The 57,276-nt window shown below is 59.7% G+C and carries 46 protein-coding genes and 3 tRNA genes (2 of these 49 only partly in view); 37 read left to right on the top strand and 12 right to left on the bottom strand.

From position 1 onward, the window contains the following. The 5 genes from folC to ACIGEK_RS13915 form a co-directional block, all read left to right on the top strand. On the top strand, nt 1–1,286 hold the 3' portion of the coding sequence (gene folC, locus ACIGEK_RS13935) for a bifunctional tetrahydrofolate synthase/dihydrofolate synthase (RefSeq protein ID WP_397493870.1). It extends 22 nt beyond the left edge of the window; 1,286 of the gene's 1,308 nt are visible here — the last part of the coding sequence; its start codon lies beyond the left edge, outside the window; its stop codon occupies nt 1,284–1,286. Next, the gene (locus tag ACIGEK_RS13930) at nt 1,270–1,878 is read left to right on the top strand and encodes an SPOR domain-containing protein (RefSeq protein ID WP_397493869.1); all 609 of its coding nucleotides are present in this window, start codon (nt 1,270–1,272) and stop codon (nt 1,876–1,878) included. The genes folC and ACIGEK_RS13930 overlap by 17 nt, the downstream gene beginning before the upstream one ends. Nucleotides 1,879–2,026: 148 nt before the next feature. Beyond that, a complete protein-coding gene (locus tag ACIGEK_RS13925) occupies nt 2,027–2,581 on the top strand; it encodes a CvpA family protein (protein WP_397493868.1) in 555 nt (184 codons plus the stop codon). Between the two features lie 44 nt (nt 2,582–2,625). After that, the gene (purF, locus tag ACIGEK_RS13920; RefSeq protein ID WP_397493867.1) at nt 2,626–4,134 is read left to right on the top strand and encodes an amidophosphoribosyltransferase; all 1,509 of its coding nucleotides are present in this window, start codon (nt 2,626–2,628) and stop codon (nt 4,132–4,134) included. 45 nt (nt 4,135–4,179) lie between these two features. Next, the gene (locus tag ACIGEK_RS13915) at nt 4,180–5,391 is read left to right on the top strand and encodes an O-succinylhomoserine sulfhydrylase (protein ID WP_397493866.1); all 1,212 of its coding nucleotides are present in this window, start codon (nt 4,180–4,182) and stop codon (nt 5,389–5,391) included. Nucleotides 5,392–5,467: 76 nt separating this feature from the next. Here ACIGEK_RS13915 and gspD read toward each other — a convergent pair whose 3' ends face one another. Both gspD and ACIGEK_RS13905 read right to left on the bottom strand, forming a co-directional pair. Next, complete coding sequence (gene gspD, locus ACIGEK_RS13910; RefSeq protein WP_397493865.1) at nt 5,468–7,423, bottom strand: type II secretion system secretin GspD; 1,956 nt, start codon at nt 7,421–7,423, stop codon at nt 5,468–5,470. A 4-nt stretch (nt 7,424–7,427) separates the two neighbouring features. Further along, nucleotides 7,428–7,997 carry a type II secretion system protein N gene (locus tag ACIGEK_RS13905; protein ID WP_397493864.1) on the bottom strand — a complete coding sequence of 190 codons (570 nt, stop codon included), beginning with the start codon at nt 7,995–7,997 and terminating at the stop codon, nt 7,428–7,430. A gap of 324 nt (nt 7,998–8,321) precedes the next feature. Between ACIGEK_RS13905 and gspE the strand changes: the two genes are divergently transcribed. The 12 genes from gspE to ACIGEK_RS13845 all read left to right on the top strand — a co-directional run bounded on the left by gspE (nt 8,322) and on the right by ACIGEK_RS13845 (nt 16,179). Beyond that, on the top strand, nt 8,322–9,809 hold the full coding sequence (gspE, locus tag ACIGEK_RS13900; protein WP_397493863.1) for a type II secretion system ATPase GspE: 1,488 nt from the start codon (nt 8,322–8,324) through the stop codon (nt 9,807–9,809). Further along, a complete protein-coding gene (gene xcpS / locus ACIGEK_RS13895) occupies nt 9,809–11,026 on the top strand; it encodes a GspF family T2SS innner membrane protein variant XcpS (protein ID WP_397493862.1) in 1,218 nt (405 codons plus the stop codon). Before gspE ends, xcpS begins: the two co-directional genes overlap by 1 nt. Before the next feature lie 3 nt (nt 11,027–11,029). Then, on the top strand, nt 11,030–11,455 hold the full coding sequence (gene gspG, locus ACIGEK_RS13890; RefSeq protein ID WP_397493861.1) for a type II secretion system major pseudopilin GspG: 426 nt from the start codon (nt 11,030–11,032) through the stop codon (nt 11,453–11,455). Between the two features lie 5 nt (nt 11,456–11,460). Next, a complete protein-coding gene (gene gspH, locus ACIGEK_RS13885; RefSeq protein WP_397493860.1) occupies nt 11,461–12,003 on the top strand; it encodes a type II secretion system minor pseudopilin GspH in 543 nt (180 codons plus the stop codon). Further along, entirely contained in the window at nt 12,000–12,389 is a 390-nt protein-coding gene (gene gspI / locus ACIGEK_RS13880) for a type II secretion system minor pseudopilin GspI (RefSeq protein WP_397493858.1), read from the top strand. The genes gspH and gspI overlap by 4 nt, the downstream gene beginning before the upstream one ends. Next, a complete protein-coding gene (gene gspJ / locus ACIGEK_RS13875; RefSeq protein ID WP_397493857.1) occupies nt 12,386–13,081 on the top strand; it encodes a type II secretion system minor pseudopilin GspJ in 696 nt (231 codons plus the stop codon). The genes gspI and gspJ overlap by 4 nt, the downstream gene beginning before the upstream one ends. Continuing rightward, a complete protein-coding gene (gene gspK, locus ACIGEK_RS13870; protein ID WP_397493856.1) occupies nt 13,078–14,043 on the top strand; it encodes a type II secretion system minor pseudopilin GspK in 966 nt (321 codons plus the stop codon). Before gspJ ends, gspK begins: the two co-directional genes overlap by 4 nt. Next, the gene (gene gspL / locus ACIGEK_RS13865) at nt 14,040–15,176 is read left to right on the top strand and encodes a type II secretion system protein GspL (protein ID WP_397493855.1); all 1,137 of its coding nucleotides are present in this window, start codon (nt 14,040–14,042) and stop codon (nt 15,174–15,176) included. The genes gspK and gspL overlap by 4 nt, the downstream gene beginning before the upstream one ends. 2 nt (nt 15,177–15,178) lie before the next feature. Continuing rightward, nucleotides 15,179–15,694: a type II secretion system protein M gene (locus ACIGEK_RS13860; protein ID WP_397493854.1), complete on the top strand. Its 516-nt coding sequence runs from the start codon at nt 15,179–15,181 to the stop codon at nt 15,692–15,694. Between the two features lie 125 nt (nt 15,695–15,819). Further along, nucleotides 15,820–15,895: transfer RNA gene (locus ACIGEK_RS13855), tRNA-Val, on the top strand. 32 nt (nt 15,896–15,927) lie between these two features. Next, nucleotides 15,928–16,004: transfer RNA gene (locus ACIGEK_RS13850), tRNA-Asp, on the top strand. Nucleotides 16,005–16,102: 98 nt separating this feature from the next. Continuing rightward, nucleotides 16,103–16,179: transfer RNA gene (locus tag ACIGEK_RS13845), tRNA-Asp, on the top strand. Nucleotides 16,180–16,540: 361 nt separating this feature from the next. Here ACIGEK_RS13845 and ACIGEK_RS13840 read toward each other — a convergent pair. Beyond that, a complete protein-coding gene (locus ACIGEK_RS13840; protein WP_397493853.1) occupies nt 16,541–17,581 on the bottom strand; it encodes an AraC family transcriptional regulator in 1,041 nt (346 codons plus the stop codon). Between the two features lie 230 nt (nt 17,582–17,811). On the opposite strand from ACIGEK_RS13840, the gene ACIGEK_RS13835 reads away from it, so the two are divergent. The 5 genes from ACIGEK_RS13835 to ACIGEK_RS13815 all read left to right on the top strand — a co-directional run bounded on the left by ACIGEK_RS13835 (nt 17,812) and on the right by ACIGEK_RS13815 (nt 24,075). Beyond that, on the top strand, nt 17,812–19,845 hold the full coding sequence (locus ACIGEK_RS13835; RefSeq protein WP_397493852.1) for an FAD-dependent oxidoreductase: 2,034 nt from the start codon (nt 17,812–17,814) through the stop codon (nt 19,843–19,845). Between the two features lie 126 nt (nt 19,846–19,971). Further along, nucleotides 19,972–20,340, top strand: a complete 369-nt coding sequence (locus ACIGEK_RS13830; RefSeq protein ID WP_397494021.1) for a nuclear transport factor 2 family protein — start codon at nt 19,972–19,974, stop codon at nt 20,338–20,340. Between the two features lie 263 nt (nt 20,341–20,603). Then, complete coding sequence (locus tag ACIGEK_RS13825) at nt 20,604–21,974, top strand: chromosome partitioning protein ParA (protein ID WP_397493850.1); 1,371 nt, start codon at nt 20,604–20,606, stop codon at nt 21,972–21,974. Nucleotides 21,975–22,015: 41 nt separating this feature from the next. Beyond that, the gene (locus ACIGEK_RS13820; protein WP_397493849.1) at nt 22,016–22,924 is read left to right on the top strand and encodes a 1-aminocyclopropane-1-carboxylate deaminase/D-cysteine desulfhydrase; all 909 of its coding nucleotides are present in this window, start codon (nt 22,016–22,018) and stop codon (nt 22,922–22,924) included. Nucleotides 22,925–22,965: 41 nt separating this feature from the next. After that, the gene (locus ACIGEK_RS13815; RefSeq protein ID WP_397493848.1) at nt 22,966–24,075 is read left to right on the top strand and encodes a cyclic nucleotide-binding domain-containing protein; all 1,110 of its coding nucleotides are present in this window, start codon (nt 22,966–22,968) and stop codon (nt 24,073–24,075) included. Nucleotide 24,076: 1 nt separating this feature from the next. On the opposite strand, the gene ACIGEK_RS13810 is transcribed toward ACIGEK_RS13815, so the two are convergent. After that, on the bottom strand, nt 24,077–25,024 hold the full coding sequence (locus ACIGEK_RS13810; RefSeq protein ID WP_397493847.1) for a DUF1853 family protein: 948 nt from the start codon (nt 25,022–25,024) through the stop codon (nt 24,077–24,079). A 184-nt stretch (nt 25,025–25,208) separates the two neighbouring features. Between ACIGEK_RS13810 and ACIGEK_RS13805 the strand changes: the two genes are divergently transcribed. From ACIGEK_RS13805 to ACIGEK_RS13760, 10 genes are all read left to right on the top strand, one after another. Continuing rightward, nucleotides 25,209–26,096, top strand: coding sequence for an NAD(+) kinase (locus ACIGEK_RS13805; protein ID WP_397493846.1), 888 nt, complete (start codon nt 25,209–25,211; stop codon nt 26,094–26,096). After that, nucleotides 26,096–27,070 carry a metallophosphoesterase gene (locus ACIGEK_RS13800; RefSeq protein ID WP_397493845.1) on the top strand — a complete coding sequence of 325 codons (975 nt, stop codon included), beginning with the start codon at nt 26,096–26,098 and terminating at the stop codon, nt 27,068–27,070. The genes ACIGEK_RS13805 and ACIGEK_RS13800 overlap by 1 nt, the downstream gene beginning before the upstream one ends. Then, entirely contained in the window at nt 27,067–27,936 is an 870-nt protein-coding gene (locus tag ACIGEK_RS13795) for a rhomboid family intramembrane serine protease (RefSeq protein ID WP_397493844.1), read from the top strand. The genes ACIGEK_RS13800 and ACIGEK_RS13795 overlap by 4 nt, the downstream gene beginning before the upstream one ends. A gap of 45 nt (nt 27,937–27,981) precedes the next feature. After that, on the top strand, nt 27,982–28,245 hold the full coding sequence (locus ACIGEK_RS13790) for a YeaC family protein (protein WP_397493843.1): 264 nt from the start codon (nt 27,982–27,984) through the stop codon (nt 28,243–28,245). Further along, nucleotides 28,245–29,081, top strand: a complete 837-nt coding sequence (locus ACIGEK_RS13785) for a DUF2797 domain-containing protein (RefSeq protein WP_397493842.1) — start codon at nt 28,245–28,247, stop codon at nt 29,079–29,081. Before ACIGEK_RS13790 ends, ACIGEK_RS13785 begins: the two co-directional genes overlap by 1 nt. A 54-nt stretch (nt 29,082–29,135) precedes the next feature. Beyond that, nucleotides 29,136–31,814, top strand: a complete 2,679-nt coding sequence (gene pepN, locus ACIGEK_RS13780) for an aminopeptidase N (RefSeq protein ID WP_397493841.1) — start codon at nt 29,136–29,138, stop codon at nt 31,812–31,814. A gap of 637 nt (nt 31,815–32,451) precedes the next feature. Beyond that, complete coding sequence (locus tag ACIGEK_RS13775; RefSeq protein WP_397493840.1) at nt 32,452–34,407, top strand: DUF1302 domain-containing protein; 1,956 nt, start codon at nt 32,452–32,454, stop codon at nt 34,405–34,407. A 66-nt stretch (nt 34,408–34,473) separates the two neighbouring features. Continuing rightward, the gene (locus ACIGEK_RS13770; protein ID WP_397493839.1) at nt 34,474–35,844 is read left to right on the top strand and encodes a DUF1329 domain-containing protein; all 1,371 of its coding nucleotides are present in this window, start codon (nt 34,474–34,476) and stop codon (nt 35,842–35,844) included. Nucleotides 35,845–36,039: 195 nt separating this feature from the next. Next, complete coding sequence (locus ACIGEK_RS13765) at nt 36,040–37,128, top strand: WD40/YVTN/BNR-like repeat-containing protein (protein ID WP_397493838.1); 1,089 nt, start codon at nt 36,040–36,042, stop codon at nt 37,126–37,128. A gap of 15 nt (nt 37,129–37,143) precedes the next feature. Further along, nucleotides 37,144–39,498 carry an RND family transporter gene (locus ACIGEK_RS13760; protein WP_397493837.1) on the top strand — a complete coding sequence of 785 codons (2,355 nt, stop codon included), beginning with the start codon at nt 37,144–37,146 and terminating at the stop codon, nt 39,496–39,498. Nucleotides 39,499–39,826: 328 nt separating this feature from the next. Here the strand turns inward: ACIGEK_RS13760 and ACIGEK_RS13755 are convergent, their stop codons facing one another. From ACIGEK_RS13755 to ACIGEK_RS13730, 6 genes are read right to left on the bottom strand one after another with little or no spacing between them, the layout of a single operon-like run. Next, on the bottom strand, nt 39,827–41,467 hold the full coding sequence (locus ACIGEK_RS13755) for a BatD family protein (RefSeq protein WP_397493836.1): 1,641 nt from the start codon (nt 41,465–41,467) through the stop codon (nt 39,827–39,829). Then, complete coding sequence (locus ACIGEK_RS13750; protein ID WP_397493835.1) at nt 41,464–43,224, bottom strand: VWA domain-containing protein; 1,761 nt, start codon at nt 43,222–43,224, stop codon at nt 41,464–41,466. Before ACIGEK_RS13750 ends, ACIGEK_RS13755 begins: the two co-directional genes overlap by 4 nt. Next, nucleotides 43,221–44,252: a vWA domain-containing protein gene (locus ACIGEK_RS13745; RefSeq protein ID WP_397493834.1), complete on the bottom strand. Its 1,032-nt coding sequence runs from the start codon at nt 44,250–44,252 to the stop codon at nt 43,221–43,223. Before ACIGEK_RS13745 ends, ACIGEK_RS13750 begins: the two co-directional genes overlap by 4 nt. Further along, nucleotides 44,245–44,739 carry a DUF4381 domain-containing protein gene (locus tag ACIGEK_RS13740; RefSeq protein WP_397493833.1) on the bottom strand — a complete coding sequence of 165 codons (495 nt, stop codon included), beginning with the start codon at nt 44,737–44,739 and terminating at the stop codon, nt 44,245–44,247. Before ACIGEK_RS13740 ends, ACIGEK_RS13745 begins: the two co-directional genes overlap by 8 nt. After that, entirely contained in the window at nt 44,736–45,677 is a 942-nt protein-coding gene (locus ACIGEK_RS13735) for a DUF58 domain-containing protein (RefSeq protein WP_397493832.1), read from the bottom strand. The genes ACIGEK_RS13740 and ACIGEK_RS13735 overlap by 4 nt, the downstream gene beginning before the upstream one ends. Before the next feature lie 5 nt (nt 45,678–45,682). Next, nucleotides 45,683–46,642: a MoxR family ATPase gene (locus ACIGEK_RS13730; protein WP_136662503.1), complete on the bottom strand. Its 960-nt coding sequence runs from the start codon at nt 46,640–46,642 to the stop codon at nt 45,683–45,685. A 185-nt stretch (nt 46,643–46,827) separates the two neighbouring features. Between ACIGEK_RS13730 and ACIGEK_RS13725 the strand changes: the two genes are divergently transcribed. Beyond that, nucleotides 46,828–51,669 carry an NAD-glutamate dehydrogenase gene (locus ACIGEK_RS13725; RefSeq protein WP_397493831.1) on the top strand — a complete coding sequence of 1,614 codons (4,842 nt, stop codon included), beginning with the start codon at nt 46,828–46,830 and terminating at the stop codon, nt 51,667–51,669. Nucleotides 51,670–51,772: 103 nt separating this feature from the next. Here ACIGEK_RS13725 and rnt read toward each other — a convergent pair whose 3' ends face one another. Both rnt and pyrC read right to left on the bottom strand, forming a co-directional pair. Continuing rightward, nucleotides 51,773–52,447, bottom strand: coding sequence for a ribonuclease T (gene rnt, locus ACIGEK_RS13720; protein ID WP_397493830.1), 675 nt, complete (start codon nt 52,445–52,447; stop codon nt 51,773–51,775). After that, a complete protein-coding gene (gene pyrC, locus ACIGEK_RS13715) occupies nt 52,444–53,490 on the bottom strand; it encodes a dihydroorotase (RefSeq protein WP_397493829.1) in 1,047 nt (348 codons plus the stop codon). The genes rnt and pyrC overlap by 4 nt, the downstream gene beginning before the upstream one ends. Before the next feature lie 203 nt (nt 53,491–53,693). Here pyrC and ACIGEK_RS13710 point away from each other — a divergent pair, with 203 nt between their 5' ends. The 4 genes from ACIGEK_RS13710 to ACIGEK_RS13695 all read left to right on the top strand — a co-directional run. Beyond that, the gene (locus tag ACIGEK_RS13710; protein WP_397493828.1) at nt 53,694–54,605 is read left to right on the top strand and encodes an OmpA family protein; all 912 of its coding nucleotides are present in this window, start codon (nt 53,694–53,696) and stop codon (nt 54,603–54,605) included. A 131-nt stretch (nt 54,606–54,736) separates the two neighbouring features. Beyond that, nucleotides 54,737–55,954, top strand: coding sequence for an argininosuccinate synthase (locus ACIGEK_RS13705; protein ID WP_304868870.1), 1,218 nt, complete (start codon nt 54,737–54,739; stop codon nt 55,952–55,954). Between the two features lie 94 nt (nt 55,955–56,048). Next, nucleotides 56,049–56,441, top strand: a complete 393-nt coding sequence (gene gloA, locus ACIGEK_RS13700) for a lactoylglutathione lyase (protein ID WP_397493827.1) — start codon at nt 56,049–56,051, stop codon at nt 56,439–56,441. Between the two features lie 124 nt (nt 56,442–56,565). After that, on the top strand, nt 56,566–57,276 hold the 5' portion of the coding sequence (locus ACIGEK_RS13695) for a GGDEF domain-containing protein (protein ID WP_397493826.1). The gene runs 306 nt beyond the window's last position; only the first 711 of its 1,017 coding nucleotides appear in the window; its start codon is at nt 56,566–56,568; the stop codon falls past the right edge of the window.

The raw sequence follows: 57,276 nt of genomic DNA, 5'->3' as shown, positions 1-57,276 counted from the left end.
ATTGGCTGAGCTATCTGGAGCAACTGCATCCCAGTGCCATTGATATGGGGCTGGAGCGTTCTCGGATAGTGCTGCAGCGCCTTGGCCTGGCCAAGCTGGCGCCGCGGGTGATTACCGTCACCGGAACCAATGGCAAGGGTTCGACCTGTGCATTTATTGCCGCGCTGTTGCAAGGGCAGGGGCTCAAGGTCGGTGTTTACAGCTCACCGCACCTGTTGCGCTACAACGAACGGGTGCAAATCGCGGGCGTTGAAGCCACTGACGCCATGCTCTGCGAAGCCTTCGCCGTGGTCGAAGCTGCGCGCGGTGAAACCTCGCTGACCTATTTCGAGATGGGCACCCTGGCCGCGTTCTGGCTGTTTCAGCAGGCCGGTCTGGATGCTCTGGTGCTGGAAGTTGGTCTCGGCGGTCGGCTGGATGCGGTGAATCTGCTGGATGCCGACATCGCCCTGGTCACCAGTATTGGCATCGATCACGCCGACTGGTTGGGTGATACCCGTGAGTCGGTTGCCTTTGAAAAGGCTGGCATCTTCCGCGCCGGCCAGCCTGCTCTGTGTGGCGATCTAGAACCGCCGCAGCCTTTGCTGGACCAGGTGGCCCTGCTCGACGCGCCGTTCTTTTTGCGTGGCCGTGACTATGACCTGAGTATCACTGCACAGGACTGGTCCTGGTACGGCCTTAACCATCAAGGCGAAGTGCTGAGCTTGACGCACTTACCGCTGCTCGATTTGCCCATGGAAAACGCTGCTCTGGCTCTGCAGGCTTATGCAGTGATGCAATTACCTTGGCAGCCTGAGCTGATCAGCCAGGCATTACAGCAGACGCGAGTGGCCGGGCGGCTGGATCGCAGAATACTTAATTGGCAGGGTAAGTCACTCACGCTGCTGCTCGATGTTGGGCATAATCCCCATGCTGCCGAGTACCTCGCTCAGCGCTTGGCTAGTCGGGCGTTGTCAGGTAAGCGGCTGGCCGTATTCGGTTTGCTGGCTGACAAGGATCTGCCCGGTGTGGTGGCGCCTTTGTTAAATGAAGTGGACAGCTGGGCGGTGGCGGCTTTGCCGACCAGTCGTACGCGTGCAGCCACTGAGTTGCAGGCGCATCTGCAAAATAGCGGGGCACAGGTGGCCGCTTATGCCAATGTGCAGGCAGCACTTGAAGCTCAGTGTGAGCAGGCTTCGGATGGGGATGAGGTGCTGCTGTTTGGATCTTTCTACTGCGTGGCCGAGGCCCTGGATTGGCTGGCCCGCCAAGCCAATGGGGGCGTGCAGGATGGCTTTGCTGGATAAGGGATTGAAGCAGCGCATGGTCGGTGCGCTGGTATTGCTGGCGCTAGCAGTGATTTTTCTGCCGATGCTGCTGTCGCGTGAAGATGAGTCGCAGCGGGTTCAGGTTGATGCACCGGCAATGCCGGTGGCGCCCGAGGCCCCTGAGGTCGAATTGCAACCGGTGGCCGTGCCTGAGCCGCAGTTATTACCTGATGAGCCGATTGGCGCCGACGCTGAGCAAAGTCTGGAGTCGAGTGAGCCGGTTGTGAGTGAGCCGCCGACCGCGCCAATTACTCCAGCGACACCAGCGGCTACGCCTGAGCCTGTTTTAAAGTCGCCTCAGCCAGCACCCAGTAAGCTGGACGCCAATAGTCTGCCAATCAGTTGGTCGGTGCAGTTGGCCAGTCTGTCCAGTACTGATGGCGCGCAGAAGCTGCAGAAAACCCTGCGCAGTCAGGGCTACAACGCCTATATCCGAAGCTTCGATGGCATGAATCGGGTGTTTGTCGGGCCGTTGATTGAGCGTGCAGAGGCCGATCGTCTGCGCGATCAGCTCAATCGTCAGCATAAGCTCAATGGTTTTGTGGTGCGTTTTCAGCCCGAAGCGAGCTGATCAGGCGGCTTGGCGTGCTCCGCCAAGCTGAGCTGCCTGGCCTCCCATTAGGCTGGTTGGGCATTTCAGCGGTTGGCGAATCCTTTGCTTACGCCCCGCACAGGTGCTCTGCTAAAATGCAGCGCCTTTCTCGTCGGTAACCTGCATCGTGGCATTCACCTGGGTCGATTGGGCGATTATCGCCGTTGTCGCCGTTTCAAGTCTGATCAGTCTGAGCCGAGGCTTCGTCAAGGAAGCCCTGTCGCTGCTTACCTGGATCATTGCTGGCGTGGTTGCCTGGATGTTTGGCGGCGCACTGTCGCAGCACCTGGTGGGTTTTATCGATACGCCCTCGGCGCGCGTGATTGCAGGTTGCGCGATTCTATTTGTGGTCACCTTGTTGGTTGGTGCCTTGGTCAATTACCTGATTGGGGAGTTGATCCGGGTAACCGGGCTGTCGGGGACAGATCGTTTTCTCGGCATGGTTTTCGGCGCGGCGCGCGGAGGCCTGCTGGTCGTAGTGCTGGTCGGTCTGATCAGCTTGGCTCCGGTGCAACAAGACAGCTGGTGGCAGGAGTCAGCTCTGCTGCCGCATTTTCTGATGGTTGCTGACTGGTCGAAAAACCTGATTCTCGGTTTGTCCAGTGAGTGGCTTGCCAGCGGCGTTTCCGCGCCGGTGGAATTACCGTTCAAAGAGGCACTGCTGCAGCCTAAACTGCCGTAGTGCGTTGCGAATCATCGTGTTTCATTGAGTAGGGGTTGCGTCACATGTGCGGCATTGTCGGTATCGTCGGTAAATCGAACGTCAATCAGGCGCTGTATGACGGGCTTACCGTCCTCCAGCACCGCGGCCAGGATGCTGCCGGTATTGTCACCAGCCATGATGGCCGCCTGTTCCTGCGCAAGGACAACGGCCTGGTGCGTGATGTGTTCCAACAGCGTCACATGCAGCGCCTGGTTGGCCACATGGGCATCGGCCACGTGCGCTACCCGACTGCGGGCAGCTCCAGCTCCGCTGAAGCGCAGCCGTTCTACGTCAACTCGCCGTACGGCATCACCCTGGCGCACAACGGCAACTTGACCAACGTCGAGCAGCTGGCCAAGGAGATCTACGAGTCTGACCTGCGCCACGTCAACACCAACTCCGATTCGGAAGTGCTGCTCAACGTGTTTGCCCACGAATTGGCGCAGCGCGGCAAATTGCAGCCGACCGAAGAAGATGTATTCGCTGCAGTGACTGACGTGCATGAGCGCTGCGTGGGTGGTTACGCGGTTGTGGCGATGATCACCGGTTACGGCATTGTCGGCTTCCGCGATCCCAATGGTATCCGTCCGATCGTCTTCGGTCAGCGTCATACCGACGAGGGCGTGGAATACATGATTGCCTCGGAAAGTGTCTCCCTCGACGTGCTCGGTTTCACCCTGATCCGCGATCTCGCGCCGGGCGAAGCGGTGTACATCACTGAAGATGGCAAGCTGTATACCCGTCAGTGCGCGAGCAACCCGAAATATGCACCGTGCATCTTCGAACACGTCTATCTGGCGCGTCCGGACTCGATCATGGATGGCATCTCGGTCTATAAGGCGCGCCTGCGCATGGGCGAGAAGCTGGCCGACAAGATCCTCCGTGAACGCCCAGTGCATGACATTGATGTGGTCATCCCTATTCCTGATACCAGCCGTACCGCTGCGCTGGAGCTGGCCAATCACCTGGGTGTTAAGTTCCGCGAAGGCTTCGTCAAGAACCGCTATATCGGCCGTACCTTCATCATGCCGGGCCAGGCTGCACGGAAGAAATCCGTACGGCAGAAGCTCAACGCCATCGAGCTTGAATTCCGCGGCAAGAACGTGATGCTGGTGGACGATTCCATCGTGCGCGGCACCACCTGCAAGCAGATCATTCAGATGGCTCGCGAGGCGGGGGCCAAGAACGTGTATTTCTGTTCGGCAGCCCCAGCCGTGCGCTACCCGAATGTGTACGGTATTGACATGCCTAGCGCCCATGAGCTGATCGCTCACGGCCGCACCACCGAGGAAGTCTGCGAGCTGATTGGTGCCGACTGGTTGGTCTACCAGGATCTGCCGGATCTAATCGAGGCGGTCAGTGGTAGCAAGAAGATCAAGATCGATAACTTCGACTGCGCGGTGTTCGATGGCAAATACGTCACCGGCGATGTCGACGAGGCTTACCTGAATAAGATCGAGCAGGCGCGAAATGACCTCTCGAAGGTCAAGTCCCAGGCTGTCAGCGCGATTATCGACCTGTACAACAACTAGGTTGCAGTCCGGCCCGTTACGGCGGGCTGGTTGAGGGAATTGGTAATGACGATTGAATGGCAAGCCGGGCGTCTGGACAGCGATCTTGACGGCGTCGGCTTCGATACCCTGGCGGTGCGCGCCGGTCAGCACCGCTCGCCGGAAGGTGAGCACAGCGAGGCGATCTACCCGACCTCAAGCTATGTGTTCCGTACCGCGGCCGATGCTGCCGCGCGTTTTGCCGGCGAAGTGCCGGGCAACGTCTACTCGCGCTACACCAATCCGACCGTACGCGCCTTTGAGGAGCGTATTGCCGCTCTGGAAGGCGCCGAGCAGGCGGTGGCAACCTCATCCGGTATGTCGGCGATTCTGGCCATTGTCATGAGCCTGTGCAGCGCCGGCGATCATGTGCTGGTGTCGCGCAGCGTATTCGGTTCGACCATCAGCTTGTTTGAGAAGTACCTCAAGCGCTTTGGTGTGCAGGTCGACTATGTACCGCTGGCCGATCTGGATGCCTGGTCGGCGGCGTTTAAGCCCAATACCAAGCTGCTGTTTGTCGAGTCGCCGTCCAATCCGTTGGCTGAGTTGGTGGATATCGCTGCACTAGCGGACATCGCCCACAGCAAAGGCGCACTGCTGGCGGTGGACAACTGTTTCTGCACCCCGGCGTTGCAGCAACCGCTCAAGCTGGGTGCCGATGTGGTGATGCACTCGGCGACAAAATACATCGATGGCCAGGGCCGTAGCATGGGCGGTGTGGTTGCAGGCTCGGCCAAGCTGATGACCGAAGTGGTGGGTTTTCTGCGTACCGCGGGGCCGACACTCAGCCCGTTCAATGCCTGGATCTTCCTCAAAGGCCTGGAAACCCTGCGCATCCGTATGCAGGCGCATTGCGCCAGCGCGCTGCAATTGGCGCAGTGGCTGCAGCAGCAGCCAGGCATCGAACATGTGTACTACGCCGGTTTGCCCAGCCATCCACAGCATGAGCTGGCCAAGCGTCAGCAGAGTGCCTTCGGTGCCGTGGTCAGCTTTGAGGTCAAGGGCGGCAAAGAGGCGGCCTGGCGTTTTATCGATGCCACGCGGGTGATCTCGATCACCACCAACCTCGGTGACACCAAAACCACCATTGCCCACCCGGCGACCACCTCGCATGGTCGTTTGAGCTCTGCCGAGCGGGCTAACGCCGGTATTCGTGACAACCTGATCCGCGTCGCGGTGGGCCTGGAAGACTTGGCTGACCTGCAAGCGGATTTGGCTCGCGGCCTGGCGGCGCTCTAAGCGCTCTGAGCGATGTTGTCAGCGTTAAAGAAAAGGCCCTGCTTTTAATTAAGCAGGGCCTTTTTATTACAGAGAGTTATTCGCGCAGATCGATAGCCTCAGGTTCGGCCTGGTCGAACAGCTGTACCGGGTCGCGCGGCAGAATGCCAGGTCGGTAGTTTTCGCGGATATCGCCAAGTACGCGGATGTCGCTGTATTTTTTCCCGGATAAAGCTGCCATGCCGGCCGCATCGCGGATTACGGTCGGACGCAGGAAGACCATCAGGTTGCGCTTGATGCGGGTTTCCTTGGTCGAGCGGAACAAGCGTCCGATCAATGGGATATCGCCCAGCAGCGGCACCTTGGAGTCAGCCTGGGTCACATCATCCTGAATCAGTCCGCCGAGCACGATAACCTGGCCGTTCTCGGCGAGGATGGTGCTCTTGATCGAGCGTTTGTTGGTAATCAGGTCGACGGCATTCACGCCCTGGCTGGTTGGGGCGATGGAGGAAATTTCCTGCTCGATTTCCAGGCGCAGGCTAGCGCCATCGTTGATATGCGGGGTTACCTTCAGGGTCACGCCGATGTCCTGGCGTTCGATGGTGGTGAAGGGGTTGTCGGCACCCGATGCGCTGGTGGTGAAGGAACCCGTCTGAAACGGCACATTTTGCCCGACCAGGATTTCTGCCTTCTGGTGGTCCAGGGTCAGCAGGCTGGGCGTGGACAGCAGATTGCTCTTGCTGTTGGCCGACAGTGCAGTAATCAGCACCCCAAAACTGTCAGTGCCCAGTCCGATGATTGCGCCGTCCGGCAGGTTGGCCAGGGTGTTGTTGTCGCTGCCGCTGTCGTTGCCGCTGTCCTGAATGGCTTGCAAGACCCGTCCTACTGACAGTCCGGTGCCGCTGAAGTTAGTACCACCCAGCCCGCCAGTGCTACCACGGGCATCGACGGCCCACTGCACACCCAGCGCGTCACTGATATCTCCGGATACTTCGACAATCGCCGCTTCAACCATCACTTGGGCGCGGGGGACGTCGAGCTGGCGCACGATGTCTTCCAGGGTTGCCACCACATCAGGCTCGGCCAGTAGCACCAGGGCGTTGAGGCTCTCGTCGGCGCGGATCAGGATGGTCTGCGGCTTGCCGGTGGTTTCGCCGCCAGTCTCGGGTTTGAGTTTCTCGGAGATTTCTCCGAGGGTTTCCGCCAGGCTTTTGGCATCGCCATGGCGCAAGCGGATAACCCGGGTATTGGCCGAGCGGCTGGTGGGGGTGTCTAGCGATTGTGCCAGGGCCACTAGCTTGGCCCGGGCTGCCGGTGGGCCGAGCAGAATCAGGCGATTGGTGCGGCCGTCGGCAATCACCTGCGTGCCGGACGCGCCCTTGGCTTGGCCGCGATCCACGGCGCTGCGCAGTACTTCGGCGGTGTCCATTACCCAGGCATGCTGCAGGTTGAGCACGCTGTAATCGTTTTGGCCTTTCTGGTCGAGCTGGCGCAGCAGGTCTTCGATGCGTTCGATATTGGCCGTACGGTCGCTGATGATGATCGCGTTGGCGCTGCTGATCGCTGCCAGGTGGCCGTATTGCGGCACCAGTGGGCGAATCAGCGGAATCAGCTCGGCGGCCGAGCCATGCTGTACCTGGATCAGCCGGGTTTCCAAGCGGTCTGGCGCACTGCGCCCAGCATCCGCGTCGGACTTGGCCTCGGCATTGGGTACGATGCGCGCCTGGTCGCCCTGGGTAATCACGCTGAAACCGTGGGTGGCCATCACTGAGAGAAAAAGCTGGTAGACCTCGGTGAGTGTCAGCGGGCTGTTGGATACCACGCTGACCTGGCCTTTGACCCGTGGATCGACAACAAACGTCTGCCCACTTATCTGTGCGACCTGATCGATAAACTCACGGATATCGGCGCCTTTGAGGTTGATGGTCCAGCTTTCTTCCTGCTGGCTGGCGCTCGGCGCGATGGCGGTAACAGCAGCGCTCAGTGGTAGCGAACTGCAGACTAGGCCAGCGGCCAGTAGGGCGAAGGTAAGGCGCGAGAGAGTGGGGGTCATCGTGTCAGTTTTCTTCCGTGGGCTGTTCGGTGGGTTCTGCAGTGCCCGGCAGGCTGCCGGAATCCTGCATCTGCTGGCGTAAGGCATCCATACGTTCACGCAGCTGGCTCAGGTCATCGGACTCCATCTCGCTGAGCTGCTCAATCGGGTCGACCATAACCTCCTGGGTGTTGCTTTGTACGCTACTGGTGGTCGAGCTATTGAGCGGGAAACTGAGGCTTTCACGGCGACCATTGCGCAGCAGTTCGACGCGATCAGGAGCCACCGAATGCAGGCGCACGCCGCTACTGATTTCGCTGTTGATGCTGTAGCGTTGGGCCGTGCTGCCTTCGCTAAGGATGATTGCTGTGGAGCGTTGCGGATTTGCATGTACAAAGCTGCCGAGCAGTGTCAGGCGCAGGTTGGTGCTGGGGGCGGGGCCGTCGTTGGCGGCGCTGTTGCGGCCGAACAGTTGACCGATCTCGGGATTGACTGCCGCCACTGGCGCTTCGTTGGAACTGTTGTTGCTGGCTGCTACGGGCGCGCGCAGCAAACGCAGCCAATCGGCACTCTGCCAGGCCAGACTGACGCTCATAACAAGAATCAGCGCGATGCCAGCAAGAGAGGTGGCCTGGCGCTTTAGCCAGCGTTGTGGAGCCATAAGCTGCAAGGGGGCGTCACTCCGTAACTTATTATTATGTGGTGTGGTTCGCGCGCTGATCATAGACATTTGCCAAGCATTTGGCAGCCCCTGGTTGGGGTAGTGTATAGACCAGTTCAATGTGCTAAAGATAGCGCGCTGTTTTTCGCTCTATTGCGGCTAACTTACAACAACTATGTTGCAAAACCCCAGTTTTTGAGCCCTCGCTTGATATTCTTGGGTTCATCATCAGCTTTCTGTGCTTAAGGCATATTACGGATGAATGCGTTGCTTACAGAAGTGCCATCACGGCGTTTACCTTTCAGCTTTGCCAGGCGTCACGGTGTGGTCCTCGTTGTGGAGGGCGGCGTTCCTTGTCTGGTTTATCGCGTGGGCGTCGAATTGGTTGCGCTGAGCGAGGCGCAGCGCTTTGTTGGCGCGCAGTTACCGCTGCAGGCGCTGTCGCCCGAGGCCTTCGAACAGGCCCTGGCCAAGGCCTATCAGCATGATTCGGCGTCTATGCAGTTGGCCGAGGACATCGGCGGCAGTCTCGATCTGGCCGCGCTGGCCGAGCAGGTACCAGAAACCGAAGACCTGCTGGAGCAGGAAGATGACGCGCCGATCATTCGATTGATCAACGCCATCCTCGGCGAAGCGATCAAGGAAAACGCCTCGGACATCCACCTTGAAACCTTCGAAAAGCGCTTAGTCGTGCGCTTTCGCGTAGACGGTATTCTGCGTGAAGTCCTGGAACCCAAGCGCGAGTTAGCGGCTTTGCTGGTGTCGCGGATTAAAGTCATGGCGCGGCTGGATATTGCCGAGAAACGCATTCCGCAGGATGGGCGTATTTCCCTGAAAGTCGGCGGCCGCGAAGTAGATGTGCGGGTTTCGACTTTGCCATCGGCCAATGGCGAGCGAGTGGTGCTGCGTTTGCTCGACAAGCAGGCTGGCCGCCTCAACTTGCAGCACCTAGGCATGAGCGCGCGTGATCGCGATCAGATGGAAGCCACCGTGCGCAAGCCCCACGGCATTCTGCTGGTCACCGGGCCTACCGGTTCGGGTAAGACCACCACGCTGTACGCCAGCTTGGTCAGCCTGAATGACCGCACGCGCAATATCCTCACCGTCGAAGATCCGATCGAGTATCACCTTGAGGGCATCGGCCAGACCCAGGTCAATTCCAAGGTCGATATGACCTTCGCCCGTGGCCTGCGCGCCATCCTGCGTCAGGACCCAGACGTGGTGATGGTCGGTGAGATTCGCGACAAGGAAACCGCTGAAATCGCCGTGCAGGCCTCGTTGACCGGTCACTTGGTGCTCTCTACCCTGCACACCAACAGTGCCATCGGCGCGATCACCCGCCTAGTGGACATGGGCATCGAGCCGTTTCTGTTGTCGTCGTCCTTGCTCGGAGTGCTGGCTCAGCGCCTGGTGCGGGTGCTCTGTCCGCATTGCAAAGAGGCTTATCAAGCCGATGAAGCCGAGTGCAAATTGCTTGGCGTGGCGCTTGCGCCGCCGCCGACCCTGTATCACGCCCGTGGCTGCGCCGAGTGCCATCAGCAAGGTTATCGCGGCCGTACCGGTATCTATGAGCTGGTGGTATTTGATGATCACCTGCGCACCCTGATTCACAACGCCGCTTCCGAACAGGACATGACCCGCCACGCCCGCAGTCTAGGCCCGAGCATCCGTGACGATGGTCGACGCAAGGTGCTGGAAGGGGCGACCACGGTCGAGGAAGTGCTGCGCGTGACTCGAGAAGAATAATGGCCGCGTTCGAATACCTTGCCCTCGACGGCAAAGGCCGCCAGCAGAAAGGCGTGCTGGAAGCCGACAGTGCGCGCCAGGTGCGGCAGATTCTGCGCGAGCGGCAACTGGCGCCGCTGGATGTTAAAGCCACCCGTACCCGGGAACATGCTGGAGCAGGTTCGCACTTCAGTTTTGCCCGCGGTATTTCCGCCCGTGATCTGGCGCTGATTACCCGGCAGTTGGCGACCCTGGTGCAGGCTGCCTTGCCGATTGAGGAAGCCCTGCGCGCCGCCGCTGCCCAAGCCAGCTCGCCGCGTATCCAAAGCATGCTGCTGGCCGTGCGCGCGCGGGTGCTGGAAGGCCACGACCTGGCCAGCAGCCTGAAAGAATTTCCTTCGGCGTTTCCCGAGCTCTACCGCGCCACCGTGGCGGCGGGCGAGCATGCCGGCCACCTTGGCCCGGTGCTGGAGCAATTGGCCGACTACACCGAGCAACGCCAGCAGTCGCGGCAAAAAATCCAACTGGCGCTGCTCTATCCACTGATTCTGATGTGCGCGTCCTTGCTGATTGTCGGCTTCTTGCTGGGTTATGTTGTGCCAGACGTGGTGCGGGTGTTTATCGACTCCGGGCAAACCCTGCCGGCGCTGACTCGCGGCCTGATTGCCCTGAGTGATTGGGTCAAGGGTTGGGGTTGGCTGGCGGTGATTGTCGCCATTGTTGGCGTGTTCGCCTTGCGCTGGGCGTTGCGTGATGATGCGGTCAAGGCGCGTTGGCACGGCTTTTTGCTGCGTATCCCGTTGGTGGGGCGCTTGATTCGCGCCACCGATTGCGCACGGTTTGCCTCGACCCTGGCGATTCTGACCCGCAGCGGCGTGCCGTTGGTTGAAGCCCTGGGTATCGGTGCGCAGGTGATCGCCAATCGGGTGATTCGCGCGGACGTGGTGATAGCCGCACAGAAGGTCCGCGAGGGCGGCAGCCTGACCCGCGCACTGGAAGCCAGCGGCCAGTTTCCGCCGATGATGCTGCACATGATCGCCAGCGGCGAACGCTCGGGCGAGCTGGACCAGATGCTGGCGCGCACCGCGCGCAATCAGGAAAACGATCTAAGTGCCCAGGTGGCGCTGTTGGTGGGGCTTTTTGAGCCTTTTATGCTGGTCTTTATGGGGGCGGTGGTGCTGGTGATCGTGCTGGCCATTCTGCTGCCGATTCTGTCTCTCAATCAGTTGGTGGGGTAAGCAGTGAACAAGCGTCAATCAGGTTTTACGCTGATCGAAATCATGGTGGTGGTGGTGATCCTCGGCATCCTCGCCGCCTTGGTGGTGCCGCAGGTTATGAGTCGGCCTGATCAGGCCAAGGTCACCGTGGCCAAGGGCGATATCAAGGCCGTGGCCGCCGCGCTGGATATGTACAAGCTGGACAACCACGCCTACCCGAGCACCCAGCAGGGCCTGGAAGCGCTGGTGAAAAAGCCCTCCGGTAACCCGCAGCCGAAAAACTGGAACCGCGACGGCTACCTTAAGCGCATGCCGGTCGATCCGTGGGGCAATGTCTACCAATACCTGGCACCGGGTACCAAGGGCGCTTTCGACCTGTATTCGCTGGGCGCCGACGGCAAGGAAGGCGGCAGCGATCAGGATACCGATATCGGTAACTGGGACCTCTGATTCCCATGCGCCAGCAACCGAGCCAGGCTTGGGGCTTTACCCTGATCGAACTGCTGGTGGTGCTGGTGATTCTCGGCAGCCTGATCGGCATTGCTGTGCTCAGTGTGGGCATCGCCGGTCCTGGGCGCGAGTTGCATAACGAAGCCGAACGGCTGGCCGGGTTGATTGGCGTGCTGGCCGAGGAAGCGGTGCTGGATAACCAGGAATACGGCCTGCTGCTCAGTCGTGAGGCCTACCAGGTGCTGCGCTACGACTCGGCGAAGCAGAGCTGGCAGGCCTTGTCGGCCAAGCCGCACAAACTGCCAGGTTGGGCCGAGCTGAGCGTCGAGTTGGAAGGTGTTGCGCTGGAGCTGCCGCTGCCAGAAGGCGAAGAGCCGAGTAAAGGCACATTGACGCCGCAGTTGTTGCTGCTGTCGAGCGGCGAGATCAGCCCGTTTCGTCTTCGTCTGGCCGAGCGCCGCGCTGATGGTTTGCGTCTGCAATTGGTCAGCGATGGTTTTCAGTTGCCCAAGGTCGAAACTGAGCAAACAGCAGGGCGTAAACGATGAGGCGCGCGGGCGGTTTTACCTTGCTTGAGGTGCTGATCGCCTTGGCGATTTTTGCCATGGTTGCCGCCAGTGTGCTGACTGCCACTGCGCGCAGCCTGCAGACCGCTTCGCGTTTGGAAGAAAAGACCCTGGCCATGTGGATTGCCGACAACCGCCTGGCTGAGCTGCAACTGTCGAAGAGTCCGGTCGCCGATGGTCGTGAGCAGGGCGAGGTTGAATTCGCCGGACGGCGTTGGCAGTGGCAAAGCGAGGTGCTGGCCACCAGCGAGGCGGATATGCGCCGCGTCACCCTCTGGGTTGCGCCGGCAGAGCAGGAGCGTTCGGGCGGTGATGTGCGTGAGCGCGCGGTGGTCAGCCTGAATGGTTTTCTCGGGGTGATGCAATGAGGGCGGCGCGTGGCTTTACCTTGCTCGAATTGCTGATCGCCATCGCCATCTTTGCCCTGCTGGGGCTGGGCACCTACCGCATGCTCGACAGCGTGCTGCAAACCGACAAGGTCACCCGCGCCCATGAAATGCAGCTGCGTGAGCTGGTGCGCGCCATGGCCGCATTCGAGCGCGATGTGTTGCAGGTGCAGGCCAGGCCCACGCGCGACCCTTTTGGTGACCCACGCGCCGCCTTGCTGGGTGAAGACCTGGATGCCCCAGCCCTGGAACTGACTCGCAGCGGCTGGCGCAATCCCCTGGGGCAGTCGCGCTCCGGCCTGCAGCGCGTGCGCTGGCAGCTCAGTGGGGAGCAGTGGCAGCGCCAATACTGGACCGTGCTGGATCAGGCGCAGGACAGCCAGCCGCAGGTGCAACAGGCGCTGGATGGGGTGACTCGACTGCAATTGCGCTATCTGGATCAGGAGGGCAGCTGGCAAACCAGTTGGCCGCCACTGGGTAATAACCCGGACGATGCGCTCAAATTGTTGCCGCAGGCTATTGAATTGGTTCTCGAGCATCGCCGCTATGGCGAATTACGCCGTGTGCTGCGTCTGCCCGAAGGCTTGCCGGAGCGTCTGCAGCAGGCGCCTAAACCGAGCCCTGACGACCCCGCTGAGCCAGGCGGCGATACTCCTGAGGAGCCGCGCACATGAGTCGGCAGCGCGGCATGGCGCTGATCACCGTCTTGTTGGTGGTGGCGGTGGTCACAGTGGTTAGCGCTGGGATTATCGCCCGCCAGCAACTGTCTATTCGCAGCAGCGCCAATCAGCTGCATGTGCGCCAGGCCTGGCATTACGCCCTGGGCGGCGAAACCTTGGCCAAGGCCATTCTGCAGCGTGACTTGCGTGAGGGTGATCCAAGTGCGCCGGTGGATCATACGGGCGAGGCGTGGGCTAAAGCCCGTGCGCCCTTTGCCCTGGATGAGGGCGGCGCCTTGCGTGTGCAGATCACCGATCTGACTGGGCGTTTCAATCTCAACAGCCTGCTGCGTCAGGGCCAGCCCAATGAGGCCGCCGTGGCGCAGTTGCGCCGTCTGCTGCTGGGGCTGCAGATCGAAGCGCCCTACGCCGAGCGCCTGCTCGATTGGTTGGACGCTGATGATCAGCCCAGCGGTGGTTACGGCGCGGAAGACAATCAATATCTGCTGGCGCAGCCGCCTTATCGCGCGGGCAACCGAGAGTTGAAGGATGTCTCCGAACTGCGCTTGTTGCTGGAAATGACCGAGGCGGATTACCAGCGCCTGTCGCCCTATGTCAGCGCGTTGCCGGCGGATGCCACGCTTAACGTCAATACCGCCAGCGCGCGGGTATTGGCCAGCGTGGCTGAAGGGTTGCCCCTGAGCACCGCCCAGGGCCTGGTCGCCGCGCGGGGCAGTGAGGGCTATCGTGATTTACCGAGCTTTACCGCGCAGCTCAGCGGCTTGCAGGTGCAGAGCCAGGGCCTGGCGGTCGGCAGTCAGTATTTTCAGGTGCTCAGCGAAGTCACTGTTGGTGAGCGCCGTCAGGTTTTGCGCAGCACCTTGCAGCGCGCCAGCGATGGTCAGCTGTATGTTCTAGCCCGTGATTTGGGGCAGGGCGGTATGCCGCCCACGCCCGTTGAGGAAGTCGAACCATGAGTCAGACCTATGTATTTCTGCCGCCCGCGGCTTGTGCCGGTGCGCAGGCGGAGCTACCCGTACAGTGGGTGGCCGATGGGGGCAGCGAAACCCTGGCGTTCAGCGAAGTGCAGGCGCAGGTGGGTGGCAGCTGGACCCTGGTCCTGCCCGTTGAGGCGGTTACCTCCTGCGCGGTCAATCTGCCGACGCGCAAAGCCCGCTGGTTGCGTCAGGCGCTGCCGTTTGCGGTGGAAGAGTTGCTTGCTGAAGAAGTCGAGCTGATGCACCTGGCGTTGGGCGAGCAATTAGCCGATGGCCGTCACCGGGTGTTTGCCGTGCGCCGCAGCTGGCTGGCTGGCTGGCTGGCGTTGTGCCCCACAGCGCCGCAGGCGATTGTCGTGGATGCCGATCTGCTTCCTGGATCGGGTACTGCGCTTTTTTCGCTGCACGGTCGCTGGTTGCTGGGCGGCGAGAATGTCACGCGGATGGCGCTGCAGGCGCAGGACTGGCCGCAGCTGAGCCCCCTGTGTGCGCAGCCACAAGTTGCCTGGTGTGACCCGCAGCACCCAGCGCCGCAACCGGTGGATGAAAGCATGGACGTAGCCGATCCCTTTGTATGGCTGGCCCAGCAGCCGCTACGCAATAACCTGGCCCAGGGCGAGTTCGCCGTGCAAAGCAGTAGTGGTCAGTGGCAACGCTGGCGGCCATTGCTGGGGCTGGTCGGCATGTGGCTGGTGTTGCAGTGGGGCTTCAATCTCGCGCAGGGCTGGCACCTGCAGCGTCAGGCCGATGAATACGCCGCAGCCAGTGCCGCGTTGTACCGGGAGCTGTTCCCGCAGGACAGCAAGCTGGTCAACCTGCGTGCGCAGTTTGATCAACATCTACAGGCAGGGGCAGGCGGCGGACAAACCCGTTTGCTCGGCTTACTTGCCCAGGTCAGCGGCGCGATGGCTACAGAGGGCGGCCAGGTGCAGATCAGTCAGGTGGATTTCAGTGAAGTACGTGGCGATCTGGCCATGCAGGTGCAGGCTGCCGGCTTTGCCGAACTGGAGCGTCTGCGTGAGCGCTTGCAGGAAAGTGGCCTGGCGGTACAACTGGGCTCGGCCAGCCGTGAAGGTGCAGGCGTCAGCGCGCGCGTGGTGATCGGAGGATGAGCATGGTCTCGCAAAGCAAAGGTTTTACCGCGCAGCTGGATAATTCGCAGTTGTTGCAGCGCTGGCGTGCTCTGGCGCCTCGTGAGCAGTTCTCGCTTGGCAGCCTGGGCGCGTTTCTGCTGCTGGTGCTGCTCTATCTGGCGCTTTGGCAGCCGACGCAGGAGCGCCTTGCTGCAGCGCGCAGTGCGTTTGAAACACAGCGCGAGTTGAATGCCTATCTGCATAGCCAGGCGCCGGCGGCGCGCAATGTGGCCAGCACCCCGCAACAGGCGATTGATCCGGCGCGGCTGCAGGGTATGGTCACGGCCACGGCTGCGACTCAGGGCCTTACCATCGAGCGTTTGGACAATGCCGGCGATGGCGCCGTGCAGCTCAATTTGCAGCCGGCGCCTTTTGCCCAGTTGCTGCGTTGGTTCACTGTGCTGCAGGAACAGGGTGTGCAAATCGCCGAAGCCGGGCTGGATCGTGCCGAAGACAATAAGGTGGCCGCTCGGTTAAGCCTGCGGGTGGCGCAATAATGGTGCGGCGTGCCCTGTGATGGCACCTGCGAAGGACAGTTCTTTTTGCACTTTTTTAGAAAAACTTGAAGCAGGGTGTTGACTTAGGTGCGGCCCTTGCGTAAATTTCGCGCCTCGCAAGCAGCGGGTGATTAGCTCAGCTGGGAGAGCAGCTGCCTTACAAGCAGCGGGTCGGCGGTTCGATCCCGTCATCACCCACCACTCTTGTGAACCGGACGAAAGTCCACCGACGCGCAGCGGTAGTTCAGTCGGTTAGAATACCGGCCTGTCACGCCGGGGGTCGCGGGTTCGAGTCCCGTCCGCTGCGCCATATTTTCCAGTCTGAGATGGTTCAGGTTGAGATGGAAAAGCCTAAAGGCTGATTCATCAGATGAAGCAAGAGTTGTACGGACGAAAGTCCACCGACATGCAGCGGTAGTTCAGTCGGTTAGAATACCGGCCTGTCACGCCGGGGGTCGCGGGTTCGAGTCCCGTCCGCTGCGCCATATAGAGAGCCCGCTGATAGCGATATCAGCGGGTTTTTTATTACCTGCCATCCATGGCGGCAACCCTTCGGGCCGTCGCTTCGCGACGTTAAAAATGACTCCCGGTCATTTTTTATTGCCTGTAATTTTCCGCAATTGGCCTGAATCTGGTTGTGCGACAAACTGTCATCTTGCGTTCATCTGCCTGCTCTAGCCTGATTGGCATGCTCTTTGTTTATGCAGTGAGCGGTTGCTGATATAGCGAGTGGAGGAACAGGCAATGGACGATTATCAAGAAGAGCTGCTGGAAACCCGCGCCGCCGAGCAGGATGTGCCGGAGCGTGACGAAGACGCTACCGAACTTTGACCATTTATAGGGGCGCTAAAGTGCTCGGCGTTGCTCGCGGCGATATTCGCCTGGGGTTTGCTGGTTCCAGCGTTTGAACGCATGCTGGAAGGCTTCGGCGGAGGCAAAGCCGAGCAGGTAGGCGATTTCGCCGAATGCCAGTTCGGTGTCGCGGATATAGGCCATGGCCAGGTCGCGGCGAGTGTCGTTGAGGATTCTGCGAAACTGCGTGCCTTCCTCGGCCAGCTTGCGCCGCAGGGTCCAGGTCGGTAGCTGCAGGCGCGCCGCCACTTCTGTCAGATCTGGTTCGCGACCGTGCAGCAGCGGGCCGAGCAGCTGAGTAATGCGCTCGCGCAGGTTTCGCGTGCGAGTCAGTTGCGCGAGTTCGTGTTCACAGATTTCCAGCAGGTGCCGCCAGGTGCTCGGGCAGTGCTCGGGGTTGCGCATATTCAGGCTCTGCTGGCTCAGACGCAGCTGGTTGTGTTCACTGGCAAACTCCACTGGGCAGTCAAACAATTCGCCGTACTGCGCCGCATAGACGGGCGCGGGAAATTCTATCTGCACTTTCTCCACGGGCAGCGCTTGTTGTGCCAGCTTGCTGAGTTGTTGCGCCCAGCTTGCTAGCACCGAATCAACCACAAAGCGGTTATAGGCGTTGTAGGGGCTGATCGAATAGAAGCGCAGCCAGGCGCCCCGATTGTCTTCGTGCAGGCTGGATTGGCCGCGGTAATTACTGGCATATAGCGGTTCGAAACGAATCAATGCGCGCGCCGCTTCCCGCACCGTCGGTGCCTGCATCGCAGTGACACCGGCTAGACCAAGTTGGCTTAGGCGGCTGGTTTGCCCCATCAGCAGGCCCAGGCCTGGTTCGCCACATTGCTGGATGGCGCTATGGCCCAGGCGCATGTAACGCGGGATCGACAGTCGCGCACGGGGTTCGGCTAGGCGTGCGGCATCCAGGCCGTAACTATCGAGCAGCGGTTGTGGATCCTGGGCGCAATCGCGCATGGCATCGGCCAGGCTGTCGACAAAGCCGACCGACAGGTCGCCGAGTTTGATCCGCGTGTTTTTTAGCATCGCAAAACTATTCCGCTTATAGCCAGGCAGTGCTGGGCATCTAGATAAGGTGCCAGGGTAGGCAGGTGCTTTGGCTTTGCCAAGGCTTGCTGCTCTTTTTGATCATTAGGTTGTTACTTTAAGTCATTGAGCTGTTCGGCGCGGCTGATTATCGTCTAGACCATATTCGACCGCGACCCGTTAAGAGGTTGCGGCATCCGTGAAAGCCAACACCCGATGTGGAGATTTCCATGACTGCTCAGTACCCCCACCTGCTGGCCCCGCTTGATCTGGGCTTCACCACGCTGAAGAACCGCACCCTGATGGGCTCGATGCACACCGGGTTGGAAGAAAAGCCCAATGGTTTCGAGCGCATGGCGGCCTATTTCGCCGAGCGCGCCCGTGGTGGCGTTGGCTTGATGGTGACCGGTGGTATTGGCCCGAACGATGAAGGCGGCGTGTATTCCGGCGCAGCCAAGCTAACCACCCCGGAAGAGGCGGAAAAGCACAAGATCGTGACCCGCGCCGTGCACGCGGCGGACGGCAAGATCTGCATGCAGATCCTCCACGCCGGCCGTTATGCCTACAGCCCGAAATCGGTAGCACCGAGCGCCATCCAGGCGCCGATCAACCCGTTCAAGCCGAAAGAGCTGGACGAGGAAGGGATCGAGAAACAGATTCAGGATTTCATCAACTGCTCCGTGCTGGCCCAGCAGGCCGAGTACGACGGTGTTGAGATCATGGGTTCGGAAGGCTATTTCATTAACCAGTTCCTCGCCGCCCATACCAACCACCGTACCGATAGATGGGGCGGCAACTACGAGAACCGCATGCGCCTACCGGTGGAAATCGTCCGCCGTGTGCGTGAGGCCGTCGGCCCGAATTTCATCATCATCTACCGCCTGTCGATGCTCGATCTGGTCGAAGGCGGCAGCACCTGGGACGAGATCGTCCTGCTGGCCAAGGCCATCGAGAAGGCCGGCGCTACCATCATCAACACCGGTATCGGCTGGCACGAAGCGCGTATCCCGACCATCGCCACCAAAGTGCCGCGTGCGGCGTTCACCAAGGTCACTGCCAAGCTCAAGGGTGAGGTGAGCATTCCGCTGATCACCACCAACCGCATCAACACCCCGGAAGTGGCCGAACAGGTACTAGCCGAAGGTGATGCCGACATGGTCTCCATGGCCCGTCCGTTCCTCGCTGACCCGGATTTCGTCAACAAGGCTGCAGAAGGCCGTAGCGACGAAATCAACACCTGCATCGGCTGTAACCAGGCCTGCCTGGACCACACTTTTGGCGGCAAACTGACCAGTTGCCTGGTCAACCCGCGCGCCTGCCACGAGACCGAGCTGAACTACATTCCGACCACCGCGGTGAAGAAGATCGCCGTGGTCGGTGCTGGTCCTGCTGGCCTGTCAGCGGCCACCGTGGCCGCCGAGCGTGGCCATAGTGTGACCCTGTTCGATTCGGCCAGCGAAATCGGCGGCCAATTCAACGTGGCCAAGCGCGTGCCGGGCAAGGAGGAGTTCTTCGAGACCCTGCGCTACTTCAAGCGCAAGCTGGAAACCACAGGTGTCGACCTGCGCCTGAACACCCGCGTCAGCGCCGACGAACTGGCGAAGGGCGGCTTCGACGAAATTATCCTGGCCACCGGTATTGCGCCGCGTACCCCGGCCATTCCGGGTATCGAGCATGCCAAGGTAATCAGCTATCTGGACGCCATTCTGCAGCGCAAGCCGGTTGGCCAGAAGGTTGCGGTCATCGGCGCCGGCGGTATCGGCTTCGACGTCTCCGAGTTCATCACCCACCAGGGTGAGGCCACCAGCCTCAACCGTGAGGAGTTCTGGAAGGAGTGGGGCATCGACGTCGCGCTGGAAGCCCGCGGTGGTGTGGCGGGGGTTCAGGCCCATCCGCATCCGGCGGCGCGTGAAGTGTTCCTGCTGCAGCGCAAGAAATCCAAGGTCGGCGACGGTTTGGGCAAGACCACGGGTTGGATCCACCGCACCGGTCTGAAGAACAAGAACGTACAGATGCTTAACTCGGTCGAGTACCTCAAGGTTGACGACGCCGGCCTGCATATCAGCATCGCCGGTGGCGAGCCGCAGGTATTGCCGGTGGATACGGTGATTGTCTGTGCTGGTCAGGACCCGCTGCGTGAGCTGCAGGAAGGCCTGGAAAACGCCGGGCAGAGTGTGCACCTGATTGGTGGTGCCGATGTGGCCAGCGAGCTGGACGCCAAGCGCGCAATCAACCAGGGCTCGCGCCTCGCCGCCGAACTCTGATAGCAAGCGCCCCGCCTAGTGCGGGGCGTTTTGCATGTGGCTCACAACAATAAGGAGAAGCCCGTGTCCGATAATCCTCAATTACAACCGGCAGCGGCCGCCACGCTCGCTCAGTGGCATGGCCTGATGCAGAACAACGATTTGCGCAGCCTGCCGGAATTGCTACACCCGCAGGCGGTGTTTCGTTCACCGATGGCGCACAAGCCCTATGCCGGTGCGCCCATGGTGTCACTGATTCTCAATACCGTGAGTAAGGTGTTCGTCGACTTTGCCTACCACCGCGAGCTGGCCAGCGCCGATGGTCTTAACGTGGTGTTGGAGTTCAGTGCCAAGGTGGGCGAGCGCGAGCTCAAGGGCATCGACATGATTCGCTTCGATGAAACCGGCAAGATCGTCGATTTTGAAGTGATGGTTCGCCCCATGAGTGGTCTGCAGGCCTTGGGCGAGGAAATGGGTCGACGCCTGGCTCCATTCCTGGCTGCCGCCAAAGCCTGAAGCGTTGCACCAAACCCATCACACTTTCACCCTGTTAGCCGGGTTTTAGCGGCTTGCTGGCAGGGTGACTGCCAACCCAATCACATTGCTGGGCTTGGTTTTTCCCCTAGACTTGCCTGAACAAGGGTATAGCGCCTGCGACGTGGGGCTTGCTTAACTCGTCAGAATGTTGGCAGTCTTGCCGTGTGCGCCATTTTTTGCACAGTATAGGCAGGATGAGTCACCGCTGAGCGGAGCACCCGTTTCGGCCTAGAGGAAAAGCGATGAGCATGCAGAACAAGCCGCAGATGGTTGAGGCCGTACTGTTCTTCAGTGAACGCGGCGGCATCTGCAAGCAAATGTTTTTCCCCGAATTCGAAGCCTTGCTCGATGGCGTGGTGAATATGCCGGAGTTCGCCGACGAGCAGATGCGTGTGGCGTACGTGCTGATCAACCCGCGTTTGCTGATCAAGGCGCTGGTGTTTTTCTACCTGGATTTCGATGAGAAGGGCGCGCCGGATTCCGGCTGGAATATCCCTTTGCAGGCCCTGGCCGAGCGCGCCGGGCGCGGACCTGATTTGGGCGCAGGTCCAATTCGTCTGGCTTGCCGCAGCCAATGCCCGGTCTCTTGGCACCAAATGCACCTCTGGGACCCCAGCCTGACCCCAGGTAATAACGATCTGGCGCTGCTGCGCGATGTAGTCAAACGCAACAGCCTCGGCTTGCTGGCTGAAGACGATAATGCTCCGGCGGTTGCGCCCGAGCGTCTGCAGATGGCTTCGGAGGATAAGTGGTACGCCGCGGACCCCGCTCAGGAAGAAGCCGCCAAAGCCACAGAAAAGCTTGATCAGGAGCAGCGAGTGAAAGCCGCGCAACTGATCAAGCAGCAGCGTTTGCGCATCACTAGCTTGACCCAGCAGCACGAGGAAGAGTTAGCCAAGTTCAAGCTGGCCAGCGATGAGCAGAGCAAAAATCTGCAATCGCAAATCCACGGTCTGCATCAGGCCTTGCGCCAGCAGGAAGAGCATAACGCTGCGCTGAAGACGCAACTGGCTGCTCAGGCATCGAGTTTCCAGACCTCCCGTGAGGAAATGACCGAGCAACTGCGTGCGCTGGAGCGTGATGGTCGCAGTGAGAGCGACAGCTTGCGTGCGCAGTTCGAAGGTGAGATGCAGGCCAAGATCGCCTCGGCAGTGGCCGAGTACAAAGAGCAGATTGCTATTCGCGATGTCGAACTGGCTTATCGCGGCGAGCAGGACACTCAAGCGTTGCAGGAGATCAATCGCCTCAAACGCGCTTATGCCGACCTGGCCAGCCAGGGCGGTGATCAGATTCTTGAGCGTCTGGCCAAGCTCGGTGTGGTCTTTGTGGTTTACCACCCAGGCGCAGGTCACTTGACCATCCCGCTGCAGGACATTGCCGCCTACCAGGACAACCCAATGGCCTATGCGGCGGCCAAGTGCTTTGTCAGCGAAGAGCAGTACCGTCATTGGCTGGCGCATTACCAGCAGCCGAGTTGCGAAGCCTCGCTGCCCAGTGGTGAGCGCTGCGCCATTCCCATTGATCGTATTGATACCCCCAGCCGTTTTGCCCTGGGCGAATCCAATTGCTGTGCGCGGCACAAGGCCAGTAGCCGTTTGCGTACTGTCAGTTAACCTTGCCTGTTGTCCTACCTGATTGGGCCCCTCACGCCCCTTTGCAGCATTTTTCGCTGGATTGGTCGGTCGCCGCCGGGGTTGAGTTGGCGGTGCTGCGTTTGGATCTGCTTGATCCACTGATCAGTGGTAATAAATGGTTCAAGCTCTCCCACCACCTACGCGCCGCAGAGGCCAGTGGCTCTAAGGGCGTGATCAGCCTGGGCGGGGCGCACTCCAATCACCTGCATGCCCTGGCCGCCGCTGGTAAGCGCTTTGATTTCCAAACTGTCGGACTTTTGCGCGGTAACCCGCAGCAGACGCAGACTGTGGCTGACCTGCAGGCCTTCGGCATGCACCTGCACTGGCTGGGCTATGCGGGCTATCGCGCCCGGCATGCATCCGATTTCTGGTTGCCCTGGCAGGCACAGTATCCAGGCTTTTATCCGCTGCCAGAGGGCGGTGGCGGGCTACCTGGGGCGCTTGGGTGTATGAGCTTGGTGCAGCAGGTGCGCGAGCAACTACCCAACCTCAGTTGGAACGATTACGACGCCTGGTGGCTGGCGGCAGGTACGGGCACCACCCTGGCAGGCCTGCTGATAGGTGAGGCCGGCGCACATCCGGTGCATGCGGCGCTGGCCGTGCCGGCTGACCATGGCGTCGAGCAACAGGTGCAGGCGATTGTTCAGGCTGCCGGTATGCCAGTCGGGCGTTATCAGTTGCATGAGGCCAGTCGTGGCGGATTTGCCAAGGTGGATGCCGAGTTGCTCGGCTTTATGCGGGCGGCGGAAGCGCAAAGCGGCGTGCCGCTGGAGCCGCTGTATACCGCCAAGGCATTAATGGCGTTGCGCCAGCAGGTCGAGGCCGGTTACTTTGCTCGCGGCAGTCGCCTGGTGTTTGTCCACACAGGTGGCTTGCAGGGCCGTGCCGCGGCCATGTTGCAAGCGGCGAAAGCATGCTCGGCCGATTAACCCGGCTACACTGAATTTCACCAGCGGAGCCTGGATATTCCATGAGCGAACCTCTTAACCCCGAGCAGCTACGCAGCCTGACGCCACTCAATGTGCTGTCTGAACAGCAGTGGCGTGAGTTGCGTGCGCAATTGGTGCCGCAACCTTTGCTGGTGGGGCAGTTGTTGTTTCGCCCGGGGGATCAGGCGCGCTTGACCTACTACCTGTTGGCTGGCGAGTTGCTGCTGCAATCGGTCGACGGGCAAGAGCAGCGTTTGCAGGCTGGCAGCGAGGCCAGTTGCCATCCATTGTCGCCGAGCCTGCCACGCCTGCATGAAGCGCGGGCGCTGACCGATGCCAGCGTGTTGGCGCTGGACACTGCGACCCTCAATCGCCTGCTAACCTGGCGTCTGGCCTATCAAGATCTGCTGCTGGAGCTGGGGCAGAGCCACGCCGAAGTCGAGTGGTTGGAGCGCCTGCTGGAAAACCCGCTGTTTGCCAAGGTGCCACCGTCCAACGTGCGCGCCATGCTTGAGCGCTTGCAGCGGATTGAACTGGTCGCAGGCAGTACCGTGCTGCAGGAGGGCGATGTCGGTGACAGTTGCTACTTCCTGAAAAATGGCCGTGCTGAAGTGATTCGTGGCGCCGACAGTGCGCAGCAGGTGTTGGCCGAGCTGGAGATTGGCGCCTGCTTTGGTGAGGAAGCCTTGCTGGCCGACAGTCCGCGTAATGCCACGGTGACCATGCTGGAAGACGGCGTGGTGCTGCGCCTGAATCGCCAGGACTTCTTCGCCTTGCTAAAAGCCCCGGTGGTGGATGAAGTGTCGCTTGGCGAAGCATCGCGTTTGCTGGCTGCAGGGGCGCAATGGCTGGATGTGCGCCTGCAGGAAGAATACGAGCGTGCCCATGCGCTGCAATCACTGAATATGCCGCTGCAACTGCTGCGGCTGAAGGCTCGCCTGCTGGATAAGGCGCGCACCTATCTGTGTTACTGCGACAGCGGCAAGCGCAGCAGCAGTGCGGTGTTTCTGCTTTCGCAGCTTGGCTACCGCGCGTATGCCTTGCGGGATGGGGTGGATGCCTTGCCGGCGATCCAGCGTGATGCGTTGCTGTGCGAGAGTGGTTCGGGCTATCTGGCGCGCTCGGGCGGGCGCACCGAACGCAGTCTCTGAGCTAGTCAGCCGGTTGCGCCGGCCAGTGATCATTGACCAGAAATACCCGCTCGGCCTCCAGCCAGCAGCGCTGCGGGCCTTCAGTCAAGCGTACGAGCAACTGCGCGTTGGCATCCTCCGGTAGCGCGGCGAGCCAGTGATTGAATTGCTCGTGCGACCACACATGCTCTCCCTCGATGCGCGCCGACGCCAACCAGGCGTGTCGGGCTAATGGCTGCCAGCGACCTTGGTTGTCTGTGGTAAAACGTGCCCAGTCAGTGCGATGCAGCCAGCGTCCACGCAGGTGCGCTGGGTTGCCATCCGTTGGCGCGGTATAGGATGGCTGCAGCCAGGGGGAGAATAGATAACCGCCCAGCCAAAGCGCCGCCTGAGGTTGCTGGATATCCAGCTCGGACAGGCGCTGTTGGGCTTCGGCACGTGCTGACAGTGGCAACTGGTGCTGACCCAGATGTGCCAGTTTGATATCTAAGCGGTCGTGGCTACCCGGGCCGAGCCAATGCGCCAGCTCAGTGCCAGTACATTGTGGTTGGCCCAGGTACAGCTTGATGGCCAGCTCCAGGTGATGCACGCCTTCCTCATCGCGCAGCAGCATATCCAGCTCACCCAGGGTGTGACCCTGCAAGCGGATGGGCAAGTTGGCTGCCAGCACCTCGATACCGGGCGCGGCGTGCAGGGCAAACTGCCAGAGTCGTTCGTAGTAAAGGCCCAGGCGGCGTACCGAGCTTTGGCTTAGCCACTGCTGCAGAGTATGGCTGTCGCTATCCAAGCTCAGCAGCCAGTCAGCCAGCGCGTCGGGTTGCTGGCTCCAGTTGCTGGCCTTTAGCGGGTGACGCTGCGGCCAGGGCGAATGTGCCAGCAGTGGCGGCGAAAGCAGCGCCCAGGCCAGGTCACGTACAGCAGGTTGACGCAGCTGCGAGGGCAAATCAGCGAGTGAGGGGAAAGGAATCATGTTTCGAGCATAGCGCTTAGACGCTGTGTGCGATCTGCTTCGTGTCGGTCCTGTGGGGTTAAAAGCGCCCTGCGAGCTCCTCAACAAGCGCTTAACCGCGGTCTTAGCAGGTCAGCGGTTTGCCGCTGCCCTTAGCTTTCGCCCATAATCCGGGGCTCTAGATACACAGCCAGGCGGGAGCACCATGGAGCAATTTCGTAATGTCGGCATTATCGGTCGGCTGGGCAGTACCCAGGTGCTGGACACCATTCGCCGGCTGAAGAAATTTCTGCTCGCCCGTCACCTGCATGTAATCCTCGAAGACACCATCGCCGAAGTGCTGCCGGGCCATGGTCTGCAGACCTCGTCACGGAAGATTCTCGGCGAGGTATGCGATCTGGTGATCGTCGTTGGCGGCGACGGCAGCATGCTCGGCGCCGCCCGCGCTCTGGCGCGGCATAAGGTGCCGGTGTTGGGCGTCAACCGTGGCAGCCTGGGCTTTCTCACCGATATTCGCCCCGATGAGCTGGAAGTGAAGGTGGCCCAGGTGCTCGAAGGGCATTACCTGACCGAGAACCGCTTTCTGCTGGAGGCCGAAGTGCGCCGCAATGGCGAGGCCATCGGCCAGGGCGATGCGCTCAATGATGTGGTGCTGCATCCGGGCAAGTCGACGCGGATGATCGAGTTCGAGCTGTTTATCGATGGCCAGTTCGTCTGTAGCCAGAAGGCCGACGGCCTGATCGTTGCCACGCCGACCGGCTCCACGGCCTATGCGTTGTCTGCCGGCGGGCCGATCATGCACCCCAAGCTGGATGCCATCGTGATCGTGCCGATGTACCCGCATACGCTGTCTAGCCGGCCGATTGTGGTGGATGGCAACAGCGAGCTGAAAATCGTCGTATCCAAAGATCTGCAGCTGTACCCACAAGTCTCTTGTGACGGGCAGAACCACTTCACCTGCGCCCCCGGCGATACGGTCACCGTGGCCAAGCGGCCGCAGAAGCTGCGCCTTATTCACCCGCTGGACCACAACTATTACGAAGTCTGTCGCAACAAGCTGGGCTGGGGTAGCCGGCTCGGCGGGGGGGCTTGATGCACCTCGATCCTGCTCGCGGTTATGACCTGATCGGCGATATCCATGGCTGCGCGAAAACCCTGGAACATCTGCTTAGCAACCTGGGCTATCGCCAGCAGGGCGGTGTGTGGTGTCACCCGCAGCGTATGGCGATCTTTCTCGGTGATCTGGTCGACCGTGGCCCGCGTATCCGTGAGGCACTGCACTTGGTTCGCGATATGGTCGTGGCCGGTCAGGCGCTGTGCATCATGGGTAACCATGAGTTCAATGCGCTGGCCTGGAGCACGCCGGCAGCGCCAGGCAGCGGTAGGCAGTTTGTCCGTGAGCACACGCCACGGCATGCGCGGCTGATCAAGGAAACCCTGGAGCAGTTCGACGCCTACCCGGCGGAGTGGCAGGGATTTCTCGATTGGTTCTACGAGTTACCGCTGTTTATCGATGCTGGGCATTTCCGTGTGGTGCATGCCTGTTGGGACGACAGCCTGATTGAGCCGCTGCGTGCGCAGTTTGCCGATGGCTGCATTGATGAGCATTTTCTCCAGGCAGCAGCCGTGCATGGCAGTTTTGCTAATACCGCGCTGGATCGCCTGTTGCGCGGTACTGACATGCGTCTGCCGCACGGCATGACCCTGACCAGCGATGACGGTTTTACCCGCGCGCACTTTCGCACCAAATTCTGGGAAGAGGATCCGCAAACCTACGGCGATATCGTCTTCCAGCCTGATGCCTTGCCAGAACTGGCGGCGCAGATGCCGCTCAGTGAGATGCAAAAAACCGAATTGCTCAAATACGGTGCCGACCAGCCACTGTTGTTTGTCGGCCATTACTGGCGCAGCGGCAAACCCGCGCCGATTCGCAACAACCTGGCCTGTCTGGATTACAGCGCCGTGCTCAACGGCAAGCTGGTGGCTTATCGGCTGGATCAGGAAGTACGCCTGGATGCCAAAAAGTTCGTCTGGGTTGAAGTCGATAGCCCGGAGGCTCGGCCATGAGCGCAGTAGCGGCAATGCGCTTGCCTGAACAGATTGACTTGAGCGGCTTTATTACGCTGTTGCAGCGCTTACAGGTGCCGCACCGAGTTGCGGAAGAGGCGGGCGAGCAAGTGCTCTGGGTGCCCAGTGAACAACTGGCTGAGCACGTACGCGAACTCTACGGGCGCTACCCGCAGGGCGATGCTGAGGTGTTGCTTGAGCCGCCACAGGCTTCTACGAATAGTGCTCCGGGCTTTGTTCAGCAGCTGAAAGCCAGTCGCATGACCGCTGTTGTCCTGGCGCTGACCTTTATTGCTGCGGCCATCACCTTGCTGGGCGATAACCTGACGACGGTAAGTTGGCTGAGCTTTGTCGACTACCGCGTACAGGGCGATTACATCTATTTCAGTTACCTAAACGACACGCTGGAAAGCGGCCAGTGGTGGCGGCTGTTGACGCCAATGCTGATTCACTTTGGCATTCTCCATCTGGCGATGAATACCTTGTGGTACTGGGAGCTGGGGCGGCGGATCGAAGCGCGCCAGGGAGCCGTGATGTTATTGGGGCTGAGCCTGCTGTTCAGTCTTGCGGCCAATTTCGCCCAGTACCTGCATGCCGGCCCATCGCTATTCGGCGGTCTGTCCGGGGTGTTGTACGGCTTGCTCGGGCATTGCTGGATCTTCCAGCGTCTGGCACCAACTTCCGCCTATCGGCTGCCGCCCGGCGTGTTGGTGATGATGCTGGCCTGGCTACTGATCTGTATGACTGGCATTTTCGAGCTGCTGCAATTCGGCGCAATTGCCAACGCCGCGCATGTCGGCGGCCTGCTGGCCGGTTGCCTGACCGGGCTGGTGGGTGGTGTGTTGGCGCGTCGGCAACGCAGTTAGTTCTTTATCAGGCTGGTAAACTGCCACTTTGCATTTGGAGGCGCCATGTCGTCCTTTCTCGAAGCGATTGAAAACATCACCCCTGAGATCTACCAGAACCTCAAGCTGGCCGTGGAAATCGGTAAATGGCCCGATGGCCGCAAGCTGACTCAGGAGCAGAAGGAGCTGACCCTGCAGGCGCTGATCGCCTGGGAAACCCACAACCTGCCGGAAGAAGAGCGCATCGGTTATATGGGCCCGCAGGAGTGCAGCTCCAAGTCCGAGCCGGTCCCCAATTTGTTATTCAAAACCTCGGATACCCTGCACTGATGAGTGAGTTGGCCCGTGGTGCCCTGAGCAAAATGGCGGCGCAGTTGGATGCGCCAGTGCAGTACAGCTTTCGCCTGGGCGATGAACTACTGCCAGTCAATCCGCTGATTGGCAAAAGCCTGCGTCTGGAGTTTTTGGGCGCGATCCACTGCACCCATTGCGGGCGCAAAACCAAGAGCAGCTTTAGCCAGGGTTACTGCTATCCCTGTATGCAGAAACTGGCGCAGTGCGACATCTGCATCATGAGCCCGGAGCGTTGCCACTATGACGCGGGTACCTGCCGTGAGCCGAGTTGGGGCGAGCAGTTCTGCATGACCGATCATGTGGTCTATCTAGCCAACTCATCCGGGGTGAAAGTCGGTATCACCCGCGCCACGCAGATTCCTACCCGTTGGATCGACCAAGGTGCGACCCAGGCGTTGCCAATTCTGCGCGTCGCCACCCGTCAGCAGTCCGGCTTTGTCGAAGACCTGTTGCGTAGCCAGGTGGCGGATAAAACCAACTGGCGCGCGCTGCTCAAGGGCGATGCTGCGCCGGTTGATCTGCTTGCCGTACGCGAGCAGCTGTTTGCCACGTGCAGCAGTGGGTTGACCGACTTGCAGCAGCGCTTTGGCATCCAGGCCATTCAGCCACTCAGTGATCAGCCGGTGGTGCAGATTGCCTACCCGATTGAGGCTTATCCGGCGAAGATCACCAGCTTCAACCTGGACAAGAATCCGCTGGCCGAGGGCACGCTGCTGGGCATCAAGGGCCAGTACCTGATGTTCGATACCGGCGTGATCAATATCCGCAAGTACACCGCTTACCAGCTGGCCGTTCACGAACTGGCCGCCTGAGTTACTTATTCGCGAACCCGGCGCCCGCGCGCCGCAGACAAAGGGCCACAAGCCATGCGCACCGAACAGCCGAAGATGATCTACCTCAAGGACTACCAGGCCCCGGATTATCTGATTGATGAAACGCACCTGACCTTCGAGTTGTTCGACGACCACACCCTGGTGCATGCGCAACTGGTGATGCGCCGTAATCCGGCTGCCGGTGCCGGTGCCGGTGCCGGTGCCGGTCTGCCGCCGCTGGTGCTGGACGGTCAGCAGCTAGAACTGCTCAGCGTGGCGCTGGACGACCGCGAGCTGAGTGCCGGCGATTACCAACTGAGTGACAGCCATCTGACCTTGCAGCCGACGACGGCCAGCTTTGTGATCGACAGCAGCGTGCGCATCCACCCGGAAAGCAACACCGCGCTGGAAGGGCTGTACAAATCCAGCGGCATGTTCTGCACCCAGTGCGAGGCCGAGGGTTTCCGCAAGATCACCTATTACCTCGACCGCCCGGACGTGATGAGCAAGTTCACCACCACCCTGAGCGCGGCGCAGCATGACTACCCTGTTTTGCTGTCCAACGGGAACCCGATTGCTAGCGGCAGTGAAGAGGGTGGCCGGCACTGGGCGACCTGGGAAGACCCGTTTATGAAACCGGCTTACCTGTTCGCCTTGGTCGCCGGTGACCTCTGGTGTGTGGAAGATAGCTTTACCACTATGAGCAGCCGCGACGTGGCGCTGCGCATTTATGTCGAGCCGGAAAACATCGACAAATGCCAACACGCCATGGACAGCCTGAAGAAATCCATGAAGTGGGACGAAGAGGTCTACGGCCGAGAGTACGATCTCGACATCTTTATGATCGTCGCGGTCAACGATTTCAATATGGGCGCGATGGAAAACAAGGGCCTGAATATCTTCAACTCCAGCTGTGTGCTGGCCAAGGCTGAAACCGCCACCGATGCCGCGCATCAGCGTGTTGAAGCGGTAGTGGCCCATGAGTACTTCCACAACTGGTCGGGCAACCGCGTGACCTGCCGTGACTGGTTCCAGCTGTCGCTCAAGGAAGGTTTTACCGTATTCCGCGATGCCGAGTTCAGTGCCGATATGCACTCGCGCACGGTCAAGCGCATCGAGGACGTAGCCTACCTGCGTACCCACCAGTTCGCTGAAGATGCTGGCCCGATGGCCCATCCAGTGCGCCCGGATGCCTTTATGGAAATCTCCAACTTCTACACCCTGACGGTCTATGAGAAAGGCTCGGAAGTGGTGCGCATGATTCGCACCCTGGTCGGCGCCGACGGTTTCCGTAAAGGCAGCGATTTGTACTTCGAGCGACATGATGGTCAGGCCGTGACCTGTGATGACTTTATCCGCGCGATGGAAGAGGCCAATGGCATCGACCTGAGTCAGTTCAAGCGCTGGTACAGCCAGGCAGGTACGCCACGCCTGGAAGTCAGTGAAAGCTACGACGCGGCGGCCAACAGTTATCGCCTGCACTTTCGCCAGAGCTGCCCGGCCACACCAGGGCAGGCGGAAAAGCAGCCGTTTGTCATCCCGGTCGAGCTGGCCTTGCTCGATGCCCAGGGCCGTGAGTTGCCGCTGCAATTGGTCGGTGAAGATACGGCAGGTGAGCGTTCCCGTGTGCTGCAGATAACTGAAGCGGAGCAGGCGTTCACCTTTGTCAATCTGGCGGAAAAACCAATGCCTTCCTTGCTGCGTGGCTTTTCTGCGCCAATCAAGCTGAGCTTCCCCTACAGCCGTGATCAGTTGATGTTCCTAATGCAGCACGACAGCGATGGCTTCAACCGCTGGGAAGCTGGGCAGCAACTCTCGGTGCAGGTGCTGCAGGAGTTGATTGGCCAGCATCAGCGTGGCGAGCCGTTGGCGCTCGATCAGCGCCTGGTCGAGGCCTGTCGCACTCTGCTGGCGGATGAGTCGCTGGATCAGGCCATGGTTGCCGAAATGCTCTCGCTGCCAGGTGAGGCTTATCTGGCGGAAATCAGTGAAGTGGCCGATGTCGAAGCCATCCACGCCGCCCGTGAGTTCGCCCGTAAGCAACTGTCGGATGCGCTGTTTGATCTGCTGTGGCAGCGCTACCAGCGTAACTGCGAAGTTTCTCGCTCCAGCGCCTATGTGGCGGAGGCCGAGCACTTCGCCCGACGCAGCCTGCAGAACATCGCATTGTCCTATTTGATGCTCAGCGGCAAGGCCGAAGTACTAGCGGCCTGCCTGGAGCAGTTCGAGAACGCTGACAACATGACCGAGCGCCTGACCGCATTGGCGGTGCTGGTCAATTCACCGTTCGATGCCGAGAAGGCCACTGCACTGGCCAGCTTTGCCGATTTTTTCAAGGGCAATCCGCTGGTGATGGATCAGTGGTTCAGCGTGCAAGCCGCTTGCGCCTTGCCTGGTGCGCTGCAGCGTGTTGAGAAGCTGATGCAGCATCCGGCGTTTACCTTGAAGAACCCGAATAAGGTTCGTTCCCTGATCGGTGCGTTTGCCGGACAGAACCTGCTGGGTTTCCACCAGGCTGATGGCAGTGGCTACCGCTTCCTGGCAGATCAAATCATTACCTTGAATGCCCTTAATCCGCAGATCGCTTCGCGCTTGCTGGCGCCGCTGACGCGCTGGGCCAAATATGGCAGTGCTCGTCAGGCTCAAATGAAAGCGCAACTGCAGCGCATTCTGGCCTCGGGTGAACTGTCCAGCGATGTCTATGAAGTGGTTAGCAAGAGCTTGGCTGGTTAATTAGTGAGCGGTAACAACCTAGGGTGGCAGCGCCACCCTATATAAAACGCTCAATACATTTGAGTGTTTTTTGATCAGTGCATTAACTCTAAAGACCGATTCTGCCTATCTATGTGCAATGCATAGGGTTACAGGTGCTTCATGCAGTCCTTTTTATCCGTACAAAAGTGTTACCTGATTTAATCGGGTAACACTTTTTGTGTTACCCGATTAACTGTAAGCAGAGTTTGCGCAATATGAGTTGAGCTGCTTGGCTTGACCTTGGCTGATTTGTTTGAAGCATCTAGGCGTGCACAACGCAGCAAGGTGACTGATCGCGCCAGATGGTAGGACAAAATAGGAAAAATCTGTCACTGCATGCGGTTATTTGATTGCTGAATGATCAGTCACAAAGCGGCTTTATGGTTCGAGTGTGCGTTGAAGTGGATTTTTTATACGACCGTTTGAATTGGCACTATGGTTGCAGGGAACTAAATCGATTTGACCTCGTCATGGTGCACGCCAAACAGTGAGGTGCGTGTAAGCGCGTTGGGGGCTTGCCTTCCAATCAACATTTAAGGCCGTCATCAGTACGGCCATAACGTGCCCCAGCGGTTGGGGTACAAAAAAGATGATCTGTCCACGGAGTAATGTTTCGATGGAAATTAAGTCCCGTAAGCCCGTATTGCGTTTCGCACCTGCCAAGGCAGGTTTTGCTTTTGTCGGTCTTCTTCCTTTGCTGGTAGCGGCTCATGCCCAGGCAGTGGAATTCAGCTTCGCCGACGATGAAATCAGCGGCTCCATCGATACCACCGTGTCCTACGGTCAACTCTGGCGCGTACAGGGGCAGGACAAGACCAATAACGATATCAATACCAACGACGGTAACCGTAATTTCGATACTGGCCTGGTTTCCGAAGTGTTTAAAATCACCACTGATATGGAAGCGCGTTATCAGAACTATGGTGTTTTTGTACGCGGCACGGCGTTCTATGACACCCAGATCATGGACAAGCGCAATGACTACATGACCCAGAACAACCCTTCTCAACCTAGCCAGAATACGCCGAACGACTCGAGTTTTACCTATGATACTCGTCACAAAGCCGGCCGAGGCGCTCAAATTCTCGATGCCTATGTTTATGGCAATTGGGATGTGGCTGACATGCCAGTTACCGCACGTTTCGGTAAGCAAGTTTTTAATTGGGGCGAAGGTTTGTTCTACCGCGGTGGCATCAATACGACTAACCCGGTGGATGCTGCTAAGTTCCGGCTTCCAGGTGCTGAGCTGAAAGAAGTACTGGTTCCGGTTGAAGCCCTGAGTTTCAACGTAGGCCTGACTGATAATCTTTCGATGGAGGCCTTCTACCAATTTAACTGGAAAGAGTCGGCTATCGATCCGGTTGGTACCTACTTCTCAGAAACTGACTTGTTTGCTGATGGTGGTAATACCGCATACTCAACGCAAACTGCGCTCATCGCTGCGGGCGGCCTTTATCCTGGCTTGAGTGCTGCTAATACTGGCGGGCTGGCGGGCGGTCGTAACGTTGATTCCAATGGGAACATCCAAGTAGCGAAGATTGGCTCCGACATTAATGCAAAGAATGATGGCCAATACGGTATCAACTTTAAATACATTGCTGAAGAGCTGAACTCCACGGAGTTTGGGGCTTACTTTGTAAACTATCATTCAAAAGAGCCTACAATTTCTGCAGATCTTGGTGATTATCAAGGTCTGAATCTCGGGCAGATCGCAGCTGGTGCGTGTGTGGCTGCGCTAGGGGCTAACCCTGCTTGTGCGAATCCAGCATTTTTGGCTGCCAACTTCGCTACTGCTGCTGGCGGCCTTGCTACCCTCGACGTGGCCAATCAAGTAAACGCACGGCGTGAGTATGCTGAAGATATCCGTATGTACGGCTTCAGCTTCAATACGACCGTTGGAAATGCTTCGGTGTTTGGTGAGTTGGCTTACCGGCCTAATTTGCCGATTGGTGTTGCGACAACCAATGATCTGTTGGGTGATCTGTTGGGGCAGGCAGCCCCGCTTGCTAGCGGCAGCGCTGTGAATATCGGTGGTAAGCAGGTTCGTCTCGGAGATGTAGTTCATAACGTGGAGCGTGTTGAAGCCTATAACACCTCGCTGGGAACCATATATAATTTCGGTCCTACAGCAGGATTCGACTCATTATTCGGCGTTTTTGAGCTTGGATCCGAACATCTGCGCGGCTCCGACTTGAAGTACAAAACTAAAGACGGTGTCACTCGTTACTATTCGGGTCGTGGAAATAACTCCTATGTTGGTGGCGGTGATCGTGATGATCAGGTTAATAAGAACGCCTACGGTTACACATTGGTTTTGAGTGGTACTTGGAACGATGTCTATGCGGGGGTGAACGTTTCACCGTACGCTGTATACAAGGATGACTTTGAAGGTAACTCTTACCAGACCGGTAACTTCATCGAAGGCCGCAAGGCTTATACCCTTGGCGTGAAAGCTAGCTACCTAAACAGCCTAGAAGCTGAACTAGCGTATACCGAGTTCTTTGGTGCTGGCCAAAATAACGGCAGCCGCGACCGCGACAATATCGGCCTGAACGTCAAGTATTCCTTCTAAACATAACTAGAAAATATCGAGTGCCTGCGGGCGCTCGGTTGATGACTTATTTCACGGAGAATCAAGATGCTGAAAAAGCACACGCTGATTGGTGCTGCCATTGTGCTGGCACTGTCCGCTGGCAGCGCGTTTGCTGCAGTCTCGCCTGCTGAGGCGGCGAAGTTGGGCGCAAGCCTCACCCCGTTTGGTGCCGAGAAAGCCGGTAACGCAGCAGGCACCATCCCTGAGTGGACCGGTGGTATCACCAAGGCTCCGGCGGCTTACAAGACGCCAGGCCAGCATCACGTCGATCCTTTTGCTGATGACAAGCCACTGTTCACCATCACCAAAGCCAACCTGGATCAGTACAAAGACAACCTGACCCCAGGTCAGATTGCGATGTTCAACACTTACCCGAACAGCTACCAGATGCCGGTCTACCAGACCCGCCGCTCTGGTTCTGCGCCGCAGTGGGTGTATGACAACACCATCAAGAACGCCACCACTGCCAAGCTGCTCGATGGCGGTAACGGTTTCTCCGACGCTTACGGCGGTATCCCGTTCCCGATTCCGCAAAATGGTGTAGAAGCGCTGTGGAACCACATCGCACGCTACCGCGGTACCTACATCGTGCGTCGCGCTTCGGAAGTGGCTGTGCAGCGTAATGGCAGCTACTCCCTGGTGACCTCGCAGCAGGAAGCTTTGTTCAAGTTCTACAACCCGAAAGGGACTGCAGCTGACCTGAACAACATCATGTTCTACTACCTCTCCTTCACCAAGAGCCCGGCGCGTCTGGCCGGTGGTGCGGTACTGGTGCACGAGACGCTGGATCAGGTAAAAGAGCCGCGTCAGGCCTGGGGCTACAACGCTGGCCAGCGCCGCGTTCGTCGTGCGCCGAACCTGGCCTATGACACCCCGATCGCTGCCGCTGACGGCCTGCGTACTGCAGACGACACCGACATGATCAACGGTTCGCCAGATCGTTATGACTGGAAGCTGATCGGCAAGAAGGAAATCTACATTCCTTACAACAGCTACAAGGTCACCAGCCCTGAAGTGAAGTACAAGGACCTGCTGCAAGTCGGTCACTTGAACCCAGCCTTTACACGTAATGAGTTGCACCGTGTATGGGTTGTCGAGGGCACGCTGAAGTCGGGCTCGCGTCACATCTACTCCAAGCGCACCCTGTTCCTCGATGAGGACAGCTGGCAAGCAGCAGTGGTTGATCAGTACGACGGTCGTGGCGAGCTGTGGCGCGTTTCGATTGCCTACCTGAAAAACTACTACGACCTGCCGACCACTTGGTCTGCGCTGGATAGCTTCCATGATCTGCAGGCCCGTCGTTACCACGTGCAGAACCTGGATAACGAAGAGCCAAGCACCATCGACTTCAGCCAGGCTGTGCCGGATGACGGGTACTTCAAACCTGCTGCACTGCGTCGCCGCGGTACGCGTTAATCCGCGTGTAGGTTGAGCAAAAGGCCGCTACTGTTGTAGCGGCCTTTTGCTATTTGTCAGTCCAACAGGGCATGGTAGACGGCCGGGTTTAACAAAACATAACGTCGCGCCGATTGTCAGGCCTTTTGAAAGCTCAGTAGGATAGGCGTACTGCTATAAGGGTAGTGCTACCTATAAGAATAAGGGGGAAGGTATATGAGTGAGCCCGTCATGCGGCGCACCCAGGCCGGTCGTGTTGTGGGGTTTTCCCGCGCACCGGCGCTCCGCGTCCACTCACCGATAGCCAAAGCGCTGTCGCTGTGCAGTGTGCTATCCGTGCTGATGTTTACCAGTGCGCCACTGCAGGCTGCCAGCGATGACACCAGTCATTACTCGGTAACCTCTGCCAAAGCTCATCACAGTCTTTTGCTGGATGTCGCCAGCCTGGGTAAGCGCCTGGTCACCGTCGGTGATCGTGGGCATATCCTCTATTCCGATGATAACGGCGCAAACTGGGTTCAGGCCAAGGTGCCGACCAAGCAGATGCTCACTGCCGTGTTCTTTGTCGACGATAGCCATGGCTGGGCTGTCGGCCATGATGCGCAGATTCTTGCCAGCACCGATGGCGGCGCTACCTGGGTCAAGCAGTTCGAAGACCTTGAGCGTGAAGCGCCACTGCTGGATGTCTGGTTCAAGGATCGCAACAACGGTTATGCCGTAGGTGCTTACGGCGCCTTGTTGGAAACCACCGATGGTGGCACCAACTGGGAAGATGTCGGCGACCGCATGGACAACGAAGACGCCTACCACCTCAACGCCATTGTCGAAGTCAAAGACTCTGGCCTGTTTGTTGTCGGCGAGCAGGGCGCGATGTTCCGCTCTCCGGACTGGGGGCAGACCTGGGAAACCCTGGAAGGCCCTTACGAGGGTTCGCTGTTTGGTGCTTTGGGCACTGATGAAGCCGGTGCGTTGCTGGTCTATGGCCTGCGTGGGCATCTGTTCCGTTCGGCAGACTTCGGTACAACCTGGCAGGCGATCAGCCTGAATACCGCTAACAATGGCCCTCTGGAATTTGGTCTGGCTGACGGTAATCGCCTGGCCGACGGCTCCATTGTGGTGGTTGGGCATGGCGGCACCGTACTCAAGAGCACCGACAACGGCCGCACTTTCAATGTGACCAATCGTGCCGACCGGCTTTCGCTGGCAGGCGTTGCAGCAATGGAAAACGGCAATCTGATTCTGGTAGGGCAGGGTGGCGTTCATGCCGCTACGCCTACTGGCGCCGATCTGGGCCAACAACAATAAGCCGGGAGCCTTTGCATGAGTAAGCATCAACAACAACCTGCCTCCTTCCTGGAGCGGTTGATCTTCAACAATCGCCCGGCCGTGATTCTGCTGTGCCTGTTGATCAGTCTGTTTCTGTTTTTCCAGGCGGCGCAGGTGCGTCCGCAGACCAGCTTCGAGAAGATGATTCCGCTGGGGCATCCGTATATTCAGAAGATGCTTGAGCACCGCAATGACCTGGCGAACCTGGGTAACACCGTGCGTATCTCGGTGGAAGCGGTGGATGGCGATATCTTCAGCAAGGAATACATGGAGACGTTGCGTCAGATCAACGACGAAGCCTTCTATATTCCGGGTGTCGACCGTTCCGGCCTGAAGTCGCTGTGGAGCCCAAGCGTACGCTGGACCGAAGTGACTGAAGAAGGTTTTGCCGGCGGCGAAGTGATTCCGCAAACCTACGACGGTTCTTCGGAAAGCCTTGAGGAGCTGCGCAGCAACATCCTCAAGTCCGGGCAAATTGGCCGTTTGGTGGCCAACAACTTCAAGTCGAGCATCGTTGACTTGCCGTTGCTGGAGACCTATGCCGACCCGAATGATCAGAGCAAGCAGATCCCACTGGATTACCAGAAGTTCTCCCACGAGCTGGAAGAGAAGATCCGCGACAAGTACCAGGCGCAGAATCCCAACGTCAAAATCCATATTATTGGCTTCGCCAAGAAAGTGGGTGACTTGATCGATGGTCTGATTGGTGTAGCGCTGTTCTTTGCCGTGGCAATCGCCATTACCTTTGTTCTGTTGCTGTGGTTCACCCACTGCTTCAAGAGCACCCTGGCGGTGGTCGTGGCTACCTTGATCGCGGTGGTCTGGCAGCTGGGTCTGTTGCATACCCTGGGCTTCGGGCTTGATCCATACTCGATGCTGGTGCCGTTCCTGGTCTTCGCCATTGGTATTTCCCACGGTGTACAGAAGATCAACGGCATCGCCATGGCATCGGGCGAGGCAACTGATTCACTGTCCGCTGCACGAATGGCTTTCCGTCAGCTGTTTGTTCCGGGCCTGGTGGCGCTGCTGTCGGATGCTGTGGGTTTTATCACCCTGCTGCTGATCGATATCGGTGTGATCCGTGAGCTGGCCATCGGCGCATCCATGGGTGTGGCGGTGATCATTCTGACCAACCTGATTCTGCTGCCCGTGATGATTTCCTACGTCGGCATCAGCAAGAAGGCGGTGAAGATCAGCCGCGAAGAGGCCACCAAGGAACATCCGTTCTGGCGCTTCCTGTCCAAGTGCGCACACCCGATGGTGGCGCCGATTTCCGTGGTGGTGGCTATCGCGGCACTGGCCGGTGGCGTGTGGTACGGGCAGAACCTGAAAATCGGTGACCTCGATCAGGGTGCGCCTGAGCTGCATCCGGATTCGCGCTACAACCTGGATAACGATTTCGTCATCCGCAACTACTCCACCAGCTCCGATGTACTGGTGATCATGGTCAAGACGGCGGCTGAAGGCTGCTCGACTTACCCGACTCTGTCGGCCATGGATGAGTTGATGTGGAAGATGGAGAACACCGAAGGCGTGCAGTCGGCCATTTCCATGGTCACCGTGTCGCGTCAGGTGATCAAGGGCATGAACGAGGGCAACCTGAAGTGGGAAACCCTGTCGCGTAACCAGGATGTGCTGAACAACTCCATTGCCCGGGCCGACGGCCTGTACAACGGTGATTGCTCGGTGGCACCGCTGCTGGTGTTCCTCACCGACCACAAGGCGGAGACTCTTACCCGCGTTGTTGATGTTGCCGAAGACTTTGCCAAGCAGAACAACAGAGAAGGCCTGGAGTTCATCCTGGCAGCCGGTAACGCCGGGATCGAGGCGGCTACCAATGAGGTGATCGCAGCGTCTGAAACCACCATGTTGATCGCGGTGTATGCGGCCGTGAGCATCATGTGCCTGCTGACCTTCCGCTCGCTGGCTGCCACTCTCTGTGTGATCCTGCCGCTGGTGCTGACTTCAGTGCTGGGTAACGCCCTGATGGCCTATATGGGCATCGGTGTGAAGGTGGCGACTCTGCCGGTAATTGCTCTGGGCGTGGGTATCGGTGTCGACTATGGCATCTATATCTACAGCCGTCTGGAGACATACCTGCGCCAGGGTCTGTCGCTGCAGGACGCTTACTACGAGACGCTCAAGTCGACCGGTAAAGCGGTGCTGTTCACCGGCGTCTGTCTGGCGATTGGTGTGGCGACTTGGATCTTCTCGGCGATCAAGTTCCAGGCCGACATGGGCCTGATGCTGACCTTTATGTTCCTCTGGAACATGATCGGCGCGATCTGGCTGCTGCCTGCACTTGCACGCTTCCTGATCAACCCGGAGAAACTGCGCAACAAGGCCTAAGCCTGATACGCAGTAGCCACACTAAAAACCGCGGCCCTTGGGTCGCGGTTTTTTATTGTCTGTGGGGCAGGTTGCAGAGGGCTTCTGTAGGAGCGGGCTTGGTCGTGATGTCATGCAATGCTAACGGCTGAGGCCCACAGGCTCTGTGCCTCGTGTTAGACGGCCGACGTGTAACCCATCAGGCAAGGTAAGCCGATTAGCGCTTGTTGGGTTAGGTGGCACAACAGGTGTGTAATTGCGGCTCAGCTCCGGCGTGTGGCATTACCTATCTACAACAGGTGACTGCTACAAGCCTACGCCTCGTAGCTTGTGCTGTTGGGACTACCGATTAGCGCGGATACAGCGGAGGCAAGGCACTGGTGTCCGGGTTAGCGGTGCTTTCGAGGTCTTCTACGGCAGGTAGGCTGCGAATCGCCAGCCATAGGTTGCGGCCTTGCCAGTGCTGACCGCTCTCGCTGTACAGCGCGCCATTCAGGCCGTCGAGGGCGTCGGATAGCGGGGTAAAGCGCGCGGCCATATCGGCCAGGGTTTCCGGTTGCTGACGGGCCCAGGCGTCCAGCGCATGGCGAGTGGCCTGCGAGTCGTTGGCCAGGCAGCTGCGTTTGAGGTCATCAAGCAGGTTGCGTTGGCTGGGGCCAGTCTGCTGGCTAGGCAATACGGGAGGCTGACGGCGCGCGCGCCACCACAAGGTAAAGCCGAGCAAAGTGGTCAGACTCAGCAGCGCGCTGCTAAGTTGCCAGGGCCAAAGTTGTACGTCGACTGTTTCGCTGACAGTGGGGCGTGCTGTTTCAACCGGTAGGGTTTCCAGGTTCGGGTTGGCGGCCACCTGCAGGTTACGCGCGGGCAGGCTGCTGCGTTCGAGCTGATCGGTCGTGGTGTTCCACCACAGCACTTCGATTGCCGGCAGGGTAATTTCGCCTTCACGGTTGGCCACCAGTGCTTCACGTTCTTCACGGCTGGCTACCAGACCGTTGTCATTGGCCTGGTTGGCTAATTGGGGTTGATCGGGGTAACGGCGCAGGCCGGCAACCTGGGTGGCTGGCAAGGGCGGCAATTGCGCGCTGGCCAGGCCTTCGACCTTGAGCAGTAGGCTGCGGGTCAGCGAGTCGCCGACGCGGGCGGTTTCCGGCTGCGGACTCCAGACTTCACTCAGGCTCAGTGCGCGGGCTGGCAGCCAGGGCGCGTCGGCCGGGTAGCTGGCCGGCTTGGCTTTTACCGTCAGCGGGATTTCCGGCGAACGAACCCGTACCACCTTGCCTGGGCGTGGGCCAAAAGGGTTGTAGGCATTACTGCTGGAGCGATCAACTGCGGTGGCGGTGAAGGCCTGTGAGGGGATCAGCAGATCGCCACTTTCCTGGGGGAAGATCGCGTAACGCAGCTCGATCACGCCATGGCGCACGCCGTTGATGTCTTTCTCATAGGTGCGCGGTTCGCCGAGCGCTTCTACGCGTGCCTGGGGCATCTCCAGTTGGGTCAGGCTGCTGTCGTCGTAAAGCGAAACGGAGTGATAGATGCGCAGCGTCAACACGGTTTGCGCCTGCACGTAGATGCTTTCCTGATCAAGGCTGGCGTCGATAAACACCGGGGCCATGCGACTGTCATTGGCGCTGGCGGCCTGTTGTACGTGCAGGGTGATTGGCTCACTTTGCAGCTGGCCAAGGTTCAGTGGAGGGATCACCACATAACCGCTGTGTTTGGGCTGCATGGTGACGATCCAGCGGGTGCTAGCTTGTGCGCCGTTGCTGCCGCTGGTCAGGCGGTTGACCTGGCGGGTACCGAGCACCTCGAACAGCTCGTTAAGCGGCTGCAGATCGGGCTTGCCGAACAGCGTGGCGTCATTCGACTCCAGAGTCAGTTCAACGCTCTCGCCGGCATCCAGGCGGGTGCGGTCAACGCTGGCTGTAAGGCTTTGCGCGCTGACATTCATGGCCAACAGGCCAAGCAGAAGGGTACAGAGCAGTCGGCTCATTGCAGTTGTTCCTGGCGCTGTTGTTGTTCCAGCCTGAATTTACGCCGCAGCAGTTCGCCCGGATCATCAGGGATCTGCCGTAGCCATTGTTCCAGTGCCTGACGACGTTCGCCGTCGAGGGGCGGCTCGGCGCTGGCAATCTGTTCTTCGCCGCTGTCGCTGTTATCTTCTTCTGGTTGTTTTGGCGGAGTATCTGCGTCTTCGTCTGCGCCGGGTTGTGCGGGTTTTTCACCCTCATCTTCAGGCTCTGACGGTTTGGCCGGTGATTGCTTGGCCTGCTGCTGGGCATTTGGGGCGGACTGGCCTGCTTGTGGCTGGCTGCTGGGCTGATTCTGCTGTTCGTTGGATTCTTGCGGTTTGTCGGCTTGATTCTGTTGTTGCTGTTGGTTCTGGCGCAGCAGTTCTTCGACCAGAGCTTTGTTCTTTTGTGCCTGAGCCAAGTCGGGCTGCAACTCCAGCGCCTGGGTGTAGGCATCCACGGCGGCTTCCAGTTCATTGCTGCGTGCCAGGGCGTTGCCACGGTTGTAGTGGTCACTGGCAGTTTCGCCATTGGCGAAGCGTTCGGCGGCCGCAGCGTAGTCGCCGGCCTGGTAGAGCGCCTGGCCTTGCCAGCGCGGATCGTTGAAACGCTGCGCCGCTGCCGCCGGTTGTTGCGCCTCAAGCAGGCGCTGGCCTTGCTGGTCTGCACGCAGCCAGAGGTCGTCGAAGCTGAAGGCGTAGCTGTTCTGCGGCAGGCTCAGCAATACCAGCGGCAAGCACAGTAGCCAGCCGCGACGGGCAGCGCAGGCGGCGAGTAACAGCAGGGGCAGGAGCAGCCAGTGGCTCTGGTCAGCCCAGGCTTGTAGGCGGGTCAGCTCGCCATCGCGGCGTACCTCTTGCGGCGCATTCAACAGGCCGAGATTGCGCAGGTCACGTTCGTCGAGAGTGACGCCCTGATACTGGCCTCCCAGCTCATTGGCAAAGCGCTTGAGGCCGTTGCTGTCCAGGCGCGGTAGCAGGATGGTGCCTTGGGCGTCCTTGAGGAACGAGCCGTCTTCCTGAATGATCGGTGCGCCCTGGGTGCTACCAATCCCGAGAATATGCAGGCGCTCGCCACGGCGGCCGAGGGCTTGGCTGATGGCTTGGCGTTGTGCTTCATCGAGGCTGCTGGTCAGCAGCAACAAGCGGCCATTGCCCTGGGCGCCCTGTTCGAGCAGTTGCAGGGCCTTGGCCACGGCTAGGTCGGCGCGCTTGCCTGGCTCGGGCATGATCCCCGGATTCAGCGCGTCGAGCAGGTTGCGGCTGGTGGCCAGATCGTCGGACAGTGGCACCAGGGTATGTGCGCTGCCGGCATACACAACGATGGCGGTTTGCGCGTCCTGGCGCGCTTCCAGCAGGTCAAGCAGCTTGCGCTTGGCTTGGGCCAGGCGATTGGGTGAGGCGTCGCTGGCGAGCATCTCGGGGGTCAGTTCGAGCAGTACCACAAGCGGGTCGGCCGGTTTTGGATTTTGCTGCTCAATGCGTTGCCAGCTGGGGCCAAGCAACGCCAGTAGGGCGAGCAGCCAGGCCAGACCGAGGGCCAGCCAGGGCAGGCGACTGTTGCGCCCGCCAGTGGCGGTCAGCAGCGCTGCCTGGAAAGCGCTCGGCAGTAGGGCTTGCCAGCGGCCGCTACGTTTTTCCCGGTGCCAGAGTTGCCAGAGCAGGATGCCCAGCAGCGGAATCAGCAGCAGCCAGAAGGGCCGTTGCCAGTGCGGCCAGAGGCTGGTCAGTTCGCTCATGACTGTTTCCTCCGCAACCGTATCAGCTGATTGCGCCAACGTTGTTGCAGGCTCGGCCAGAGTGTCTGGCTGGCCAGCAGCAGGCTGAGTAGCAGGGCCAGGCCCAGGGGCCAGGGATAGAGGGGCAGGGTTGGTCGCGCCAGGGTTGGTTTCTGTGCCACCGGCTCCAGGCGGTCGAGGGTCGCTTCGATGGCTTGCAGCTCTTCGCTGTCGCGGGCGCGGAAGTATTCGCCGCCGGTGGCCTCGGCAATTGCGCGCAGGCTTGGCTCGTCAAGATCGATGCCGGGGTTGAAACCGAGCATGCCCAGCACGCCGCCCTGTTCGGGGTCGGCGCCAATGCCAATGGGGTAGATGGTGATGTTTTCCTCGGCGGCCAGACGCGCTGCAGTCATAGGATCAATCTCGCCACCATTGTTGGCGCCGTCGGTGACTAGTACCAGTACGCGACTTTGCGCGGGACGCTCGCGCAGGCGTTTGACGGCCAAGCCAATGGCATCGCCGATGGCGGTCTGTGGCCCAGCGATATTTTTCTGCGCCTCATCCAGCCAGGTGTGCACGGTCTGTCGATCGAAGGTCAGGGGCGACTGCAGATAAGCCCGGCTGCCGAACAGAATCAGGCCGACCCGATCACCTTGGCGGCCGTCGATAAAGTCGCCGAGCAGATGTTTGACCAGGGTTAGGCGGCTGACTTCCTGGTCTTCCCATGCCATGTCGGCGTAATCCATGGAGCCGGATACATCCACCGCCAGTAATAAGTCGCGGCCGCTGGCCGGCAATGGCAAGGGTTCACCCAGCCATTGTGGGCGTGCGCAGGCCAGCAGCAGCAAGAGCCAGATCAGCGCAAACGGCGCCTGTTGCCGCAGGGCCGGCAGTCGCACGCGGGCGCGGCGGCCGCTCAAACCTTCCAGCTCGGCCAGAAAGCTGATTTTCAGCGCCGCCTCGCCGCTGTCCGCAGGCGGCAATAACGCGCGCAACAGCCAGGGCAATGGAGCGAGGAGAAAGGCCCAGGGCCAGGCAAACTCAAACATGTTTGCGAATCCAGATCGCCACGGCCTGGTTGAGGCCGGCGATGGCCTTGTCATCCAGACTGCAGTGCGGGCGATAGGCACCTTCCACCAGGATCATCCAGCGGGTCAGGCCGGCTGCTGGGCAACGGCTGTCGAGAAAGGCCAGCCAGGCGCGGCTGCTGAGGATATGGCTTTGGCTTTGCGGGTAACGCTCGCGGCACAGGCGCTTGAGGATGGCGTTGAGTTGCTGCAGCCACGGGCCGGCATCGGCGCCGTCATAGGGCTTTTTCAGTTGTTCGAGTTCGGTCAGTGCAGCCTGGCGCAGCGGTTCGAGAGCCGTTTCATCTGAGGCGCTAGCAGCTTTACGTGGCAGGCGTTTCAGCAGCTTGAAACCTGCCCACAACACCAGCGGTAAGAGAACCGCAAGCAGCCACCAGCCGGGTGCTGGCGGCCACCAGCTGATGGGCGCAGGGGCGATCAGCGGTTCAAGTTGGTCCAGCGGGTTCACAGGGTCTTCCTCGGGCGCTGGGCGTTCAGGTGTTCTCGCAGCTGCTCGATCATCTCGCTCTGGGTATTCAGCGCCAGCAGCGGCACGCCGAGTTTCTGCGCCAGGCGTTGCCAGCGCGCCTGGCGCGCATCGGCCAGGCTGCGGTAAGCCTGGCGCAGCTCGGCGTCCTGGGTGTCGAGTTCCAGCTGTGCGCCGTGCTCGGTAAAACGCAGCAAGCCGGCATTCGGCAGGGCGTGGTCGAGTGGGTCGGATACTGGCAGCAGCAACAGGTCGGTGTGCCGCGCTAGCAGCAGCAACTGCTGTTCACTGCTGTCGGTCAAGGTGCGCTCATCACACAGAATCACCACCAGACTGCCAGGGCGGAGCACTTCGCGGGCGCGCCGCAGGGCCAGGCCGAAGCTGTCACGTCCGCCCTGAGTGTCGTTGCTCAGGGTCTGGTTGGCTTTGGCCAGACGGCTGAGCAGTTGCAGCAGGCTCTGTTTGCTGCGCCGTGGTTTGATTTCGTGGTGTTCCAAGTCGCCAAATACCAGGCCGCCAATACGGTCGTTATGGCCCAGTGCGGCCCAGCCGATTAGGCTGGCAGCCTGTGCCGCCAGCACGGACTTGAACATCAGCCCGGAGCCGAAGAACAGCCGCTTGCTCTGCTCGACCATGATGTAGATCGGTCGCTCGCGTTCTTCATGGAACAGCTTGGTGTGCGGCTCCTGGGTACGCGCGGTTACGCGCCAATCGATGGTGCGTACATCGTCGCCTGGCTGGTACACGCGCACCTGATCGAAGTCCACGCCGCGTCCACGCAGCTTGGAGTGGTGCAGACCAATCAGTGGGCTGCGCCTTGCCGGAGTGGAAAACAGCTGCACTTCACGCACACGATGGCGCATCTCGATCAGTTCACCGAGGCTGACGCGAATACCGGGCTGCGTGGGTTGGTCGTGCATGGTGGTTAGGCGACCGCCACGACGTCGAGAATGCGCTGTACCACGCGGTCCTGGTCGATACCGGCAGCTTCCGCTTCGAACGACAGAATGATGCGGTGACGCAGCACGTCGAACAGCACTGCCTGGATATCTTCCGGGCTGACGAAATCCCGCCCTGCCAGCCAGGCGTGTGCGCGTGAGCAACGATCCAGGGCTATCGAGCCGCGTGGGCTGGCGCCGTAGGCAATCCACTCAGCCAGTTCCGGGTCGAACTTGGCCGGGGTGCGCGAGGCCATTACCAGTTGCACCAGGTATTCCTCCACCGCATCGGCCATATACAGGCCGAGGATTTCCTGGCGCGCGGCAAAGATTGCCTGCTGGCTGACCAACTGCTCGGGTTTGGTCTCACCGTTGAGCGCTTCGCCCCGCGCTTGGGCGAGGATCTTGCGTTCCACGCTGGCGTCCGGGAAGCCGATCTTCACGTGCATCAGAAAACGGTCGAGCTGGGCTTCGGGTAGCGGGTAGGTGCCTTCCTGCTCAATCGGGTTCTGTGTGGCCATCACCAGAAACAGCGGCGACAGGTGATAGGTGCTGCGCCCCACGCTGACCTGACGCTCGGCCATGGCTTCGAGCAGCGCCGATTGCACCTTGGCCGGTGCGCGGTTGATTTCATCAGCCAGCACCAGGTTGTGGAAGATCGGCCCCTGCTGGAACACGAAGCTGCCGGTTTCCGGGCGATAGATCTCTGTTCCGGTGATATCCGCCGGTAGCAGGTCGGGGGTGAACTGGATACGGTGGAACTCGGCCTCGATACCTTCGGCCAGTTCCTTGATCGCCTTGGTCTTGGCCAGACCAGGTGCGCCCTCAACCAGCATGTGACCATCGGCGAGTAAGGCAATCAGCAGCCTTTCGATGAGTTTTTCCTGGCCGAGGATCTGGCTTGAAAGAAAATGTCGCAGCGCGACAAGCGCTTCACGGTGTTCCATCGTTAAGCTCATCCAGCAAATGTGACCAGCGGGTCGTGAGACTCGCCAGAGTTAAGTGGCAGCCACTTTAATGCAATCGCTGCCTCCTAGACTAACGTTGAACAACAAGGTTGTGGCGAAGGTCATTACTCGCGACTGCCTTGATCGAGTCCCCTGACGAATAACAAGCCAAACGGAGCAAACCCATGGCGTTCTTTACGGCGGCCAGCAAAGCCGATTTTCAGCATCACCTGCAAACGGCGCTGACGCAGCACGTCAGTGAACAGGCTCTGCCACAAGTAGCCCTGTTCGCCGAGCAATTCTTCGGCATTATCGCCCTTGAGGAGCTGACTCAGCGTCGCCTCTCTGATCTGGTCGGCTGCACATTGTCGTCCTGGCGGCTGCTGGAGCGTTTTGAACCAGCCAAACCTGAAGTGCGGGTATTCAACCCCGATTACGAGAAACACGGCTGGCAGTCCACACACACCGCCGTGGAAATTCTGCACAGCGATATTCCGTTCCTGGTCGACTCGGTGCGCATGGAGCTGAACCGTCGTGGTTACAGCATCCACACCCTGCAGAACAGTGTGTTCAGCGTACGCCGCAACAAAAACGGTGAACTGCAAGAAATCCTGCCCAAAGGCGCTCAAGGTGAGGGCATACAGCAAGAAGCGCTGATGTTCCTTGAGATTGACCGCTGCTCCAATGCCGCTGAACTGAAAACCCTGGAAAAAGCCCTGCACGAGGTATTCAGCGATGTACGCCTGAGTGTGGCTGACTTCCAGCCGATGAAGGCCAAGGCCAAGGAGCTGCGTGCCTGGTTGGATAAGGCCAAGCTCAAGGTTGAAGGGGCTGAGCTGGAAGAGGTTAAGGTGTTCATGAACTGGTTGCTCGATGACCATTTCACCTTCCTCGGTTATGAAGAATTCACCGTGGCTGACAGCGCTGATGGCGGCCGCGTTGTGTATGACGAGAAATCCCTGCTGGGCCTGTCCAAGCGCCTACGCGCTGGTCTGACGGCCGATGACACGCACATCGAAGCAGAGGCGGTCAGCTACCTGCGCGGCTCGCAGCTGCTGTCTTTTGCCAAGGCGGCGGTACCGAGCCGTGTACATCGTCCGGCTTATCCGGATCTGGTGTCGATTCGCGAGTTGGACAGCAAGGGCAATGTGATCAAGGAATGTCGCTTTATGGGGCTCTACACCTCGTCGGTGTATGCCGAGAGCGTGTGGAACATTCCCTATATCCGCCGCAAGGTGGCCGTGATTGAACAGCGTTCGGGCTTCGATAGCAGTGCACACTTGGGTAAGGAACTGGCCCAGGTATTGGAAGTTCTGCCGCGTGACGACTTGTTCCAGACGTCCGTAGATGAGCTGTTCAGCACCACCATGTCGATCGTGCAGATTCAGGAACGCAACAAGATTCGCGTATTCCTGCGCCGCGATCCTTATGGCCGCTTCTGCTACTGCCTGGCTTATGTGCCGCGTGATGTGTACTCCACCGAAACCCGTATGAAAATCCAGCAGGTGCTGATGGAGCGCCTGCAGGCTATCGACTGCGAGTTCTGGACGTTCTTCTCTGAGTCCGTACTGGCACGGGTGCAGTTCATCCTCAAGGTTGATCCGAAGAACCGTGTGCAGATCGATCCTGTGCGCCTGGAGAAAGAAGTCATCCAGGCGTGCCGCTCGTGGAAGGATGACTACACCGGGTTGATGGTGGAAAGCCTCGGAGAGGCTCAGGGCACTGAAGTGCTCAGCGAGTTTCCGGGCGGCTTCCCTGCTGGCTACCGTGAGCGTTTCGCCCCGCATTCGGCGGTGGTGGACATGCAGCACCTGCTCAGCCTGAACAGCGAGCGTCAGCTGGTGATGAGCTTCTATCAGCCGCTGACCCAAGGTGAGCAGCAGTTGCACTGTAAGCTGTACCACGCCGATACACCGCTGCCACTGTCCGACGTGCTGCCGATTCTGGAAAACCTCGGTCTGCGCGTTTTGGGTGAGTTCCCTTACAAGCTGCGCCGCGCTGATGGCCGCGAGTTCTGGATTCACGATTTTGCCTTCACCTATGCCGAAGGCCTGGATGTTGACATCCAGCAGCTCAACGACACCCTGCAGGACGCCTTCGTCAAGATCGTCGGCAGCTCGGCAGAGAATGACGGCTTCAACCGTCTGGTGCTGATGGCCGCCATGCCATGGCGTGATGTGGCGCTGCTGCGCGCCTATGCGCGTTACCTCAAGCAGATTCGCCTGGGCTTCGACCTGAGCTATATCGCCAGCACTCTGGTCAACCACGCAGATATCGCCAAGGAACTGGTGCGCCTGTTCAAGACGCGCTTCTATCTCGCGCGCAAGCTCACCGCCGATGATCTGGAAGACAAGCAGCAGAAACTCGAGCAGGCGATTCTCGCCGCGCTGGATAACGTGGCGGTGCTCAACGAAGACCGCATCCTGCGTCGTTACCTGGATCTGATCAAAGCCACCCTGCGCACCAACTTCTACCAGACCGATGCGGCCGGGCAGAACAAGTCCTACTTCAGCTTCAAGCTGAATCCGCGTGCCATTCCGGATATTCCACGGCCAACGCCGAAGTTCGAGATATTCGTCTACTCGCCGCGTGTCGAAGGTGTACACCTGCGCTTTGGCGACGTGGCCCGTGGTGGCCTGCGTTGGTCGGACCGCGAGGAGGACTACCGTACTGAAGTGCTCGGCCTGGTGAAGGCGCAGCAGGTGAAGAACGCGGTCATCGTGCCGATGGGTGCCAAGGGTGGCTTTATCCCACGGCGCATGCCGCTGGGCGGCTCGCGTGATGAGGTGCTGGCCGAGGGTATTGCCTGCTACCGCATCTTTATCTCGGGGTTGCTGGATCTCACCGATAACCTGAAAGACGGTGCCGTAGTGCCGCCGCAGAACGTGGTACGCCATGACGGCGATGACCCTTACCTGGTGGTTGCTGCGGACAAAGGCACTGCAACCTTCTCCGATATCGCCAATGGCATTGCTGCCGAATACGGCTTCTGGCTGGACGATGCGTTCGCCTCGGGCGGCTCGGCGGGCTATGACCACAAAGGCATGGGTATTACCGCCAAGGGCGGCTGGGTCTCGGTGCAGCGGCACTTCCGTGAGCGCGGCATCGATGTGCAGAAAGATGATGTGACAGTAATTGGCATCGGCGACATGGCGGGTGACGTATTCGGCAACGGCTTGCTGCTGTCGGAAAGCTTGCAGATGGTGGCGGCCTTCAACCATATGCACATCTTTATCGACCCCAACCCGGATGCAGCCAAGAGCTTCGTCGAGCGTAAGCGCATGTTCGATCTGCCGCGCTCCAGCTGGGCTGATTACGACACCAAGCTGATCTCGGCGGGTGGCGGGATCTTCCTGCGCAGTGCCAAAAGCATCGCCATCAGCCCGCAGATGAAAGAGCGCTTCGATATCAGCGCCGACAAGCTGGCGCCGAATGAGCTGCTCAATGCCCTGCTCAAGGCGCCAGTCGATCTGCTGTGGAACGGCGGTATCGGTACATACGTCAAATCCAGCAAGGAAAGCCACGCCGATGTTGGCGACAAGGCTAACGATCTGCTGCGTGTCGATGGCCGCGAACTGCGCGCCAAGGTGGTGGGCGAGGGCGGTAACCTAGGCATGACCCAGCTGGGCCGCGTCGAGTACGGTCTCAATGGCGGCAAGAGCAACACCGACTTTATTGACAACGCCGGTGGGGTGGACTGCTCCGACCACGAGGTAAACATCAAGATCCTGCTCGGTGAAATCGTTGCTGCTGGCGATATGACCGGCAAGCAGCGCAACAAACTGCTGGTGGAAATGACCGATGCAGTTGGCGGTCTGGTGCTGGGCAACAACTACAAGCAGACCCAGGCGCTGTCGCTGGCCGAGCGCCGCGCCCGCGAGCGTGTTGGTGAATACAAGCGTCTGATGAGCGCCCTGGAAGCAGCCGGCAAGCTGGACCGCGCCCTGGAGTTCCTACCCACTGATGATGAGCTGAACGAGCGGACCGCCAAAGGCCTGGGGCTGACCCGGCCGGAACTGTCGGTGCTGATTTCCTACAGCAAGATTGACCTCAAGGAGTCGCTGCTCAAATCCCTGGTGCCAGACGATGAGTACCTGGCGCGCGAGATGGAAACCGCCTTTCCGCCGTTGCTGGCGACGAAGTTTGGTGAGCCGATGCGTCGCCACCGCCTGAAGCGTGAAATCGTCAGCACGCAAATCGCCAACGATCTGGTCAACCACATGGGCATCACCTTCGTGCAGCGCCTGAAGGAGTCCACCGGCATGAGCGCGGCCAATGTTGCCGGCGCTTATGTGATCGTGCGTGATCTGTTCCGCCTGCCGCATTGGTGGCAGCAGATCGAAGCGCTGGACTATAAGGTGTCCGCCGACCTGCAGTTGCAGTTGATGGATGAGCTGATGCGTCTGGGCCGTCGCGCCACACGCTGGTTCCTGCGTAACCGTCGTAATGATCTGGATGCTGCTCGCGATGTGGCGCACTTTGCGCCGCGTATCGAGGCGTTGGTTGGTCGTCTGGACGAGTTGCTTGAAGGGCCGGCCCGTGAACTTTGGTTGGCGCGCTTCCAGGCTTATGTCGAAGCGGGTGTGCCTGAAGAGCTGGCGCGGGTAGTGGCTGGTACCAGCCATCTGTACACCCTGTTGCCGATTATCGAGGCGTCGGATGTGACCGGGCAGGAGCCGGATCGCGTAGCTGCGGCGTACTTTGCCATTGGCGGGTCGCTGGAACTGTCCTGGTACCTGCAACAGATCACCAGCCTGCCGGTGGAAAACAACTGGCAAGCGCTGGCCCGTGAAGCCTTCCGCGATGACCTGGACTGGCAGCAACGCGCCATCACTGTGTCGGTACTGCAAATGGCCGAAGGCCCTGCGGATATCGAAGAGCGGGTCGGCGTATGGCTGGATCAGCACCGCCGTCTGGTGGATCGCTGGAAGGTCATGCTGGGCGAGTTGCGTGCGGCTACCAACACCGATTACGCCATGTACGCTGTGGCTAACCGTGAGTTGATGGACCTGGCACAAAGCGCCTGATGGAAACAGCGCAGGCCTGACCTGCGTTGTTCCTGAAGCAATAAAAAAGCCCCGCGAGTGCGGGGCTTTTTTATGAGCGATGGTTATGTGGCGACTGTGGTTATCAGTCGTCGAAATCCATCCAACCGCCCATCTCTTTCCAACGATTGACGATGCCGCAGAACAGCTCGGCCGTCTTCTCGGTGTCATAGCGGGCCGAGTGTGCTTCCTTGCCGTCGAAGTCAATGTCGGCAGCCTGGCAAGCCTTGGCCAATACCGTCTGGCCATAGGCGAGGCCGGCTAGGGTGGCGGTGTCGAAGCTGGAGAACGGGTGGAACGGGTTGCGCTTGATGCCCGTACGGTTCACCGCAGCATTGAGGAAACCCAGGTCGAAGCTGCTGTTATGGCCGACCAGGATCGCCCGTTTGCAGCTGTTGGATTTCAGTGATTTGCGCAGACTGCGGAAGATTTCCGTCAACGCGTGCTCTTCAGTGACGGCCATGCGCAGCGGGTGGTCGAGTTTGATACCGGTGAAGTCCAGCGCCGCCTGTTCGATATTGGCGCCTTCAAACGGTTCGATACGGAAGAACTGGGTGTGCTCCGGGTAAAGGAAGCCGCCTTCGTCCATGCCAATGGTGGTAGCGGCGATTTCCAGCAGGGCATCGGTGGCGCAGTTGAAACCACCGGTCTCCACATCCACGACTACCGGCAGGTAGCCACGAAAGCGCGCGGCCATCGGATGGCGAGGGCCTGAGTGGCTGTTGCTCTCGGCTTCGTCGTCGTACAGGTCTTCACTCACGCTTGGCGCTCCAACAGACGCCAGCGCAGGGTTTCACCGGCGCGTAGCGGGATAACGGTTTGATCGCCCAGCGGCAAGCTGGCCGGTGCGGTCCAGTCTTCACGCACCAGGGTGATGCTGTCGCTGTTGCGCGGCAGGCCATAAAAGTCCGGGCCGTTGAGGCTGGCGAAGGCTTCCAGCTTGTCCAGCGCATTGCGCTGCTCGAAGGCTTCGGCATACAACTCGATAGCTGCATAGGCGGTGTAGCAACCGGCGCAGCCGCAGGCGGCTTCCTTGGCATGCTTGGCGTGCGGCGCCGAGTCGGTGCCGAGGAAGAACTTGGCGTTACCACTGGTGGCCGCATCCAGCAGGGCATCCTGGTGGGTGTTGCGCTTGAGAATCGGCAGGCAATAGAAGTGCGGGCGAATACCGCCAACCAGCATATGGTTGCGGTTGTACAGCAGGTGGTGCGCGGTGATGGTGGCGCCGACGTTGGCCGAAGCACCTTGCACAAACTCCACCGCATCGCGGGTGGTGATGTGCTCGAACACCACTTTCAGAGTCGGGAAGCGCTCGACCACACGGCTCAAATGCTCGCCGATAAAGACCTTCTCGCGGTCGAATACATCGATCTCGCTGCGCGTCACTTCGCCATGCACCAGCAGCGGCAGGCCGACTTCGGCCATGGCTTCGAGCACCGGGAAAATCTTGTCGATGCTGGTCACGCCAGAATCGGAGTTGGTGGTCGCACCGGCCGGGTAGAGCTTGGCTGCATGCACAAAACCCGAGGCCTTGGCACTACGAACATCTTCTGGCTGGGTCAGGTCGGTAAGGTACAGCACCATCAGCGGTTCGAAGCGGCTGCCAGTTGGGCGGGCGCTGAGAATGCGTTGACGATAGGCGTCGGCTTCACTGGCGTTGCGCACTGGCGGCACCAGGTTGGGCATGATGATGGCGCGGCCGAAGGTGCGGGCTACATCGGCGACTGTATGGGGCAGTACGCCACCGTCACGTAGATGGATATGCCAGTCGTCGGGACGCAGCAGGGTAAGGCGGTCAGTCATGGAAGCTTCCAGGCGGGTAAAACGTGGTGAGAATGCTACCGGAAAAGCCCCGTGGCAGCACGTTGAAAGCGGGGGCGGCGGGTAAAGCTGACTGAAGGCAGGGTTGTGCTGTGGCCTGTCTGCGCAGAGACGTAAAGCGCTGCTCAAGTTTTCCGACTTGGCACCGATAGACAGAGGGTAAGCCGTATTCCCTGGAGTCTGTCGTGCGACCCTATCCACTCGCGGTGCTTTGCCTGCTGGCAAGCCAGCCCGTCCTAGCCATCAGCTTCCAGACTCGTCTGGAGAAGATTGAGTGGCAGGTCGAAGGTGATCAGTTCGAGTGCCGTTTGTCGCAACCGGTTACCGATTTCGGCTCAGGGGTGTTTGTCCGTCGGGCGGGCGAGCAGGTTACCTTCAGCCTGAAAGCCCGCGAGCGCTGGCTAGGTGCGGGCAATGCAACCTTGCTGGCTGCGGCTGCGCCCTGGCAGCCGGGGCGAGGTGATATCAACCTGGGTTCGGTCAGCGTGGTGCCTGCCGAGGTACTGTTTAACAGTTCCCAGGAGCAAGGCGCGCGCTTGCTCACCGGTTTACTTGAAGGCCGCAGCCCCTTGGTGCGCCATCGTGCAGCAATGGGTGGCGATGCGGTTGAGGTGCGTTTGCTACCGGCAAAGTTCAACAAGGCCTATCACGAGTATCTGGATTGCACGGCCAAGCTGCTGCCAGTGAATTTCGATCAGGTACGTAAGAGTCAGGTGGGTTTTCCCGGCGGTGGTGTAGCGCTGGAGCCGCTGGCCCAGGCCAAGCTGGATATCATTCTGAGCTTTCTCAAGGCCGACCCCAGCGTCAATCGCATTCAGCTTGATGGCCATGCGGATAACAGCGGCAATCGCCTGACCAACCGCGACCTATCGCGCCGTCGCGCGCTGGCAGTGATGGAATACCTCAAGGCCAACGGCATTCCTGCTGAGCAGATCACCATGCGCTTTCATGGCGAGCGCTACCCGGTTGTGCCAAATAACAATGAAGCTAACCGGGCGAAGAATCGCCGAGTGACCATCCTCCTTGATCGGGCGCCGGAAGCTGCCGTGCCGCCTGCTCCAGCGCCGACTGCGGCTGACCCAGCGGCCACTTCTTAGCGCCTGCTACTCGTCAGTTGTCCAACAATTATCCGTCGCTTGGTCGTCACAAGCTGTCGCGCCTCTGTAAATCAGGCGGCATGGGCAGTAGAATCGTCGGTTTTCCCGCACAACCCCGTGGAGTTGATGGCATGGCCGACGTAAACAAGGTAGTCCTGGCATATTCCGGTGGCCTGGACACTTCCGTGATCCTCAAGTGGCTGCAAGATACCTATAACTGCGAAGTGGTGACCTTCACCGCAGACCTCGGCCAGGGTGAGGAAGTCGAGCCGGCCCGCGCCAAGGCACAGGCCATGGGCGTCAAGGAAATCTACATCGATGATCTGCGCGAAGAATTCGTCCGCGACTTCGTCTACCCGATGTTCCGTGCCAACACCGTCTACGAAGGCGAATACCTGCTGGGCACCTCGATTGCCCGTCCGCTGATCGCCAAGCGCCTGATCGAAATTGCCAACGAGACCGGCGCCGACGCCATCTCCCACGGCGCTACCGGTAAGGGTAACGATCAAGTGCGTTTCGAGCTGGGTGCCTACGCACTCAAGCCCGGCGTGAAAGTGATTGCCCCGTGGCGCGAATGGGACCTGCTGTCGCGCGAGAAGCTGATGGACTATGCCGAAAAACACGCTATCCCGATCGAGCGTCACGGCAAGAAGAAGTCGCCGTATTCCATGGATGCCAACCTGCTGCACATCTCCTATGAAGGCGGCGTGCTGGAAGACACCTGGACCGAGCACGAAGAGGACATGTGGAAATGGACTGTCTCCCCGGAGGCAGCGCCAGATGCACCGACCTATATCGAGCTGACCTACCGCAAGGGCGACATTGTTGCCATCGACGGCAAGGACATGAGCCCGGCCACCGTACTGGCTGAGCTGAACCGCATCGGCGGCGAGAACGGCATTGGCCGTCTGGATATCGTCGAGAACCGCTTCGTCGGCATGAAGTCCCGTGGCTGCTACGAGACCCCCGGCGGCACCATCATGCTCAAGGGCCATCGCGCCATCGAGTCGATCACCCTGGACCGCGAAGTTGCTCACCTGAAAGACGAGTTGATGCCGAAGTACGCCAGCCTGATTTACAACGGTTTCTGGTGGAGCCCTGAGCGTCTGATGCTGCAACAGATGATCGACGCCTCCCAGGCCAACGTGAACGGCGTGGTACGGATGAAACTGTACAAGGGCAACGTGATCATCACCGGTCGTAAGTCTGATGACTCGCTGTTCGACGCCAATATCGCCACCTTCGAAGAAGATGGCGGCGCCTACAACCAGGCCGATGCTGGCGGTTTCATCAAGCTCAACGCCCTGCGTATGCGCATCGCGGCGGGCAAAGGGCGCAAGATGCTCTGATAGACTTGAGCACCTGAGCCACACCAAGCCCCGGCCATAAGCCGGGGTTTGCATTTATAAGCCCACAAAGCCGGGCATGATGAGGAGACACCTGATGAGACTGCTGCATACCATGCTGCGCGTCGGCGATATGGATAAATCCATCGCGTTTTACACCGAAGTACTGGGCATGACCCTGCTACGCCGCAAGGACTACCCAGAAGGGCAGTTCACCCTGGCATTCGTCGGTTACGGCGATGAGGCGCACAACAGCGTGATCGAACTGACCCACAACTGGGGCGTCGAGAGCTATGAACTGGGCACGGGCTATGGCCATATCGCCTTGGAAGTAGCGGATGTATACAAAGCCTGTGAGGATATTCGTGCCCGCGGCGGCAAAATCACCCGTGAGCCGGGCCCGATGAAGCACGGCACCAGTATTTTGGCGTTTGTCGAAGATCCAGACGGCTACAAAATCGAGTTGTTATCGCCATCGCGTGCTGACTGATAGCTGCTATCTTTGTAAGTAATGGCTTACAAAGCGAATGGCCAATCTACTTGGCTAGACGAGGTGTTCCATGACCAGCGGAAACCATGCGAAGCGGCTGATTCGGGCCGTGCAGGAGTTGTCCATGGCAAGGGATCTGGATGCTGTTGCCGAGGTGGTGCGCCACGCAGCGCGTGAACTGGTGGGAGCCGATGGCGCCACCTTTGTCTTGCGTGACGGCGAGCAGTGTTTTTACCGTGATGAAGATGCCATCTGTCCGTTATGGAAAGGGCAGCGTTTTCCCCTACAAGCCTGCATCAGCGGTTGGGCCATGCTCAACCGCCAGGCCACGGCGATCGAAGACATCTATCAAGATGATCGAATCCCCCACGCCGCCTATCGACCCACCTTCGTCAAAAGCCTGGTCATGGTGCCGATTCGCACCCTGGAACCCATCGGTGCGATTGGTACTTACTGGGCCAGCCAGTACCGTGCCACGAGGGGCCAGATTGAAATGTTGCAAGCTCTAGCCGACGCAACCTCGGTGGCCTTGGAGAATGTGCAGGTGTATGCCGAACTGGAGCGGCGGGTTGAGGAGCGTACGGCGCAATTGGCGCAGGCCAACCAGCTGCTGCAAGATGAAGTGGCCGAGCGTCTGCGCGCCGAACTGCTGGTGCGGCAAATGTCGCTGACCGATGAACTGACCGGCTTATACAACCGTCGTGGTTTCCTGCTGCTGGCTGAGCGCGAACTGCAAGTCGCACGCAGGCGGCGCGGGCGAAGCCTGCTGCTGTATGTCGACCTGGACTACCTGAAGCTGGCCAAAGACCGCTTTGGTCATGCTGCCGGTGATGGC

Source organism: Pseudomonas sp. NPDC079086, from assembly GCF_044542155.1.
Taxonomy (GTDB): domain Bacteria; phylum Pseudomonadota; class Gammaproteobacteria; order Pseudomonadales; family Pseudomonadaceae; genus Aquipseudomonas.
The sequence above is the reverse complement of the archived record's forward strand: the minus strand, read 5'-3'. Positions and strand labels throughout refer to the sequence as shown.

What these genes read in the sequence shown, in the direction of transcription:
- ACIGEK_RS13930 (WP_397493869.1), top strand. Translation starts at nt 1,270, where the DNA reads ATGGCTTTGCTGGATAAGGGATTGAAGCAGCGCATGGTCGGTGCGCTG.
- purF (WP_397493867.1), top strand. Translation starts at nt 2,626, where the DNA reads ATGTGCGGCATTGTCGGTATCGTCGGTAAATCGAACGTCAATCAGGCG.
- ACIGEK_RS13915 (WP_397493866.1), top strand. Translation starts at nt 4,180, where the DNA reads ATGACGATTGAATGGCAAGCCGGGCGTCTGGACAGCGATCTTGACGGC.
- gspD (WP_397493865.1), bottom strand. Translation starts at nt 7,423, where the DNA reads ATGACCCCCACTCTCTCGCGCCTTACCTTCGCCCTACTGGCCGCTGGC.
- ACIGEK_RS13905 (WP_397493864.1), bottom strand. Translation starts at nt 7,997, where the DNA reads ATGAGCGTCAGTCTGGCCTGGCAGAGTGCCGATTGGCTGCGTTTGCTG.
- gspE (WP_397493863.1), top strand. Translation starts at nt 8,322, where the DNA reads ATGAATGCGTTGCTTACAGAAGTGCCATCACGGCGTTTACCTTTCAGC.
- xcpS (WP_397493862.1), top strand. Translation starts at nt 9,809, where the DNA reads ATGGCCGCGTTCGAATACCTTGCCCTCGACGGCAAAGGCCGCCAGCAG.
- gspH (WP_397493860.1), top strand. Translation starts at nt 11,461, where the DNA reads ATGCGCCAGCAACCGAGCCAGGCTTGGGGCTTTACCCTGATCGAACTG.
- gspI (WP_397493858.1), top strand. Translation starts at nt 12,000, where the DNA reads ATGAGGCGCGCGGGCGGTTTTACCTTGCTTGAGGTGCTGATCGCCTTG.
- gspJ (WP_397493857.1), top strand. Translation starts at nt 12,386, where the DNA reads ATGAGGGCGGCGCGTGGCTTTACCTTGCTCGAATTGCTGATCGCCATC.
- gspK (WP_397493856.1), top strand. Translation starts at nt 13,078, where the DNA reads ATGAGTCGGCAGCGCGGCATGGCGCTGATCACCGTCTTGTTGGTGGTG.
- gspL (WP_397493855.1), top strand. Translation starts at nt 14,040, where the DNA reads ATGAGTCAGACCTATGTATTTCTGCCGCCCGCGGCTTGTGCCGGTGCG.
- ACIGEK_RS13860 (WP_397493854.1), top strand. Translation starts at nt 15,179, where the DNA reads ATGGTCTCGCAAAGCAAAGGTTTTACCGCGCAGCTGGATAATTCGCAG.
- ACIGEK_RS13840 (WP_397493853.1), bottom strand. Translation starts at nt 17,581, where the DNA reads ATGCTAAAAAACACGCGGATCAAACTCGGCGACCTGTCGGTCGGCTTT.
- ACIGEK_RS13835 (WP_397493852.1), top strand. Translation starts at nt 17,812, where the DNA reads ATGACTGCTCAGTACCCCCACCTGCTGGCCCCGCTTGATCTGGGCTTC.
- ACIGEK_RS13830 (WP_397494021.1), top strand. Translation starts at nt 19,972, where the DNA reads ATGCAGAACAACGATTTGCGCAGCCTGCCGGAATTGCTACACCCGCAG.
- ACIGEK_RS13825 (WP_397493850.1), top strand. Translation starts at nt 20,604, where the DNA reads ATGAGCATGCAGAACAAGCCGCAGATGGTTGAGGCCGTACTGTTCTTC.
- ACIGEK_RS13815 (WP_397493848.1), top strand. Translation starts at nt 22,966, where the DNA reads ATGAGCGAACCTCTTAACCCCGAGCAGCTACGCAGCCTGACGCCACTC.
- ACIGEK_RS13810 (WP_397493847.1), bottom strand. Translation starts at nt 25,024, where the DNA reads ATGATTCCTTTCCCCTCACTCGCTGATTTGCCCTCGCAGCTGCGTCAA.
- ACIGEK_RS13805 (WP_397493846.1), top strand. Translation starts at nt 25,209, where the DNA reads ATGGAGCAATTTCGTAATGTCGGCATTATCGGTCGGCTGGGCAGTACC.
- ACIGEK_RS13800 (WP_397493845.1), top strand. Translation starts at nt 26,096, where the DNA reads ATGCACCTCGATCCTGCTCGCGGTTATGACCTGATCGGCGATATCCAT.
- ACIGEK_RS13795 (WP_397493844.1), top strand. Translation starts at nt 27,067, where the DNA reads ATGAGCGCAGTAGCGGCAATGCGCTTGCCTGAACAGATTGACTTGAGC.
- ACIGEK_RS13790 (WP_397493843.1), top strand. Translation starts at nt 27,982, where the DNA reads ATGTCGTCCTTTCTCGAAGCGATTGAAAACATCACCCCTGAGATCTAC.
- ACIGEK_RS13785 (WP_397493842.1), top strand. Translation starts at nt 28,245, where the DNA reads ATGAGTGAGTTGGCCCGTGGTGCCCTGAGCAAAATGGCGGCGCAGTTG.
- pepN (WP_397493841.1), top strand. Translation starts at nt 29,136, where the DNA reads ATGCGCACCGAACAGCCGAAGATGATCTACCTCAAGGACTACCAGGCC.
- ACIGEK_RS13775 (WP_397493840.1), top strand. Translation starts at nt 32,452, where the DNA reads ATGGAAATTAAGTCCCGTAAGCCCGTATTGCGTTTCGCACCTGCCAAG.
- ACIGEK_RS13770 (WP_397493839.1), top strand. Translation starts at nt 34,474, where the DNA reads ATGCTGAAAAAGCACACGCTGATTGGTGCTGCCATTGTGCTGGCACTG.
- ACIGEK_RS13765 (WP_397493838.1), top strand. Translation starts at nt 36,040, where the DNA reads ATGAGTGAGCCCGTCATGCGGCGCACCCAGGCCGGTCGTGTTGTGGGG.
- ACIGEK_RS13760 (WP_397493837.1), top strand. Translation starts at nt 37,144, where the DNA reads ATGAGTAAGCATCAACAACAACCTGCCTCCTTCCTGGAGCGGTTGATC.
- ACIGEK_RS13755 (WP_397493836.1), bottom strand. Translation starts at nt 41,467, where the DNA reads ATGAGCCGACTGCTCTGTACCCTTCTGCTTGGCCTGTTGGCCATGAAT.
- ACIGEK_RS13750 (WP_397493835.1), bottom strand. Translation starts at nt 43,224, where the DNA reads ATGAGCGAACTGACCAGCCTCTGGCCGCACTGGCAACGGCCCTTCTGG.
- ACIGEK_RS13745 (WP_397493834.1), bottom strand. Translation starts at nt 44,252, where the DNA reads ATGTTTGAGTTTGCCTGGCCCTGGGCCTTTCTCCTCGCTCCATTGCCC.
- ACIGEK_RS13735 (WP_397493832.1), bottom strand. Translation starts at nt 45,677, where the DNA reads ATGCACGACCAACCCACGCAGCCCGGTATTCGCGTCAGCCTCGGTGAA.
- ACIGEK_RS13730 (WP_136662503.1), bottom strand. Translation starts at nt 46,642, where the DNA reads ATGGAACACCGTGAAGCGCTTGTCGCGCTGCGACATTTTCTTTCAAGC.
- ACIGEK_RS13725 (WP_397493831.1), top strand. Translation starts at nt 46,828, where the DNA reads ATGGCGTTCTTTACGGCGGCCAGCAAAGCCGATTTTCAGCATCACCTG.
- pyrC (WP_397493829.1), bottom strand. Translation starts at nt 53,490, where the DNA reads ATGACTGACCGCCTTACCCTGCTGCGTCCCGACGACTGGCATATCCAT.
- ACIGEK_RS13705 (WP_304868870.1), top strand. Translation starts at nt 54,737, where the DNA reads ATGGCCGACGTAAACAAGGTAGTCCTGGCATATTCCGGTGGCCTGGAC.
- gloA (WP_397493827.1), top strand. Translation starts at nt 56,049, where the DNA reads ATGAGACTGCTGCATACCATGCTGCGCGTCGGCGATATGGATAAATCC.